Below are 57,466 nucleotides of genomic sequence, written 5' to 3'. Positions count from 1 at the left end.
GGGTACTAGCGCCCCATCCGCAATGATGCTCGCAGAAGATACCTCTGCCTCACGGCATCGGCATGGCCCGAAGGCCCGGCTACATTGTCCCGGCAGCTTCACACCGGACCGTTACCAGTCCCGCATGTGCCGGTAGGCTACTGATGACGGAACATCAGGTTTGTTCCATGAGACAACTCCTGTACAAACAATTATTTAGGCGACTTTCACGTCGCACTGACCTTGAATTTGCCGAAGCCCGGGATGCTTGTCTCCGCACCGCTCACCGCTGCGTCGGCAATCGCCTTGAAGACGCCGTCCACGATAGCCTTCGCCCGTGTCTTTGTCATGCTGTACTCGGCGGCGATGTTTTCGGCAATCTCATTCGCGGTCGTCAGGGAATGGGCTCCCTTGCTGTGATTTTCCTCCGTCTGACATGAAGAGTGCCGGACGGGTAGGGCAGATATCACAGGCGGAGCCACAATCCACGGAAAACTGACGAGCTATCAGGCCTTCTCCTCCACAGCAGCGTATCCGCGGCAGCTCTTGGCGCGTTCCAGTCGTCCGAATGCGTCGCCCGCTTCATCGCTGCCGTCAAAGGTTTACACCATCGTATCCGGCCCCAGTTGCGGATCAGCGAGATCCCGCCGAACAAGGTCGGCTGGATGGAAAGCAAGTAAAACCGCCGCATGTTGCGCGTGGTATCGATGCGGCGAAGGTGAAGCGGTTCTAATTTGAGGTTCGGCATAGGCGGATTCTCGCTTCCTGTGGAAGTGAGGCCCAATGCTTTCTATGAATCGATAGGGGCCAAACGATTCAATCTCTCGATACCTCGCTTTCTTCGCTGTGAGCCGCTCCCGACTTCTGTCCGCAGGTTTCCGGCTTAGCCAAGCTCATCGCCCTCGGCGAGCAAAATTCTGATAGTCGCCAAAACCTGCGCCGCAACGCTCTTTACTTTGACGAGCGGCTTAAGCAGATGACGGTCGCGGAGCGCTTGACACTCGCACAATTCATGGTCACGCGCTGCTTCCTCGTCGTTGTCTCGACCCGGGACCTTGACTCTGCGTATCGCATCTTCTCGATTCTAAATAGCCGTGGTCTACCACTCGCACCTGGCGACATTTTAAAGGCCGAGATTGTCGGTGCGATCGAAGACAGGCAACGGGACGCCTACACCAAGAAATGGGAAGATCTGGAAGAATCTTTGGGACGCGATCAGTTCAGTGAGCTTCTCAGCCTCATTCGCATGATCTATCGCAAAGCGAAACCGGAAAGGCACGGTCCTCAAAGAGTTCCGCGACCATGTTGCGCAAGCTTACAAACCCAAGCAACTGATCGATGATGTCATCGTTCCCACCGGCAAGGTCTTTGCTGAATTGACCGATTCCGCTTACGTCAGCTCGGAAAAGGCGGAAGTTGTCAACGAGCATTTTGAACTGGTTAAACCGCCTCGAATTTGACGATTGGCTACCGCCCGCCTAAGCCTTTGCCGTGCGCCACCGCAGCCAGCCTCAGAAAATGGAGACGTTCTTCCGGGACTTGGAGCGCCTTGCGTACTCCATGTTGATCCGTAAGAGCAGTTTCAATGACCGCATAGAGAAATTCTCACGGCTCACCAAGTAAGTCGAGAGCGGTGATGATTTGGCAAGCGAGAAATCCGCGCTACAGCTTTCGCAGGCCGAACAGGCAGCGACGTTCAAGGTTTTGAGCGGACCTCTATACGATACACTAGCCGCTCGCGCCCGGTCCGCTGTGTTGCTTCGTCTGGACGCATTGATGTCCGGCGGGGGCGCAAGTTACGACTACGATACCATCACCGTCTGAGCACGTGATGCCGCAGAATCCGAGGGCAGACAGCAAGTGGATCGAGTGGTTTCCGGACGCGCAGAAGCGCCTCGACATCGTTCACTCGCTCGGAAATTTGGCTCTTCTGACGAGGAAGAAAAATGCCTCGGCCAGCAATTGGGACTTCGATCGCAAGAAAAGGCGTACTTCGCAAAAGACGGCGTGTCGCCGTTCGTGTTGACGACGCAGGTTTTGGAGCACAACGATTGGACTCCTTCCATTGTTGCCGCTCGCCAAAAGCAGCTTTGCGATAAGCTCGAGGATCCACCAGAGCTCAACCGGCGTCGCGTAGACGTCGATCCGACTTCCTTAACTCCGACGTTACGCCGTGAGGGAAAAGCCTTCCCCTGCGGCTTCGCCGTGAAGGGTTGAAGAACGGAGGAGAGGCCTCCGGCGCCCTCTGAGAGATGACCCATGACCCAAGTTGAAGTCTTGAGCGCCAACCGCGATTATGCCGGCGGCTACAAGGTGGCGTGACCCGCGGGACGCGCGTCGGCCGAGTATGGTCGGGACGCACTTTTAGTAGTGAAGAACGGCCCATGGTACACCCGCGCTACGCACTGCCTCACCGAACGCCGGCTCAATCGTCCCATGTCGCTCACTCAAGCGCTCGATTATCTCGCCGATGCTCGGGCGGTGCTGCGATCAATGAGCGCTCGGGTCACCCGCGGAAAGAACCATGAACCCGGCAGCGGATCATTTTTGTCGATCGGGGTTGACACCGTGCCTGCGATTAAAGAACGGACGACTAGCGGATGAACCTGAAAAACTTGCGCACGCAACCGCGTGTTAGTGGTAAGGCTGGCTGTCAAAGGACAGCCGGCAGCAGCGGTTCGCGCGTGAGTTTTACAGCCACCATGGTCGGGTTGACAGTTGAAAATTCTGCGCCGCACCGTCACATTGGTTCAACATCTTCTTCAAAAAGGAGCAGTCATGGCTACCGTGAAAGTCGATATCAATAACTTCCAGTCGGAAGTTCTGGAATCCGCAGCACCCGTCCTCGTCGATTTCTGGGCCGAATGGTGCGATCCCTGCAAGATGATTGCTTCGAGCCTCGAGGAAATCTCCGTCGAGATGGAAGGCAAGATCAAGGTCGCCAAGCTCAACATCGATGAAAACCCGGAACTCGCCGCCCAATTGGGCGTGCGCTCCATTCCGGCGCTCGCGATCTTCAAGGGCGGCGAGGTGGCCGATTTCTCGGTCGGCGCCAAACCGAAAACAGCTCTTTTGAATTGGATTTCGAACGCTGCCTGATCGATATCTCTCAATTAGTCTTATTGGCGCGGGCCTGGCGTAGCCGCTTGATTTCCACTCGTACGGATCAGTGGCTCTTGGTTGGTTAGGTATTTGCTTGGACGGAGAAAAGCCAGGCTCCCGCTGTCCAGACGACGATACGGGTCGAGTCTCAGGAACTGAAACGGGGAGAAGGCGGCCTCAGCGGCCGGCAAATGACGCGAGGCTGATGGTAGCTTAGCCGGACGCGTTACTTTCTGCTAAGGGGCCACCCAACCGAACTCGAGAAACGATGCTGGGGCCGTGCTGCATTTGGAAATCTCGAGCTTCCAACCATAGTTGCTATTCGGCGAGCTTGGGGTCTTGTGACGAGACGCCCTGACGCGGGGATTCTCGTCGCGATCGTCAGCATCTCGTAAGCTGCAATCCGCTATACCCGTGATCAGAACCGCCGGCGGGGCTTCTAAAACGGGAGACTAGGCATGGATTTTGTCGAGCGAGGCCGGGCTGATCGTGCTTTGTATACCATCATCGAAGAAGATGTGGAAATCCAGCAGCGCGAGTGGACCAATGCTACGCAGGAAGCGAGCACGGAAGCTTCTCCGTCAGCAACTGACAATCTGGAGCAGCCAAGCGTAGTGAGCTCGGTGGAATCATCCGATCGGGAAGACAATTCGCTCGGTAGTATGTCGCCGCGGCTAGGCGCGGTGCTGGCCGAGATTGAACGTCGCCCGCCTCCTCGCTTGCATCGCCCCTATCGTGAGTCCGCATTGCTTGACAGCCCTCGCCTTTTGCAAAATCCGTCACAGGAGCGCACTTCTGACGGCCTTACGGGCGTCATCGAGGTGCTGGCCGAGATTGAACGTTGCCCGAATCCTCGCCTGAATCGCCCCTATCGTGAGTCCGCATTGTTTGACGGCCCTCGCCTTTTGCGAAATCCGTCACAGGGACGCGCTACTGACGGCCTTACGGAGATCATCGACCGCAACGCCATCTTGGATTCCTCGGGCGGTATCGCTTCGGAGATGGACACTCGCAGTCATTGGGCCAGCGGCGGGCAGGAAGCCAATCCATTGACCTTGTCCGCTTCGGCCGAGCGTGATCATGGCCGTGAACCGACCACCCCGGTTCAGCAAGCCGGCTCATCACTTTCCGTCGAGCCCGTGCGTCATCAAGGCGCCCAGGCCCTGAGATGCGTTTTGCTGGATCGCGGAGAGTTGGTCGGACAAGCGGTGCGTCCTGATAGCGAAGGAGGCCCGCACCGCATCTCCGACGCAATGTCGGACCAGCAGAAGACGCTCGAAGGGACGCTTGCCAGCGCCGAGGCGGTGCTTGCCCGCGACGGCAATCTTGACGGATTTTCGGATCCAGAGTTGGCCGATTTGGTGTACGGCTTCAGCAAATGGCCGAACCAGCAGAAGACGCGTGAAGCGACGCTTGCCATCGCCGGCGCGGTGATTGCCCGCGACGGCAACGGATTCTCGGATGAAGAATTGGGCAATCTGGTGAGCGGTTTCGGCAAGTGGCCGGAAGAAGAAAAAGCACGCAGGGCGATCGTTGCCATCGCCGGCGAGCTCGGTTCCGAGGGCCGTCGCTTCAGCACTTTCAGCACGCCTGCGCTAGTCAGGGTCGCCAACGGTCTGTCGCGGAGTATCGAGGAGGGAGAGGCCGCCGGCGAGGTCGCCGAACCCGCCTTGCTGAAGGACCGGCTGCGTCGGCTGGCGCACCAGCTCCAAAATGCCGAGGATCGGCTGCAGCAGGCCGATGTCCGTGCCATCGCGATTATATTCAAGGCGTTGGGCAAGGCGCAGTTGTTGGACGATCTCGGTGCGCTGGCACAGCCGGGGCTGGAGAGGCTCGAGGAGTTGCGTGCCGCTCCCGAGTTTAAGCGCGACAACAACCTCGAGACGATGGGCAATCTTTGCGCCTCCCTGCTGCCACTGGCTCGCAGCCCGAAGCCGGTGTTGCGCTGGCACCGCAGGCAGGCGCTGAACCTGCTCAACGCCATCCAGCCGGTGGTGGAACACAAGATCGATGCTCATCTCAAGGCAGACCAGGCCGAGCGCACCAACGCCGCCAATGCAAGCCGCTTCCCGGCACTTTCGATCTATCAGGTGCTTAAGAGCCGGGCGGTGCTGGAGACGCTCTACCGGCGGCCCTATGTCGACGGCGACGAGCTCGCCTTGCAGGCCAGGCAAGAAGAGCTGCACGGCAAGACCAGGCAGATCCTGGACAGTGCCCGCGCCCTGATCTACGGCGACCTTTCCTACAAGAGCTGGAACGTGATCGCCGAGATCGAGGCGAAGGAGCCGCTCGAAGCGCTCGACACCTTCATGGCGCAGAACGCATCGATGGTCCAGGCCCAGCATGCAGCCGCCAGCTTCGATGTCCATCGGGTCCTTCAAGCCATGGACCACGAGCCGAGACCGCCGCAAGGCGATGCCGGACTGATGCGGCTGCCGGTGGTTGACATGCAAGGTCGGCCGCTGGTCGGCGAAGCCGAGTTGCGCTATTCCATTTTCCACCGCTTGACCTCGGGCGCGGTGAAGGTGGTGGCGGTGCAGCTAAAGGGAGCTCCGACTGGCGCCATGCTGACACGCACGCTCATCGTGGAGGGCGCGCCCTACCGCATGGACCTGTTCGGCGGCAGCAAACTGAAGCCGCCGGAAAAGAGCCTGAACCAGCTTGCCTCTCAGCTGCCCTTCGCGGCCGAAGAGGCCCCAAGCGGCAAGCTTCTGGCGATCCCCTATGCCGAGACGGCTCCGGGTACGGCCTTTGAGCAGCTGTCGCGGGCCTGGGCGCCGTTCAAAGAAGCCTATTACTATACCCAGCGCCGCGGATTTGCCTCGCCGCCGGGCATCTCCGACGTTGGCCCGCATGATTATGCGCTGGAAGGGCGCTTCAGGCTGTCCCTTCTGCCCGACCGCCCCGCAGGCGCAGTGCATCCCTTCCGGTTCGAGGGGCGAGACGGCGAGATCGCCTTGCGGCCGCATGACGGCTGCGGCTTCATCAGGGCCTCACTGGCCGAGCGCATGCCGGCCATTGCCCGGGCTCGCCACGACGCTCCCGAGCGGATGCCGGCCTTTGCGGATAAAAGGCAATCGGCAGTACCGCCCTCGGCGCTGCAACATTATCCGCGCAGCGTCGAGGTGGCACAGGAGACCCGCGAGAAGGCTCTGGCTTGGCTCGAAACCCATCAAAGCCTCACCGCCGAGGAGCTGTTCCGGACGGTCACGGGCGGGCATATTGGGGGTTCGGGCGCTATCGCCGTGCCGTCCAGCGACGAATACCTGCATGTGCCGACGGCCAAGAGCAAGACCTTGACCCGTGACGCTGGCGTGCTTGTCGGACGCTCTCCCTATGACAAGCCCAACCTGCGCCCGTTCGCTGCCGACCGGGTCAGGTCGGCGCGCGATGGCGATCGGACCGCGGCATTCCTGGATCGGTGCGTGGCCTTCCAATACAGCTTCAACGTCGCGCACAGGTCGGGGGCTGGGCTTGCCGCCGACGATCCGACTTTCTTTGCCAAGGGCATCTTGATCGTTGTGCCCGACGAAATGTGGCCGGCGGACTTCGCCGAGCGCGGGGTGGTGATGTCTGCCGAGGACGTAAAGTGCCATTCGCGCTGGCTGGGGGAAAAGGACCGGGTCAAGGCCGACACCGCGCTCGAGTGCGTCGGGATCCTGCAGGCGACGGAGGTGTTCGCGCCCGGCTCTTTGGTTGCGATTCCGAGCGCCGAACAAAAAAAGCTCGACGGCGATTTTGACGGCGACGCCGTCGTCATCGTCGGCGACCGGCCTCGCCTTTACGAGCATGTGCGCCAGTTCGACGCGCAGCTGCAGGCGCGCGACATCGCCTCGCTGAAGCCGCCGAAGTCGCACACGCCGGCCATTGAGAAAGGCGGCTACCAGTTCAGCCGGTCCAAGCAAATCCTGTCGGCCTCCGGGCCCGTGCTGGAGACCTACAGCTGCCTGCAGCGCAACATGCTGGCGCAGCCGCTGGAGGCGCAACGCTGGTTTGCTGAGCGTGCCATGTTCGGCACCTACGAGGGCATTCATCCTGAGCTCAAGGCCGACATCCTCGCACTGTTGCAGGAAGATCGGCCGGATGGCCAGACTCTCCGTGAGCTCATCGCCAGGGCGGGGGAAGACAGCAAGGCCGCCAGGCATCCGGTGGCCTGCGAACTGGCCGCCTTGCTAGTGGCCGAGCTCCAGGATTGGAACCTGCAGCTCAATAGCGAGCCCGCTCATGAGCAGTCGGACGTCAAGCAGCAGTTAGCGCGATCCGTGGCCTCAACCGGCGCGAAGCCTGCCGTCAGCGCCGACGCCGGCGCGCTCTTCCCGAAACTCAGCGAATCCTATCCGGCAGCCGCTGACGCCAGGAAGCGTATCGACTTCCTGCTCAACCACTACCAGCCGCGCATCGATCCGCGGCCCGACGGCTACAACCCGGACGATCTGCGTGAAAGCGCCATCAATCTGTTGAGCGTCGGCATTAAGGTCGGCACGGATGCCTACAAGTCCGATACCGGTACGCGGGTGTTCACGCAAAAAGCCAACGAATTGCGGCGGCTCTTGGAGCGGAGGCCGGGCTTCAGGCCGGCGCCCTATGTCAAGGCGCAGGCGGCAAAGCTCCACCAGGGCCGGTTTGACGTCATTGGCAGCCTGGCGGATCTGAAGGAGAACCCCACGCTGGCAGCCTCGGTCATGGAGGCCTCGGTCCGACTCGCCGTCGAGAAGCGCATCCTGCCCAGCGCCTTAGCAACCTCGGCGGACGACGACCCCGCCAGCAGGATAACGCTGAGCGTCGAAGAGGCCCTGGAGCGCGCCAGGCTCGAAGCCGCCCCCGCCGAAGCGCAAGAAAGCGCGATTACCGAAACTGTGCATGCGGTTGCCGAGCTTTTGCGGCAGAACGGCATCGAAGTGAAGGTGCCGCATCTTGACCAACGGTCGCGCGGGCAGGTCTCGGTAGCCGACGAGTTGACCGGCCAGAGCGTGAGCGCGGCGCCGGAGGCCCAACTGGTCACCAATGCCGTGCGCCATGTCTTCGAGATCCCGGAGGAGGATTTTACGCGCGGCTTCAGGAGGGCGCAAGTGGCCTTCGAGGAGCGGGACTGCGACGAGGTCGAGACCACCAACTGGTTCATCAGGATGGACACGCCGCGGTTACGCGGCGTTCACACGGCGTTCAGAACCGCGCAGAACTATCGCTTCGTGGTCGAGTTCCATACGCCGGCCAGTTACCGGGCCGAGCTCGCGCAGCGCGCGCAGAGCGAATGCGAGCTGGTCCCCATTCCGCGCGGTGCCTTTGACATATTACACTGGGGCTCGTCAGGAGAAAGCAGGTCGAGGGCGGCAGGGACCTCCAGGTCGAGCACCGTCGCAAGACAACAGATTGCAATCGCTCGCTCGCCGCAAGCCGGCGAGATCCTCGCGGCCCTCGGTACGCGGCCGGTCGTGCTCGTCGGCATGCCGGCGAGCGGCAAGTCGCGCATCGGCGCCCAGCTTGCCAAGGAGTTGGGGGTGGAGTTTGTCGACATCGATAAGCGAATCGTCGCCGCGCACGGCAATCTGAAGGAGATGTTCGACGACCCTGGCCGCGGCGAGGCGCACTTCAGGGACCTGGAGACCAAAGAGCTCGCCAAGCAGCTGGAGAGAGGGCCCATCGTCATCGCAACCGGCGGCGGCTGCTTTGCCAAGGAAACCAATCAAGCCCTGATCCTTGATAAGGCGAGGTCGATCTGGCTCGACACCGAGCCGAAAGAGCTCCGCAGGCGCCTCAAGGGGGACACCACCCGGCCGCTGCTGCAAGGCGTCGACATCGAGCAGAAGGTTAACCAGCTGTACGAAGAGCGCAGTCCGTTCTACCAAAAGGCCGATATCAGGTTGCCCATCGTCCCGCCCTTTCAAAAAGAAAAGAAGGACGCCCGCATTTGCGTGAAGGAACTCTACGCTTTCCTGTGCAGCGACAGAGAAGCCGCTCTGCCCGCTGCCGAGATATCAAATGTCTCCGGTACTTCCGGCGCCGCCATCAGCATGTCCCCATCATCGCATGCACGATGATCATCAGAAGGCTACGATTGGGGCGGCGTCATGGAACCCATCCGGCGGCACCATCGGAGTGAAGGGGAACGCCGCCGCTCCTCGATGTTCGTCGCCGGCCCGCAGAACAGCGGGCGCAGTCAACAGTGTGCCGTCGATGATGCAGATCAGAAGACGGCTCTGCCCCCAGAAAGGAATTGCGCCGGGGGGGGGGGGGGGGCGTGTGCCCGAGCAGTCCTTGACTGCAACGATCACGTACGCTGCCGTGCGCCCACGGCAGCCAGCTTGAGCTCGGACCCAGTCAGGGAGATCGTCGTGCCATCAATTTCGAACTCGGTCCAGACCCGGAAGGTACGATCTCGTTCTGAACAGGAAGGCGCAGCTCCCTTGCGCGCTCGATGCGCTCGGCTTGCTGGAATGCAATCTCTTTGCGGACAAACTTCTCGAGTTCGTCTTCTGCAGTTCGCCTGAAATGCTCGCGCGGCGTCCTCGCAATCCCGTTCCGCTCGACCATGATCCCGCTCCCGGAGAGCTATGACAATACGGCAACAAGGAACCCGGCGCTAGGTTCTGGGGCGCTGAATGCGTGCAAGTTGGGCGCGGTAGACGCCCGCCCACGGCGAAAAAGCGAGAAAACATCAGGGGCTACCTGGGAGCCAGCCGATCTTGTACGGCCCGCCAGGGACTTTGCCTCGTCGCCGTATTCTACGATCATCAGCTACGCCCGCCAGCTTCTCTCCGGTAGAACCTGTTCTCGCCGACGCACACTCTCATGTCAGCTCGCCTGAACCAGATGGCGCGTCCGCACCGCAGCGGCGGATTGCCGGCCGTGAAGATGATCTGCTCGTCCGTCCGCATGCGCAGGACCTCATGCGGCAGCATCAGCGGCCGGCGCGTAAGCTGCTTGGACCGCGTTCTGGAGGAACCCGACATCTGCGAGGATCGGCTCAGTTGATCGACCTCGACGGTCGTGTCACCGCAGCGCTTCGAGATGTAGTCCGCCGTTTCAGGGTCGTTGATCGCCGAGAAGGAGATCCAGGACGCGCTCTCGAACCACTTGCTGGTGGCATCACGTCCGCCATAGGCCTCGCGCATCTGGCCGATCGACTGGTAGAGCATCAAGAGGGTGATGCCGTATTTGCGACCCGCGTCGCGCGCGGTTTCAAGAATGCGCAAGTAGCCGAGACGGGCGACCTCATCGAGCAGGAACAGGGTGTGGCCGGTCACTTCGCCATTGCGATTGTAGATGGCGTTGAGCAGCGATCCGATGATAACGCGGGCGAGGCCGGCATGATTCTCCAGCGTCTTCAGGTCGAGATTGATGAAGGCGTCCGTCCGGCCTTCCGCGATCTCGGCCGTCGTGAAGCTCGAGCCGGACACCAGCGCGGCATAGTTGGCATAGGAGAGCCAGTGGGTTTCCTTCACGGCGTTGGCGTAGACGCCGCTAAAGGTTTCCGGGGTCATGGCGATGAAGGGCGCGACATTCTCCTTCACGAATCCAGAGCCGGAGTTTTCGTAAATCGTCTGCAGGCGTTGGCGCAACTTCGGCTCCGGCTCGGAGAGATTGGCGCGGACCTGGCGGAGGTGCTGATCCTTCTTTTCCGTGTGACCAGACAGGCAGACATCGGCGGTCAACGCCGTCAGCAGCTGCAACGCCGAGGCACGAAAGAAGTCGTCCCGCGCCGAGCCCTGGCGTGGATTGTCGGTCATGATCCATGAGGCGACGGCGGCAATGTCCTCTTCCTTGGTTGCGCCGTGCTGGCCGATCCAGTCGAGCACATTGAAGCCGACGCCTAAGGAGCGCGGGTCGAGCACGAAGACCTGACGACCCGCACCATGCCGGTGTCCCGTGACCATCGGTGCGACCTCGTCTGAGGGGTCGAGAACGACCAGTCCGCCGCCCCATTTGAGCGCCGTCGGCACCGTCATGGATGTCGTCTTGAAGCCGCCGGAACCGGCGAACACGATGCCGTGCGACGATCCAAATGACCCGTCAAAGCAGAGGAGGGGAGACCTGCCGCCGCTGCCCCATGTCTCAGGGTCGTCGGCGCGGAAGGACTGGTCGGCGACCGCTTCCCGATCGACGCGATAGCGCTCCCCGACCACGATGCCACCCGCCTCCTGGAACAGCCGCGCAGCCTCGGTCATCGTCATCCAGTCCGACTCGCCATGGATGGCGCGTTGGCCGCGAATGCGGCGCGGCGCTGTGGCCGCAAAGGCGGCGTTGCCCTTCATGGCCACCCGCAGCCCGAACACGGTCGCGAGCGCAGCGATCGTCGCTCCAGTGATGGTCGAGGGATCGGCATAAGCGACAAGCCGGTCTCCAGCGGGCAGGGCATTGGCAAAGGAATGGAGGCGGGCGATCTCGCGCGAGGCGGCGATCGCGACCACCAGCAGGCCGCCGAACACGACGCTCCAACCGGCCCAGCGGATCGCTGTCGCACCAGCCGCCGCGAACAGGAAGACCACGCCGATCGCCGCAGCGATCACGTAGGGCAGGGCGATGCCGATCCGGCCGAGCACCAGGTGCGCGTTTGGGGTTCTTCCGAACTTCGAAAGCCACGCTTCGATGCCGGTGAGGGCAAGGCACAAGCCCGCCATCAGCACGGCCGGCGCGAGCGCCAGCGCGATCTTATTTGTTCTCATGGCCAAACGCCTTCGCGCCGATCGCCATCAGGCGCTCGCGTTCCGCCTCGTTGCCGCGCAAACGATCGGCGGCATCAAGCAACAGGCCGAGCAACAGCGCGCGCTTCTCGTAGCGCAGCCCGGCCTTCACGATCAGGCCGCCGAGCTCGATCTTCTCCCGTGTGTCCTTCTTGCGGGCGTCATTGGCATCGGAGCGGCGCATGCGTTCAGCCCTGTTCAGCCACGCCCGAAAACGCGCCAGGCGGGACGGCCGTGGCCGCCTCGGCGGGTCGGCTCCCGCCTTTGCGAAACCGGCCAGCGATCTCCTCGAATGCAGACAGCAACGCGCCTTCCTCGATCTCGATCTCTCCCATCCCAGCCTTGAGCGCGATGCGGCCGATGCGCTCGGCCTCCCGCGTCTCAGCCTGCTTCAGCTGGTCCTGGAGCCGTGCGATTTCGTCCCTGATTTGCCGCGAGGGCTTTTTCATTCCGGAAGACCCTTCCTATCGAACTGCGCGAAGCGCGTGACAAGAAAGCCAGGGAGAGCGCGAAGCGCGACCCGGGTAATTAACGGGGTCGGCGAAGCCGACGCTTTGGAAGATCATCCCGCCGTTCCGAAGGAGCGGCTTCCCAAGGGCGCAGTAATACGTCGCTGACGCGACGTCCTGCTTCCCGCCTCGAACAGGCGGCCGGTTCCGACGAACAGCATGTTCACTCGTTTCGGGATCGCTCCAGCCGTGGCCATCACCCATTTCACGCCCCAGCTTATCGGACGCGGCGATGGCCGCAGCGCCGTGCTGGCTGCCGCCTACCGGCATTGCGCGAAGATGGAATTCGAGGCCGAGGGCCGCACCGTCGACTATTCCAACAAGGGCGGGATGATCCACGAGGAATTCCAGGTTCCGCCGAACGCGCCCGCCTGGCTTCGGACGATGATCGCCGATCGCTCCATCGCGGGTGCGTCGGAGGCCTTCTGGAACAAGGTCGAGGCCTTCGAAAAGCGCGCGGATGCGCAGTTCGCCAAGGAGTTCATCATCGCGCTGCCTGTCGAACTGACACCTAAGCAGAACATCGCGCTGATGCGCCAGTTCGTGGCGGAGCAGGTGCTGTCGCGCGGACAGGTTGCGGACTGGGTCTATCATGACGAGCCGGGCAATCCGCATGTCCACCTCATGACAACGCTGCGGCCTCTCACCGAGGGTGGATTCGGGCCAAAGCGGGTCGCGGTTATCGGTGAGGACGGGCAGCCGCTGCGCATGAAGTCCGGCAAGATCGTCTACCGGCTTTGGGCCGGCGAGAAACAGGAGTTCCTCGAGCAGCGCAACGGCTGGCTCGAGTTGCAGAACCAGCATCTCGCCCTGAACGGTCACGAGATTCGGGTCGATGGGCGGTCCTACGCCGAGCGTGGGATCGATGTCGTGCCAACCACCCATATCGGCGTTGCGGCCAAAGCCATCCAGCGCCGGGCGGAGCGCGAGGGGCGCGATCCCGACCTCGAACGGCTGCGCGTCTTCGAGGAGAACCGCGCCGAAACTCTCAGGCGAATCCAGCGCCGTCCGGAGATCGTGCTCGACATGATTTCGCGGGAAAAGAGCGTGTTCGATGAGCGGGATGTCGGCAAGCTCCTGCATCGCTATGTCGACGATGCCGGAACCTTCCAGCACTTGATGGCGCGGGTGCTGCAAAGCCCCGATGCGCTGCGGCTGGAAGGCGAGACGATCGACTTCGCCACGGGCGCGCGGGTACCGGCGAAATATACGACACGCGAGCTGATCCGGCTCGAAGCGGAGATGGCGCGGCGCGCGGTCCACCTCTCGGGCAGGGAGGAATTCGCGGTGAAGGCACCAATCATCGCCGCCGTGTCCGCGCGGCACACCAACCTCTCGGTCGAGCAGCGCACCGCCATCGAGCATCTGGCGTCCGGAGAGAGGATCGCGGCGGTTGTCGGCCGGGCTGGGGCGGGCAAGACCACGATGATGCGGGCCGCGCGCGAGGTGTGGGAGGCCGCCGGCTACCGCGTCGTTGGCGGCGCCTTGGCGGGCAAGGCGGCCGAGGGATTGGAGAAGGAGGCGGGCATCGAGTCGCGCACGCTGGCCTCCTGGGAGTTGCGTTGGAAGAACGGGCGCGACGGCCTCGATGATAGAACGGTTTTTGTTCTGGACGAAGCCGGCATGGTCGCCTCGCGGCAGATGGCGCTGTTCGTCGAAACAGCATCAAAGGCAGGAGCGAAGCTCGTCCTGGTCGGCGATCCCGAGCAGCTTCAGCCGATCGAAGCGGGGGCGGCATTCCGCGCGATCGTCGAGCGCGTCGGCTATGCTGAACTCGAAACGATCTATCGCCAGCGCCAGCAATGGATGCGCGACGCCTCGCTCGATCTTGCCCGTGGCCGGACGGCGCAGGCCCTGTCCGCCTATGGTCACCATGGACGTCTGTTCGGCTCGGAGTTGAAGGCGCAGGCGATCGACAATCTGATCGCCGATTGGAATCGCGACTACGATCCGTCCAAGTCGACATTGATCCTGGCGCATCTGCGCCGCGACGTCCGCGCGCTGAACGAAATGGCGCGGGCTAAACTCGTCGAGCGCGGTCTGGTCGGAGCAGGACATGCCTTCCGGACCGAGGATGGCGGGCGCAGGTTTGCCCCGGGCGACCAGATCGTCTTCTTGAAAAACGAGGGCTCGCTCGGCGTCAAAAACGGCATGATCGGCAGGGTCGTGGAAGCCGAGCCGGCGCGCCTGGTCGCCGAGATCGGCGAGGGCGAGGGCCGCCGCCGCGTCGAGGTCGATCAGCGCTTCTATCGCAATGTCGACCACGGCTATGCGACGACCGTGCATAAGGCGCAAGGAGCGACGGTCGACCGGGTCAAGGTGCTGGCAACGCTGTCCCTCGACAAGCACCTGAGCTACGTCGCGCTGACCCGCCACCGCGAGGATGTGGCGCTCTACTACGGCCGGCGTTCGTTCCAGAAGGCAGGCGGCCTGATCCCGATCCTGTCGCAGCGCCGCGCGAAAGAAACCACGCTCGATTACGAACGCGGCAGTCTCTATCGCGATGCGCTGCGTTTCGCCGCGAACCGCGGACTGCACATCGTCAAGGTGGCGCGCACGCTCTTGAACGACCGCCTGCGCTGGACGGTTCGTCAGAAGCTGCGCCTTGCCGACGTCGGCCGTCGGCTGCGCGCGCTCGGCGAAAAACTAGGCCTCATCGACAGCCGCAAACCCATCATCAGCACCGCACACAAGGAGGAGAAGCCCATGGTCGCCGGCGTGATGACGTTTCCGAAATCCCTCATCGACACCGTCGAGGACAGGATCCTCGCCGATCCCGCCATCAAGCAGCAGTGGGAGCAAGTCTCCACTCGCTTCCGCCTCGTCTTTGCCAATCCCGAGCGCGCGTTCCGCGCGACGAACTTCGACGCCGTGCTGAAAGATTCCGCCGCGGCGACTTCGACGCTCGCCCTGCTCGCCTCGAACCCTGACTCGTTCGGGGCGCTGCGCGGCAAGACCGGCCTGCTGGCGGGCAAGGCCGACAAACAGGAGCGCCAGCGCGCCGAGGCCAATGTGCCGGCGCTCAAGCGCGACATCGAGCGTTACTTACGTCTTCGGGCCGAGGCCGAGCACAAGCATGAAGCCGAGGAACGCGCGACCCGGCAGCGGGTCGCGATCGACATCCCCGCGTTGTCACGCGACGCGCGTCGCGTACTCGAGCGCGTGCGCGATGCCATCGACCGCAACGACCTGCCCAGCGCGCTCGAATTCGCGCTCGCGGACAGGATGGTGAAAGCGGAAATCGACGGTTTCAACAAGGCTGTCGCAGAGCGTTTTGGCGATCGCACATTCCTGCCGAACGCGGCCGGGGAGGCGAAGGGGCAGGCCTTCGAGAAGGCGGCGGCTGGCATGGATCCAGCGCGTCGTGACCAGCTCAAGGAAGCCTGGCCTGCGATGCGTGCGGCACAGCAACTCGCCGCCCAGGAGCGTGCCGCGCAGGCCCTCAAGCAGGCCGAGGCACAGCGTCTAACCGAAAGCCCGGGGCAGACCCTGAAATGAGCATTCGGCACCTCCCCTTGCTGATCCTGGCGGCGGGCGCCGGACTCGTCGCTGCCTTCGCGGGCGCTGGCTGGTGCGCCGGACTGCGCATCAACATGACGCCGAGCTATCCGCGGGGTCTCTGGCGGATCGAGCCGCTGGATCGTGAGGCCGCCGTCGGCGATCTCGTCTTCATCTGTCCGCCGGACACGGCCGAGTTCGAGCGCGCCTTTGCGCGCGGCTACCTCCGGCGCGGACTTTGCGCCGGGGGCTTAAGCCCCCTCATCAAGACCGTCGCCGCGATCGGCGGCCAACGCCTCGATGTGGCTGATCAGGTCTCGATCGACGGCCGTCAGCTCCCCGATTCCGATGTCCGGCATACCGATGCCGCCGGCCGTCCTCTCGCGCCGTTTGCCGGCGGCGTCATTCCCGCCGGCGAGCTCTATCTCCACTCCGACTTCGCAGGCTCCTATGATTCCCGCTACTTTGGCCCGATCCCATCATCGGGCATTCTCGGCCTCGCCCGGCCGGTCCTCGCCATCGGCCCATAGCTCCTGGCGCGGCGGGGCGATGGCCGGCGCCGCGGCCGCAGTCGGGGCTGCTGCCTGGTGCGGTCACCCACTCGCTCTGCCGCTCGCCTGCGCCTTCCCGACGCTTTGGGCGTTCGCGCCGTCGCGGTTGATCTCAGCGGCAGTGAGCGCGGCCTATTTCCTTGCGGCTTCGCGTGGGCTGCCGCAAGGCGTCGTCAATTTCTACGATACAGATTTTGGTGTTGGCATCGCCTTGTGGATCGGCGCGGCGGCGATCTTCGCCCTGGTCCACGCCGTGCTGTGGCAAAGGCGGCCGGGATGGGGGATGGCGCTTTGGTTTGGGCTCGGGGCGGTCTTGATGAGCGTGCCGCCTTTCGGGGTCGTCGGATGGGCGCAGCCGATCACGGCGGCCGGTGTCCTGTTTCCCGGATGGGGATGGTGGGGACTGGCGGCGACTGTGGCTATCCTGCTCACCATGACGACAGGCACATGGCCTGCCGCAGCGATCCTCGCGGCCGGCTTCTGGGCTTGGTCGGCGGCGCACTGGATTGCGCCGGCCCAACCAGACGGATGGACTGGTCTCGATACCAAGCTTGGACGCGGGCTCGGCCGGGCCCCGGACCTCGAGCAATCCCAAGCGCTTCTCCAGCGCGTGCGCGAAGTGGGCGCGGTCGAAGCCCGCGTTGTCGTGCTTCCCGAGAGTGCCGCCGGGCTGTGGACGCCGACCACGAGCGCCTTCTGGATGGACGGCCTTCGCGGCACCGACATCACGGTGATCGCCGGTGCCGCGATCGTCGATCGCCAAGGCTATGACAACACCATGATGGAGATGAGCGCCGGTCGCGCGCGCCGGCTCTATGGCGAGCGCATGCCGGTGCCGATCTCGATGTGGCAACCCTGGCTCGCATGGACGGGGCAGGGCGGAGGCGCCAGCGCCACGTTCTTCGGCAACCCCATCGTGGAGTCGGCCGGCCGGCGCGTCGCGCCGCTGATCTGTTACGAGCAGTTGCTCGTCTGGCCCGTCCTGCAGTCGATGCTCCACTCGCCCGACGTGCTTGTCGCGATCGGCAACGATTGGTGGACAGCCGGCACAGGCATCCTCCCGATTCAAAGAGCGACCACCCAAGCCTGGGCGCGCCTGTTCGCCCTGCCGCTCGTGCTCTCGTTCAACACCTGAAGGGGTTCATCATGATCGATGCCGCCACCATTCATCAATGTGCCGATCCAGATTTGAAGCCGGCGATCGTCGAGAAGTTCATCCGCGCCGTCGGATCGCTCGATCCGCTTGCCGTCACCATCCGCACTGGAAACCGCGTCATCCTCGTGACGCCGCCCAAGACGCCAGACGACGCCATGGAGTTGGTCCGCCGTTACGTCGGCCAAGCGATGGTCCGCGTCGGCGTGACCCAATATCCGGCCGGGCTCGGCATCAGCGACGTCGCCGAACTCAAACCAGATCTGATCGATGCCTGTGCCAATCTCAGGATGGGAACCGCACTCTTCGGCAAGGTCTATCGCATCGTTACGAAGTGGTATGGCGCACCGGTCGACGAGGCGTTCGGCGATGCGATTGACGCGTGGAAGACCGGTTATTTCGACGGGAAATACGTGTTCGACGAACCCGATCCCGGTAGTCTGCCGGTCCGCAAGCCTCAGCCGGACTCTGGCGACGAGCCCGTGGACGGGAATGACGCGGCGAGGTCCGCGAGCGGTCCGGTCAATGGGACCCCGCAGGAGCCGGACAACCCAAACAAGGCGGGCATCCGGATCGATCTGACCGGCATTGGTGTCAGCAAACCGAAATAGGCCGGCCTGCGGGTCGCGACAATGGGGGCTGGACAGCCAAGCCTGGTATAGGGGAGCTGCAAAGCAGCGTTATCGCCCATCAGCTCCGTAATGCTGAGATGCAGCCGCTCGGCGATCCAGCCAATTCTGTTCCGGCGCGGGGGACTCTTTTCCGATGCTCATCAGCAGGTGTCGTACGCCGTCAATCATCCGGCTCGCCTTTCATCTCGGTCGGCTGTTGGCCGGCTCAGACTGAGCCGGTTTGATTGAATCCGCCATATTCTCCACGGCTGGCGCCAGACCCCCGATCGATCTATAAGGAATCACAGGGCAGTACGCACTGCCTGGAGGTGTGGAAACCTCTGTCTAGCGGTTGGTGCCGGCCGTGACGGCATCAGGATCCTCTGACCTATTGGCCGGGGGCCTGTGACGTATGTCCAGGTGCCTCGGTGCTAAAGGTCGCAGGGCTGTCTAGACACAGTTTCCAACCCCCGGCTAGGGATCAAAGGATTATCGTCGGCGGGGGCGCACCGCGGACCAGGCCCGTGTGAGAGTTATGGTATCGATCAAGGATGATGAATCGCCCGGCACCGGGCTCAATTGCGATCTCGATCGCATCTTTGGCGGAATGACGCAACCGGAGATTGAACACCTGACCGTCGATGCTATTCGCGAATACCGGGTTAGCGTCGCGCTCGCAGAGACCGCCCGACTGGACTGGGCAGCCGCAGAGACTGACACAAACTGTGGCCCAGAACGCCGGGCGGAACTCCAACGAATTCATGAACACGCGGAAGCCGAACATCGGGCGCGCCAGCTTGTCTTGAACAACCTGATCGATCGGCTCGGCTACGTTCCAAAGGTACCGGCCGGATAATCGGCAAACTCGCAGACTTCGTGAATCAGCGCGCACCGGTGTGGGCGTCGTGGCTTCCGTCTTTGTCTCGCTCGGGGCATTACCCAACATGAGAGTGAGTGCTGCCCCGGGGCGCTCACGCCGGATCTAGATCAACTCTTTCTCCATGGCGATGCGGACGGCGTGCTGGAGATTGCTGGCGCCGAGTTTGTCGCGCGCGTTATCCAGATAGAATTGGACCGTTCGTGGCTTGATCCCAAGCAAGTCGGCGATCACGTTCATCGACTTGCCATATGAAGACCAGCTGAGTGAAATCGCTTCCTGCGTCGACAACGTCACATCCCCCGTTTTGAACGACGACGCAGACGCCAGGCTAAGATGAACATGAATGTAGGCGAGCGCCAATGCCGCCTGCATCGGGTCCCATGGCGGAACCTCGACCCGCCGACGATCTGATGCGAGCGTGATCATCGCGGTGCGGCCATAGCTTGTCCTGATCGGAATGGAAACGCCGGAGCGAATGCCGAAGTCAGTTGCCTCGGAATAGAATTGCCTGACCTCGCGCGAACTCTTGCGCACGTCGCGTTCCTGACCAGGCGAACATCCGCATGCTGCGTTTGGCGGTCGTTACGACAGGGTCAATGATCGTGTAATGCTTTGCAAGATAGAGGTTCTGCCATTCCGCGGGATAATCGCTCAAAGCGACCACATCATCGGCGTTGATATGAATGTAGGCATAGCGATCGAAGCCAGATGAGACAGTGAACTTTTTGATCGCGTTGCGAATGGAACGCTCGTCGCGTGCGAGATCGATGGCGTCCATTAACGCCTGCAATTGCCCATCCAATTTAAGTTCCTCCCAGTCTTCATCTTCCGAGCGTCCGCGCGATGGCGACCTTGCTCGTCGGATGAGCGTCACGGTTCTGTCATTGTTCTGATTTGATGACCGTTTTGAGCGACTCGACGGAATTCAACCTCCCTGCTTTGCTTACTATTCACCCCGCATCTAATCGTGCGTCCCGGCCCTCTGCGTTCTGATCCGGCCGCAGCCCCAAACCTGGCTCTTCAACTCAAGGCTCAATGGTTGCCGCGGATCGGACGCTCGGGTCTGCGTTGGTCCTCGGCGTGAAGGCTATAGCGCTTTGCGTCGTGCAGACGAGCCGGGTGCCAACACCACGCGACCATTTCGTGCTGAAGCAGTAACGCGCGCTGCCCGGACAGACAAATAGGCACTTTTGGGTCGGTCATAGGAGAAGCCTATGGGGAATGTCTCGGTGGTGGCGCTGATGGCGGATGACCGCCGAAGATGGCCGCATCCTGCAGCCGCCTTATGGGTCCTGATCGGCTAACACATTCAACATGGATATGACGGCGGAATGCGAGTCTGCATGGAGCATCACCGGCGACAGACGAACTGCGCGAGCTGGAGCGCAGCACGAGGATGCGCGCTTCAGGGAGCTGGCTGTGCGGCGATCCAATCAGAAATGTTGCCGTGGTCATCTTGGTCTGATGTTGATGCCGGTCGGAGTTGGGTTTACCGGGAAGGGCTGTCGGCTTCGCTAACAGGTCCTGACTTCGCGGCGTCAGATAACCATGCCATGGCTGTTTTGCGACGGTGGCCTCTCGGACTCGCCACGAATGCCGACGTCCGTCGGCTGGATGACGAGCGTTGCAGTCGGCGAGGACGTAGTCTCGAGGCGTCGCTCGCGATTGGTCCGACAGTGAGATGTCCGGCTCTCGTGGTCGCGGGGGGTGATCAATCCTGGGCTGGAGCTTCGATTGGAATGGCAAAGCCGGACTTTACGCGGTCCAGGATAACCATCGTCTTGAAGCCCTTAATGTCTGGGTTCTTGTAAAAGAATTGCTGGGTGAACTCCTCATAATCTTCCATGGTGCGGGCGGTCATGTACAGGACCAAGTCGGCATCGCCGGTGACGTAAAACCCGTTGACGATTTCATCGTTCGTTTTGATCGCCTTCTTCAACCTGTCGATGATGTCTGAACGCTCGCGCTCCAAGGTCACCAGCACAAGCATTTGAATTGGCCTTCCCGCTGCCTTCGGCGAAACGATTGAGACGTCTGCCTCGATGATACCTTCGGAACGAAGTCTCTTCAGTCGTCGTTGACACGCGGTGGCAGAAAGCCCCGCCATCTCGCCGATCGCATCGGAGGTTAGACGGTTGTTCCTTTGCACGATCTGGAGGATACGGGCATCTATTCGGTCGTAGGGCATAATCCGCTCCAGCCTAAGGTGGATTTAGTTCTGAAAACTTGCCAAGAAGCAGAAAATCATCCCAAGATAGAATAATACGACGAAAATCTGCGCTCGAACAGCAAGCTAACGAGCAGGGATGGTGCGGGCGAGACTGGAACAGCCGTGGGAGCACGGTTGCCGTTGGCGTAAGGCGGGCAGGGCATCACCAACGTGCGCAGCTTCTACGTCGATCAGGTCATGTCAACTTGGTGAGACAAGAAGCTCACAGATGATCTTGCGACGGAGCCGGAACACCTCGCGGTTAACAGCAAAAGTGGACGCTGGATGCTCGCCTCGATGCGCCGCCGTTCAAGAATTTTACTTCGGTCTTCGGCGAACGGTTCCGATGTCGACAATTGCTTCGACTTCGCTGGTCGGGGCCGTTAGCGCCTCTGGCACTTCGCGCTCTCAGCGGATCGGAACATCACCACCGGCTGACGCGCACTGTTGACTGACGCCACGGCGATTTCGCAGATTGAAAGGCAGACGAAGCGATTTGGAACGCGGGTTTTCATGATAGCCGACGGCAAATTTTCCTTTCGGCCCGCACGTCGGGAAGATGCGGAAACGGTTTTCAACATCACCAAGGCGTCGATCGCTGGGCTTGCGGGCGCATCCTACTCGCGGGCTCAAATCGAGAATTGGATGGGGGAGCGTACGCCGATATTTTACGAAGGCCTTATTGCCAAGGGACGGATGACCGTGTGTCAGCGCGGAGACGTCGTGGTTGCATTTGTCGACGTCGAGCCTGGCGAGGTAACCAGATTGTTCATACTGCCCGAGGCAGCAGGCGTCGGACTTGGCCGGCGGTTGCTCGAGATCGGTATAGCGCAAGCGCGCTTGGGCCATAGCGGGCCAATCAGGCTTGAGGCGACGATCAACGCCGAAGGCTTCTACCGAAAATGCGGCTTTCGCAGCGTGGGCCGAGGCTCGTTCTCTCACGGTCTCGGCGGCATGCCTATTGAGGTCATATACATGGAGCTGTGAATTTCGACGCACCACGCGGCCGGATTGCCACGACACGGGGCACCTGATCAGATACGAGGCCCGGTCAGCCGACGCCGGTTATGCTGACGGGCGGCCAGGACGTTCGATACCTATGGATGCGCGCTCCCGGGACGAGGTCAGGGCGATGCAGCGCGCGCTCATGCTGCTGGGCCCGCAACTGCAGATTGCCTCAATTTGAAATTTGCACCCGAAAGCCCGACGGAATGGGTAGACCATCGCGTGGTCATGGTCCTGCGTCATGGGGCTCCATCGGTATTGCTGCCCGCCGGTTACCCTCCGTAACCGCTTGTTCCGGAGTTGCGCAAAATCGGCCATGGCATACCCTCTTACCCTTGTAGTTGGCCAGCGTTTGAACCAATTGCGATGCCGCACGCTCCTTCCAGTCCTCTTCGATCACATCCAGAGTGCCAAGCGACCCCAGCGACAGCTCCACCAATTCGATAGCGCGCTCCTTGTTGTCGATTTCATAATAATACTGAGCGACCGCCTCATACGAGCCTATTTTCACGCCGCTACCGCCGCGGGGGTTGAGCTTGAGGATATTGTGCCGCGCACGTCGGGCCATTGCGACGGAGTGTGCTCATGATGCGTGATGATGGACCATGTCCATCTCCTGGCAGCGACCGACATCGCCCAGGTAGTGGACTCCGTCGCTTATGATGAGACGAGCGCGGGCTCGACCGCTTGCGCGTGCGCAAGTTGCTCCGGCGGTTTGAACGTTGCCAAGACCTTGTCCGCTGGCTCACCCGCCAGATCCGAAATGAACTTGACTATTTGCTGTCGGCTCTGGATACCGAGCAACGGCTGTGGCTCCGAGAGAAAATCGAAGAACGCGCTTCCGATCTTTGCGTTGACAGCAGCGGCTGGAAATAGCAGTTCCGCATGCGCTGCGTATTTCTTATCGCCGAGAAACAGCCGAGTAACTTCCGTCGCGGCCTTGGCGCGGTGGTCCCAATGCTTGTCGAATTGATCCTGCAGCCATTCGTAGGTGATCCTGTCCTTGTGCTCCTTCAGCGCGCGGATCAGTAGCACGGATTGGACAACTGCATTTTGCGCGCCCTGACCGCCGAGCGGATCAAAGGAGACTGCCGCATCTCCGATTGCTGCAACAGCGTGTCCGTTTTTGGTGCGGGCGACGGCGCGTCGAGCAGTCGGTGAGACCGCGCCGAGAAGCCAGGAGTGTGGATCCTCGTGCAAGGGTTTCAGCTGATCGATCAGCTCCGCATCTTCCGGGAAATAGGTTGCGAACAGCTTCACCACGGCGTCGCGCGCGCTCTGAGGATCTTTTACGGTGTTGAAGATGTCGATCCAGGGGCTGCCGGGCTTGGCGAAGCCAATGAACGCCCGGGTGGCGCCGAGATCCTTGTGCAGATAAGGACCGAAGAACGTCTCCCCGAAATCGGCATGGATGTTGAACCAGTTGTGCCTGGCGCCGTCCGAGCTGCGATAGGCGAACTGATGATCGGCACGATCCAGATCCTTGAATGTTGCGAGCAACAGGTGCCGCTGCGGTTCGGCGTAGACAGTGCGATCGGGGTCAACCGGGAACAGGGTCGACAATCCGCCCTTGCCCGTCGCAACGAGGGTAAGATCGGCGTCTGCTGCAATTGCGTCCAGATCTTCCGTCGTGACCGTACGCACGACGAACTTTCCGCCTCGCGCCAGGAAGCGACCGAGGCGGTCGTCGGCACGCAGCCGCGTATCCACCGCCTGCGCCCGATAGTTGAAGGGACGGTCGAACTCGATAACGGGTGTTCGGGTTTCGCCGGTGCCGGAGAATATCCGGACGCTCATCCCTGTGCTGGTTCCGGCGTCATAGAGGTCCTCGATGACCTCGGCATCGTATTCGAGGGATTTGCCGAAATAGACAGCCGTTCCCGTAGGAGGCACATCGTTGCGTAGCGACGCGCGGTCCCGGTCGCTGTAAATGGTGACGTCAAATCCTGCGTTGACGAGGCCAAGTCCGGCCGTCGTTCCGGCTAGACCCGCTCCGATAATTGCGACTGTCCGCTTGTTGGACACTTGGCTCTCCTGATGGAATAATGGATTGGTGGCGATGGGGGGCGTGCCTCTCGGCACGGCGTAAAGCGGTCAAACGAGCGCCTGCTAACTGGCGTGTTGTCGTGTGGAACGAACGCCGGCACTCCAGGCATATGGAAGCGCCGCGCCATTCAGCTCGTACGCACCGATTGCGCGGAGTTTGAAGATCGCGGGGTTGTGGGAAGCGATGGTACGTGCGTTTCGCCAGTGCCGATCGATGGCGAGCTTCTCCGAGCTGAGGGAGGCACCGCCCACCTCGAAAAGCGTGGTCACGGCGTCGAGCACGAGCTTGATGACCGTCACCTGCGCCTGCGCCGCCGCAAGTTCGGAGGCATCGAGCTGCTGCGGGTCCTGGTGGCGACCATCAAGCGTCTGCGCGAGCTCGTCGACCGCGGCGAGAACCGTTGCTCGCGCGCCAAACGCGGCGCTGAGGAGCTGGCCGATGACCTGCTGCACCAGGGGATCGTTGCGTGGCAGGTCGGCGACGGCATGGGTGAACGTGCGCGTTCGTGCTTTGATCCAGTCGCTCGTATCCGCCGCGGCGCGTTTCGCGATCCCTGCGAGCGTGGCGAGCAGGATCAGCTGAACATGGGCCGTTCCAAATACCCGGCCTTCCGTGCCGTAGCCGGGACCGATGATCCGATCCGGGGTGACCGTGACATTCTTGAACTCCGCCGTGCCGCTTGCAGTGAGCCGCTGGCCGAAGCCGTCCCAGTCGTCCTCAACGTTGACGCCTGGCTGGCTGGTGTCAACCAGAACAGTAACCCGCTTGCCGTCTTGGTCGGCCGCGACGAGAAGGTGGTCGGCGTAGAGTGTGCCGGTCGTGTAATACTTCAGCCCGTTGAGCCGCAGCGCGGCTTCTTCCGATGTGACGGCGGTCCGGTAGCGATCGACCGCACCAACGCCTGGCTCGGTGACGGCGACCCCGACAAGCGCGCCGTTCGCGATAGCTCCGAGCCATCGTGCCTTAACTGCCTCATCCTTGTTCAGCCGCAAGTCTTCGACCAGGTTGAAGTGTGCGCGTAACGCCTGCGGCAGGTTGGAATCCGCGGCCGCGAGCTCGATCAGCAGCTCGAACGTCTGGCGGAGCGTCGCGCCGAGCCCTCCGAACTCGATCGGCACACGCAAAGCTCCGAAGCCGGCTTCCTTCAACAGCCTGATTTCCTCGATCGGTAGCGTGCGGTTTCGCTCGCGCGCGACCGCACCTGCCGCGATCGTCTCGAAAATTGGAGCGAAACGCTTGTGAAGGGCGTCGTCGCTGATGCTCGGTCTGCCAGGATGAATGGTCATCGTGCTGCGTTTGCTGGTTACATGAGTTCTTGGATGGATGGAATTGTTGTCTCGAAGAATACCCCGCTCGCGTGCGAGGGCCAGACTGAATTTCTGTTCGGATGCAACACAATCGTTTGGGGCTTCGCGTCGCGCGAAGGAAAATCTGCTGTGTGAGCTTGCCGATCGATGTCGCCTGAAGTGACGCAACGGTCGGCGACAAAGACTGCGATGCTCGCGGTTATATCGATCGCGAATGAAGTCTTCTCCGTGACCCCCCGATCGACGCGTCGGATCGTGTCGAAACGCGATCGATCGAAGCACGTTGTTGTCGCAGCTTACATCGAGTGTGCCGCATGATCTGAACCTGCGACGCAAAGCTGAAAGGAGCCAAGAGCGAATTCTTCATCCTGCAACGGGATACCACGAAAGATGCGTGTCGAAAAAGATCGATAAACGCGATGGACGATGGATCGCGTGTTGTGGCGAGATGTCGCGCGAAAGAGCCAACGGTGTCGCGCTGAGCGACGCCACGGAGATGTGTGAATGGCGCGACAGATTCGGTTCAATGCATTCGACATGAATTGTGTCGGTCATCAGTCTCCCGGTGTCTGGGCGCATCCGCGAGACCGCTCCTACAAGTACAAGGATCTTGATTATTGGCAGGATCTCGGGCGAACGCTGGAGCGGGGGATATTTGACGGCATCTTCATCGCCGACGTGATCGGCTACTATGACGTCTACAAGAACTCTCTGTTCCATGCGCTCGAGCAGGCGGCGCAGATCCCCGTCAACGATCCCTTGCAACTGGTCGCGCCGATTGCCCTTGCAACCGAGCATCTCGGCATCGGCATCACGGCATCGACGTCATTTGAGCATCCCTACACGTTCGCGCGCAGGCTCTCGACCGCGGATCATCACAGCAAGGGCCGCGTCGGATGGAACATCGTGACCTCGTATCTGGAGAGTGGAGCCAAGAACATCGGCCAGGGCGGGCTACGCCGTCACGACAACCGGTACGAGGTGGCGGCCGAATATGCCGAGGTGCTCTACAAGTTGCTGGAGGGGAGCTGGGAGGAGGGGGCCGTTCTGCGCGATGCCGGGAAGCGGATATTCACCGACCCTTCGAAAGTTCATGAGATCGCCCACAAGGGCCGATACTTTGACGTGCCGGGCTATCATCTCTGTGAGCCGTCGCCGCAGCGGACGCCGGTGCTGTATCAGGCCGGAGCCTCCGGTGCCGGCAAGGCGTTTGCTGCCGGGCACGCCGAATGCGTGTTTGTCGCTGCTCCGATCAAGCCGGTCCTGAAGTCCTATGTGGCCGAGGTGCGGCGGCTCGCGGCTGAGGCCGGTCGCGATCCGCGCAAGGTGCTGACCTACAATCTGGTCACGGTGATTGTCGATGAAACCGACGCGAAGGCGGAGGCAAAGTTCAGGGAGTATCAGCAATACGCCTCCTATGACGGCGCGCTCGTGTTCATGTCCGGATGGAGCGGCATCGATTTCGGACAGTATGCACCGACCGATCTGGTCAGGAAGGTCGAGACGAATGCGATCGTTTCCGTGGTCGATCATCTCGCCAGCGGCAGCAAGTCCTGGACCATCGAGGAGCTTGCGCGCTGGGGCGGCATCGGCGGGCTCGGCCCGGTGTTCGTCGGTTCGGCGTCGACGGTAGCCGATATCCTGCAACAATGGGTGGAGGAGACCGACGTCGACGGATTCAATCTCGCCTATGCAGTGACGCCGGAGACCTTCGAGGACGTTGTCGATCTGCTGGTTCCGGAGCTGCAGAAGCGTGGCGTCTATCCGACCGGCTATCGTCCCGGCACCCTGCGGGAGAAGCTGTTCGGAGACGGCCCGTATCTGCCGTCGAGCCATCCGGCAGCAAGCTATCGCGACATCCAGGCGGTCAAGCGCCGCGAGCGCGAGACGGCCAGTCTGGCCCCGCGTCAGCCCGTCGAGGCGTGATGTGCGATGGCCGAACCGGTTCTGCAACTGCGTGACGTCTCGCTTTCGTTCAAGGGGATCAAGGCGCTGAATGCGCTCAGCTTCAACGTGGAGCGAGGCGAGATCTGCGCGCTGATCGGGCCAAACGGGGCCGGCAAGAGCTCGCTGCTCAACATCATCAACGGGGTCTATCGGGCCGACAGTGGCAGCATCACTTTCAATGGCGAGCAATTTGTCCGGATTCGCCCGGCGCGAGCCGCGCATTTGGGCGTTGGCCGGACCTTCCAGCACAATGCGCTGTTCCGGCATCTCAGCGTCCTCGACAACGTGCTGGCCGGACTGATCCGGCATTGCCGCGCGACCATTGTCGAGCACGCCTTCGGCATCGGCCGCGACCGGCGCGAAGCGCGCGAGTTCAACCGGCGGGTCGATGAGATCGTCGCCTTTCTGGACTTGACCAAGCACCGTGACAAGGTGGTCGCGACACTTCCTTACGGCGTTCAGAAGCGGGTCGATCTCGCGCGGGCCCTGGTCGGCGGACCGAGCCTGCTGCTGCTCGACGAGCCGATGGCCGGGATGAACCAGGACGAAAAGCAGGAGATGAGCGGCTTCATCCTGGAGACCAACACGCGCCTTCGCACCAGCATCGTGCTGATCGAGCATGACATGAGCGTCGTGATGGGGCTCTCGCATCACGTGGTCGTGCTCGATTACGGCCGCAAGGTCGGGGATGGCTCTCCGGAGCAGGTGCGCAGGAACCCGGACGTGATCGCCGCCTATCTGGGCACAGCACATTGAGGTCCAGATGAGCTTCTTCGTCGAAACGCTGGTCGGCGGCCTGCTTGCGGGCGTCATGTACTCGCTGGTTGCGATTGGATTTGTGCTGGTCTTCAAGGCATCCGGCGTTTTTAATTTCGCGCAAGGGTCGATGGTGCTGTGTGCGGCGCTCACCTTCGTAACCCTGCGTGACAAGGGCCTCGATTTCTGGCTGGCCGCGCTGATCACGCTGTCGGTCATGGTGGTGCTCGGGATCGCGGTGGAACGCGTCGTGTTGCGGCCGCTGGTCAACCGGCCACAGATCACGCTGTTCATGGCGACGCTGGGCGTGTCCTTCATGATCGAGGGCGTCGCGCAGATCGCGATGGGCGCGAGCGTGCATGAACTCGACCTCGGCATCGTCGATACCCCGATCGAGATCGGCGGAGTCCAGGTCAGCCAGTTCGACCTCGCGGCGGCGGGCACAGCCGGCATTCTCGTGATCGCGCTCTCGATCTTCTTCAACAAGACGCGCATCGGGATCGCGCTGCGCGCGATCGCCGACGATCCGCAGGCCGCACTCTCGATCGGGATCCGGCTCCAGACCTTGTGGCAGATCGTGTGGGGCGTCGCGGGCTTCGTCTCGCTGGTTGCTGGTCTGCTGTGGGGTGCGCGCCAGGGCGTGCAGTTCGCGCTCACCCTCGTCGTGCTCAAGGCACTGCCGGTGCTCATCATCGGCGGATTTACGTCGATGGCAGGCGCGATCGTCGGCGGGCTGATCGTCGGCGCCGGCGACAGCCTCGCTGAAATCTATCTCGGAAGCCTGCTGGGAGGCAGCGTGTCGACCTGGTTCGCCTATGTGCTGGCGGTCGCTTTTCTTCTGGTCCGCCCGGCTGGCCTGTTCGGCGAAGCGCCGATCGAAAGGATTTGACGCATGTCTGCGATCGGCACCGATGCCATCGAAGGGTTCAGCGCTACGCGTGACACCGCCCGGGTTACGCGGGATCGGCTGCGCGTCGGCTCGGCGGTTCTGCTGCTCGCCGCACTGGTCGGCATTCCCCTGGTGGCCAACGACTACTGGCTCAATGCCGTCCTGATCCCGTTCCTGATCATGTCGCTCACCGCGCTGGGGCTGAACCTGCTGATGGGCTACGCCGGGCAGGCCTCGCTCGGCACCGGCGGGTTCATGTCGGTCGGTGCGTATGCGACATACAATCTGCTGCTGCGCCTGCCGGAGCTGCCGTTGCCGGTCAGCCTGCTGCTCGGCGGCGTCATCTCCGGGCTGGTGGGCATCGTCGCTGGGCTGCCGAGCCTGCGGATCAAGGGCTTCTACCTCGTCGCATCGACGCTGGCGACGCAGTTTCTGCTCGAATGGCTGTTCAATCAATATGGCTGGTTCTCGAACTATTCGACCTCAAGCTCGATCTCGGCGCCACGGCTTGCGATCTTCGGCCATGATCTCTCGAGCCCGACCGGTCGCTATTTCCTGACGCTGGCCACCGTCGTCGTCGTGACTGTTGTCGCAACGCGGCTGGTTCGCAGTCAGACCGGCCGGACCTGGATGGCGATCCGTGACATGGATACCGCGGCTGCGGTGATCGGCGTTCCGGTATCCGCCGGAAAGCTGAAGGCGTTCTTCGTGAGCTCGCTGGTGATCGGGATCGCAGGTGCGCTCTGGGCCTTTGCCTATCTCGGCACGGTCGATGCGCGCAGCTTCAACCTGGATCGTTCGTTCCAGGTGATGTTTGCGATCATCATCGGCGGCATGGGCAGCATCAGCGGCAACTATCTGGGCGCCGCCTTCATGATCTTGCTGCCGATCCTGCTCGATCACGTCGGCGGCGGGTTGTTCGGAGGCGCGATCGATCCCGGACAGCTCGAAAATCTTCAGAAGGCGTTGTTCGGCGCGCTGATCGTCTGGTTCCTGATCAAGGAGCCGAGAGGGCTCGCAGCACTGCTGTCGCGCGCATGGACGCAACTGGCCGCGCGCCTCGGCCGCTAGCAAGCAACGAAACCATCAAATGCGGGCGTGAGCCCCGACGTGAATTCTGCATCAAATGGAGGGTAAGCAGATGTCTTTACGGAAACAGAAGCGGATCATGAGCAGGGCGATCGGCCTGGCTGCCCTCGTTCTGTCGGCGGCGGCCATCGGCACCACCGCCTCGGCGGAAGACGCAAAAACGCAATACTTCCCGCTCGCGACGTTTCGCGTCGGTGCCTATGCATCGAGCGGCATTCCGGTCTGGGCCGGCGAGATCGATTATTTCCGCTACATCAACGAGGTCGAAGGCGGCATCAACGGCATCAAGCTGGTCTGGGACGAATGCGAGACCAACTGGGAGGTCGAGAAGGGCGTCGAATGCTATGAACGAGTGAAGGCAGGCAAGAACGGTTCGCCGGTGCCGATCTTCCTGCCGCATGGCGATCCGATTTCGAAGGCACTGACCGAGAAATCGGTGGCCGACAAGATTCCGCTGGTCACGATCGCCTATGGCCGCACCGAGGCGATCGACGGGCGGGTGTTCCCGTACAGCTTCCCGGTCGTCTTCAGCTTCTGGAGCGAAGCCTCCTCGGCGGTCAATTTCATCGCGGAGAAGGTCGGCGGCAAGGACAAGCTGAAGGGCCTCAAGATCGCGACCGTCTATCACGATTCGCCTTACGGCAAGGAAACGCAGGTCCCGCTTGCCCACCTTGCCAAGACGTACGGCTTCGAGGACATCCAGATTCCGGTGCCGCATCCGGGCAATGAACAATCGGCGCAATGGGCCAAGATCCGCCAGCTCAAGCCCGACTGGGTATTCTTGCGCGGCTGGGGCGTCATGACGCCGGTTGCGATCAAGACCGCCGCCAAGGTGGGCTTTCCGGTCGATCATATCGTCGGCGGGATCTGGTCGGGCTCCGAGGAGGACGTTCGCCCTGCCGGCGCCGTGGCCAAGGGCTATCTCGCAATCACGCCATTCCCCGCCGGCGCGAATTTCGAGATCCATCAGAAGCTCAAGAAATACATTCTCGACAAGGGTCTCAGCGATCTCAAGGACCCGAAGAGTTTTGGCTCGGTCTACTACAATTCCGGCGTCGACGAGGCGATCGTCGCGGTGGAGGCGATCCGGACGGCACAGGCGCATTTCGGCGTGCGGCCGATCAATGGCGAGGAAGCGCAGTGGGGCCTCGAGCATCTCGACCTCTCCGAGAAGCGCCTTGCGGAAATCGGCGCCACCGGTCTCCAGCAGCCGCTGAAGCTCTCGGCGAAGGACCACGAGGGCGGTGGCGCGGGCAAGGTGCTGCAGTGGGACGGTGAGAAGTGGAACGTGGTGTCCAACGGTTGGGTGAAATCCGACCGGGACTTGCTGCTGCCCCTGATCTATGAGCGCGCTGCCGCCTACGCCAAGGAAAAGGGCATCACACCGCGCGATGCAACCAACTGATGTTGCCCTGAAGGATCGTCATGACCGCGTCGCAGTTTCTCGAAGTCGATAACATCGAGGTCCTCTACAGTCAGGCGATTCTGGCCTTGCGCGGCGTTTCGTTCAGGGTCGAAGAGGGATCAATCGTTGCTCTTCTCGGCGCCAATGGCGCCGGGAAGACCACTACGCTGAAGGCAATCTCGAACCTGCTCGCGTCCGAGCGCGGACACTTGAGCCGTGGCGCAATCAACTGGCGCGGCGAGATCACCAGAGCGCTCGATCCGGCCGACCTTGTTGCCAGGGGAGTGGTCCAGGTTCTGGAAGGTCGTCACGTCTTTCCTCAGCTCACGGTCGAGGAGAACCTTCGCAGCGGCGGGTTTGTGCGCCGGCCGAGCCGTCGTGCGCTCGCCGACGATCTCGAACGCATCTACACTTGGTTTCCGCGGCTCAGACAGCGCCGCGGCGTGCGTTGCGGCCTGACCTCGGGAGGCGAGCAGCAGATGGTTGCGATCGGGCGCGCACTGATGACGCGTCCGACCCTCGTGCTGCTCGACGAGCCTTCGATGGGCCTGGCGCCGATCATCGTGGAGGAGATCTTCCACATCATCCGCGATCTCAACAGAAACGAGGGCGTCAGCTTTCTGCTGGCCGAGCAGAACGCCCATCTTGTCCTTCAATTTGCCGATCACGGTTACGTCCTCGAGAACGGCAAGGTCGCTGCGTCAGGCACGGCAGCTGATCTCGCCGAGCGGGACGATGTTGCCCAATTCTATCTCGGTGCCGCAGCGGCCGGAACGGCGGCCGTGGAGCCGGTCCAGACCACGACTGTATGAGCAGGAGCTGCGCGTCATGGCGATTCGTTTTGGATATTGGATGCCGCTCGGCAGCGGCGGCTTCGTCATCAGCAACGTTCCGCAGCGCACCGACTGGACGCTCGACTACAACGCTTCTCTGGCGCGTGAGGCCGAAGCGCTCGGCTTCGAATATGGCCTGGCGCCGGCGCGCTTCATCGCGAGCCATGGCTGGGAGCTGCAGCAGGAAGCCATCACCTGCACGGCAGTGCTCTCGGCTCAGACCAAGCGGCTGAAGCTGATCAGCGCGATTCACACCGGCTTCTGGCATCCGGCCATGATCGCGAAGGTGGGGGCCACGATCGACGTCTATTCCAAGGGGCGGTTTGCCATCAACATCCTCACTGGCTGGTTCAAGGACGAGTTTCGCGCCTTTGGCGAGCCCTGGCTGGAACATGACGAACGGTATCGCCGCTCGGAGGAGTTCATCCAGGTGCTCAAAGGTCTCTGGACGCAAGACCGTTTCACCTTCAAGGGCGACTTCTACAGGATTAATAACGCTTGGCTAAAACCGAGGCCGATCTCGCAGCCACATCCGGAGATTTTCCAGGGCGGCAATTCCAAGGCCGCGCGCCGGATGGCCGCGAAATATTCGGATTGGTATTTTCTCAATGGCACCACGGTGGAGGGCGCCAAGCAGCAGATCGACGAGGTCCGCGCGCTCGCCAAGGCGGAAGGCCGCACCGTCAAGTTCGGGCTCAACGGCTTCATCATCCAGCGGCCGACCGAGCGGGAAGCGCTCGAGCAACTCGAGGCGATCATCGCCGGCGCCGACCCCGAGATCGTGCAGGCCTTCGCCGACCAGGTGAAGCAGGCTGGCGCATCGACAGCCGAGAGGATCGGGATGTGGGCGGACTCGAGCCACGCCAACCTGGTTCAGCCCAATGACGGCTTCAAGACCCGTCTGTTCGGTCCCCCCGAGCTGATCGCGGAGCGTATCCGTGCCTATGAGGCGATCGGCGTCGACATGATCCTTTGCGCCTTCCTGAATTTCACTGACGAACTGCCGGCGTTCGGGCGCGAGGTGATTCCGCTTTTGAAGTCGGTCAAAGCCGACTGGGTCCACGAGTCCGAGCCTGCTTGAGACGACTGCATCAAGATTTGGAAAAGGAATGAGCTGCGATCGCGGGCCAATCCGAAACGAAGCGCTCGCAGAGACGGCGATCGGCAGAGCATGCGTCGCTATTTTCGTAGCTTGCTCGACACGCTGGAAATCACGACGCATCATGATCCCGCATCCTCGATTCGGTGCGCGACCTGCACGATGAAGCCGCCGCCTGAGCGCCAGATCGCGCGCGAGGGCGCTGATCCCGACACCATCCGAACGAGTTTCGCACGTCGATGGAGGCTGCGGTGTCGCCCATGACCCAGTCTCTCCGGTTGCGCCAGAGCCAGCCATCTGGCTCCGCCGAGGCGTCACCGGGAACATTGAGCCTGGAGCCCGCGCCGCCGGGCTTCGATACTCCCCATTCGGTTGATCGCAGCGTTTTCGGGCAGTCGCTCCTCGAGCCGCCCGATGCTGACCGTCGCGAGCTGGTGATCGCGGACTGCTCGGGTGAGCTACATGTCCGGTTGCGCGACGAGCAGGCCGCCCCGCCGGCCTGCCGTGCTTGTACCGCTCGACAGCATGGGCGCGCTGCGGGCGCACGTGGCGCTACATTTCGCGCGTTGCCTTGCCGGCCAGCGCACCGGTTCTCTACCGGCGGCCTTGCGGCTGACAGCGTTTCAGAAGCGGCGATTGATTCAGCTGCTTCACGCCTTCGACGTCCACGACCTCGGCGGCGGTCCGCGAGACGTGGCAGCGAAGGTGCTCGCCTCAGACCACGCCCATCGTCGTTTGGTCGACTGGAAGGATTCGCACGCCCGCCGTAGGGCGAACCGGCTCATTCACGATTCGATCGCGCTCGTCGAGCGCGGCTATCTAAAACTCCTGCGCGGCCTCTGACCAGCACTTCGATCTCTGCAATTCGTGCGCCCAATGAGTCAACCCGCGCCTCGCTGGCAACGCTCGGCTTCGCCCGGTTGCGCTGTGGGGGGACACAATCGAAGGCCGAATTTTCGTCCATCCCCAACGCCAAAACTCTACGCAACTCTGGCCCCGACATGCCGCGACTTGGCTGCGGCGCTTCAAGGCAAGACGGAGATCTCCTATGCTCGACCAGACCGCGCAGCTCACGACGCGCTATGTGCGCACCCCCGGAGCCGCGCGCCACCTTGGCCTCTCGCGCGTGCGCTCGAGAAGCTCCGCTGCCACCGCAACGGACCGACCTTCCGCAAGCTCGGTGGCGGGGTTGTCTACGCGATCGCCGACCGCGAAACCTCGGCTGATCAGGCTGCTTGCAGCTCAACGTCGGACCCGCGCCACGTCGAGGCGCGCGCCGCCGGCAACGCAAATCGTTGAGGCTGCGCTTGCTCATGTCGTCGCGCCGCCTCATCACGCCGAGCGAGCGAAGCAAGCTCGATCCGTTCGTCATCGCCACGGGCGACGCCAGCCCGCGCGATCAGCGCGGTCTGATCGAGTGGCCATTCTTCTCGCTCGCCAAAACCAAATGCAAACGGCGTTGGTGGCAATGAGCAACTCACGGGTATTGCGAAAAGCCCGTGAGTCTGTGCTGAACAATTGACCGTAATTTACTTTCGATCCCCAACGAGGAACGCGGTGCCGATACCGGCTGCGCTTCCGATAGCCAGAAGAGGCCCCAAATAGATGAATATCGGGCTTGTCCCCGCCAATGTGATGATTGTGCTGGATGCTATTACGGCCGCGATAGCCGTCCAGGCGTAACCACCATCTTCAACGGTTTCGTTCTCGGAAGTTTTGTCGGCGTCTCGAATAGCTGCGACGGCTCCTTGCTTAAGGCCAATGAAGAAGAGGAGGGTCGCGACCGCGCCCAATGCTAATACGATGTGATATATCGACATTGCCGCTCCTTTACGTTCTTGCTGTTTCGAATTGGCTATCGGAAGCAAGAGCCGTGCTATCGCCACCGATTTCACTTCGGACATTTCGTAGCGACGCCATATCGAATTTCCGGCCATCCAGCAGGCCTGCGATAAGAACCGTCCCGCCGCTCACTCCCAAAGTCGTGAGGGTGCCCCAGAGCTCGCCATGGAAATAGCGTGCCGTTTGACCGACTACGATCGCTAGCACGACACCCGCTACGAAGCCGATTGTATTGGTAGGGGGCCAGACGATTGCTAGAACGAATGGCACCAGGATTGCCGTTCGTAGGGAGGACTCCGTCAACACCAACGAGGTGAAGTCAATGCCGGTGAGCAAGATTGCCAAGCCGACCGCTCCACCGGAAAGGATCGAAACCTTTGTAATCAGGAACAAGCGGCGCTCGTTCGTGTCCGGCCATAGCCTGTGAACGATGTCGACTGCGACGACGGAAGAGAGTGCAGAACTCGCAGCATCAACGCTGGAGTATGATGCGGCCAAGATGGTCAGGCAATAAAGAAGGACAAGGATCACGGGTAACCCAAGGTGAGACACGATATGCGGGCCGATTGCAACGATGTCGCCGCCGATATCCGCAGGTGTCAAACCGTACGCTATGCCAACGAGGCCGAGCATGCCCGCAGCGATAGGGATGGGATAGAAGAGTGCTCCTGCCCAGAAAAATACCCGTGTGACTTCACGGCTTCGGATCGACCAGACTTTCTGCCAGAGAGCCTGGTCCCCGACGGCAGTGAGCAGACCGAATGCCAAGGTGATTCCAAATCCAGCGGCGGCATCGGCTCGCAGTACGCTCAGGTTCTGGGGATTGGCTTCACCCACAGCAGAAAACACTGCGTCCGCTCCCCCGGGTATAAAGTGATACACGGCAACGACCACAATGGCGGACGGTACTGTCAGCATCAGCGTGTTCAATGTTCCGGTGATGACGCTGGTCCACAAACCGCCAAAGTAAGAATACGCTAATATGCAAAGGATGCTGGCGGTCGCGGCGAATTCGGGCTTAATCCCAAAGACGACAGACATCACAATCGACAGGCCTTTGAGGTTAATCAGTATCGCCAGCAGAATGCTGAGAATGACCGACAAGGTCACCACGCCAGACGCAAGCTTGGAGTCGTCAAAACGATGCTTGATGAATTCTGCAATGGTGTACCCATTCGGCATGCTCCGGCGAAGGATGCGCGCAAACGGGATCATGGCCATGACCGCGAAGCCGTTCGGAACGACGAACCAGAGTAGCCCTGACAAGCCCCACTGGAACGTCATCCCCGCGCTCATCAAGACCGCCATCGCGTAGGTCCAAGCCGAGATAACGGCACCCACTCCGAAGCCGAACCCCACTTGTCTATTGGCGATGATGAAACCATGAGTGTTTCGCACGAAGATGCGCTTGATCATGTAGGACAGCGCCAAAAGGACCAATGCCAGCGCGATCATTTCCAAGTAGCCATAAAATTGGGGGAGGCCCCCCGAGACCAACAATCCCTTATTCATGCGTCCCTCTTCTCACATGGTTTGGCCCAATCAGAATGTGCGGATGTGCGCAGCCAGCCGCGGCCGGCTCGGCCCCTAGGGACCGGCAGATTGCCAACAGATGATTGTTAACAATTAAAGCTCTACAATATGGATGGGTTTGTCAAGGGCAGGCTCATACCGTCCTATTTGACATTGCGCCGTCGCGCGTCGGGCATTTGTGGAGCTCTTGGCCGCCGCACTCTTGGCCCCCTCTTTGGAATACCAAGTAGTTCGGGACTAGTACCGCCGGGGGGGGGCTTTGGGCCACTTGCAACGCAGATCTACTTGGGGATAGCGACCCCAGACATGTCCGCGAATTGAATCGCAGGTCGGGCTTGAGTCTTATCATCCGACGTGAAGAGTAAATGCTGTCCGAGCGCACACGCAGTGCGGTCGTTCGAACAACCCCCGCCCGTCTGGCCATCGAATTAAGCCGCGCGCTGGTCACGGCTCCTCAAGATCGGGAGCTCTCTAATCTTTCGGCTTAATTTTTTGACGTAGGAGCGGCTTCCACTGGCTCCCGCTCACCCACTGCAAGGAATTCGGCGAGCTCGCTATTAGAACGGTGGAAGAAGTCCCGAAACGCTTGCTCCGCAGCATCCCCGTCGCCCTTCAGGATTGGCTCAATAAGTTCATAATGGCGTGCGACGATACCACCCTCGATTCCGACAAGACGGTTAGATGAGGCGATATAAAGTCTCAATTGATTGGTGATGAGGTCATAGTGGTGAGCAAGCCGCTCGTTACCCGATAAGCTGACGATCATCCTATGCAAAGCAAGATCAGCCGCCAAAAGGGATTGATTTTCATCGCGAGCAGCATCTTCCATAGCACGGAAGACATTCATGAGAGCGGTTCTTCCAGCATCATCAATTCGCTCGGCTGCGAGACGTCCCGCCAGGCCCTCAAGGCTCGCGCGCAAGGTACCCAGCTCCCAGACATCGTGTGGGGACAAAGTTGTTACTTCCCAGCCCGTATAGGGTCGCTGCACGATCAGTCCTTCAGAAACCAGCCGTTGCAAGGCGGCCCGAATGGTTCCGCGTGACAGACCGAACTGCTCAGCCAAACTGATCTCGGTAAGACGTGCGCCCGCAGCTATTCGGCCAGACACGAGCGCATCGCGCAATCTGTTCGCAGCAACGCGGTCCAGGCTTTGTTTCGTCGCTGGCTCCAGGTCTGCAATTCCACTCATGACATTCCCCCGCGTCCACTTTTTCAGTTGCCTTTTTCCATGGAAATCAACTTTTCAGTCGACTTTTTCTATGAAAATCGCCAAAACTGTCAATTGTCAACAATTAACTTTGTCTGATAAAGAAATCAGAGAGGTCCCTGGCTGTGAACCTTTAGCTCTGACGTTCCTGCCTAGAGCGGATCAGGGCTTTTCGCCATCGCGCCATAGACAACCATTTCGCGTTTGGCCTCCCTAGTTTTTGGTGGGACCTGCATGGAGAGCCGTTTGAACGTCGATCACATCCTCAGTCCCCAGAGCCACGTATCTCTCAAAGCTGGTCGTATCGTAAAAGCCGAAGCCGTTCTCGTTGCCATTCCTTTTCAGAGCGATGCAAAGCCGGTTTGGAATTTTACCGGCGCGCCAAAAAATACGTTCGACACCATGCTGGTCAGAATCGAGACCGAAAACGGTTTCGTCGGCTGGGGAGAGGCGTTCTCACGGACGGAGGATGTCGCTCTCAAAAACCTCATCGAAACCAAGATCTTCCCTCTGATCGTCGGCGAGGATGCGGCCGCAATTTCTAAAATCAAATTCAAGCTGGAGTTCGGGCTGCAGAATTTCGGCCGCGTCGGCCCGACAATGTATGCCATCTCCGCGGTTGACATTGCTTTGTGGGACATCGCGGGTAAGGCAGCCGGACTGCCGCTGGTGGACCTGCTTGGCGGGGCATTTGCGCAAAATGTGAATGTCTATGCCAGTCTGTTGCGCTACGACAGCCAGGAAGGCGTGGCAACTGCGACCCGTCAAGCGATCTCCCGTGGATATCGATATATCAAATTACACGAAGTGAATTACCCGGAGATCGCAGCAGCCTGCCAGGCGGCCGAGGGAAAGGCCTCCATCATGCTGGACGTGAATTGTCCTTGGTCCGTGGCCGAGGCTCTTGCGATGGATGCTCGTCTTGCGGACCTCGGTCTTCTCTGGCTGGAAGAACCCGTCTGGCCACCGGAGAACTATCGTGGCCTTTCGCGCATTCGCGCCGAAAAGAACCACCGCATTGCCGCTGGAGAAAATGCCGGCTCACTTCACGACTTCGCTGCGATGATCGATGCACAGGCGATCGACATCGCGCAGCCCGACGTCGCCAAGACGGGCGGTGTTACGGAATTGTTGAAAATCTCAGCACTATGCGAAGCAAGCGCGGTCGAGTTCGTGCCGCACTGCGCCCTCTTTGGCCCGGGAATGATCGCTACCCTTCACATTAACGCCGCACAACGCAATGTGCCTTTGCTGGAACGACTTTACTGCGACTTCGAAGCCGAACTTTTTGGAGGCGCTACCATCCCGAAAGAAGGCAAGCTATTCGTTCCCCAGGGCTCGGGACTTGGAATTGATCCCGACCCCGAGGTCATCGAACGTTACCGCGTCAAATGATCGACACACATTTGATTGGACACGGCGTTGAAGTTCGATCCCGCCCGGCGAGCAGATCTTGTCGCATAGGTTGCCTATGACAATACCAATACGTCTTGCCATGAGTTGGGAAGAGTGGATCAAACAAGATGCCATTGCTCTTGCGGAGCTGATTCGAACCAAACAGGTCAATCCACGGGAGATCGTGGCGCAGGGAGCGGCGGCGGTCGAGCGTCTAAATCCTCAGCTCGGCGCCGTGCTCGAAGTCTATGAAAATACACTTGAAGATATCCACGTCGACGGTCCAGACAAGAACGGCAGGCTTTACGGCGTGCCGATGCTTCTCAAAGACCTCGGTTCTAGCCTCAAGGGACGCAAGCAGGAGGCAGGGTCGAAGCTCTATCGCAACCGCGTGGCGACATCGACCGATCCGGTCGTCGAGAACCACCTGTGCGCTGGGCTGATTCCAATCGCGCGATCGACCACGCCTGAATTCGGAAATTCATTTGATACCACCACCGATTATCTCGGGAAGGTCGTGGTCACCCGTAATCCGTGGAACTTGGATCGAACGCCAGGAGGCTCCTCGGGAGGGTCGGCAGCAGCAGTCGCAGCAGGGATCGTTCCGATCGGCACATCGTCGGACGGAGGAGGGTCAACCCGCATTCCCGCATCATTCTCCGGGTTGGTGGGGCTCAAAGCAAGCCGCGGGCGAGTGCCCCAGCCGCTCGCACAAAATGAGTATATGAGCCGACACACCATAGACGGCGTTCTGACGCGTAGCGTCCGCGACACCGCGGCCATGTATGATTACCTCACGCGCATCCCCGATGGCGGCGCGTTCATACCCATGGGAGCCCCCGTCGCATCTTACTTGTCGTTGACCTCCCGCGATCCGGGCACGCTCCGCATCGGCCTATCGAATGGGCGCTGGGGACGCAGCACGGAGACGATAACCGAGGTGTCGGAGCGCGTACAAACTGTGGGCGCTCTACTGGATAAGGTTGGCCACAGCGTGGAAGAAATTGACGACACCTCGATCTGCGATTGGGACGGCATGTGGGACGGCTATGTCACGACCTGGATTTCAAGCAAGGCCCAGCTTCCGCATGAGGCGGAAAAACAACCAATCAACCCTCGCAGTTTGTGCCGTTCAACCGCCGTCCAAGCGCGTTCACTTCCATTGCGAATACGTCTCGAAACAATCTTCTTTTCGTTCGAGCAGTCCGGAGACTCAATTTGAGGCGACATGATCGCTCCGTCGCTGCAGACGATGCAGCTTGCTACATGAACATCAGGAAAATCAATCGAAGTAAAGAGGACCCGCTCGCGGAGGACCGGCTCGCGCGCGAGCCGGTCCGAGTGCGGCCACTGCCGTATTCCAGCGTCGAGCAATTTCGGCTGTACTTCCGAAACAAGTGCGTTCGTGCTTCCCTACCACCACCGTTCAGCATGGATGTCATGCTCGGCAAACAAAAATTGAAAACACCTGTCGCGCGTCTCCATGGATAATGAAGATCCTGGTTCGAGATCAAATAAGCCGATCGGATGTTCGCCCTCCAATCTATCTGTAAGCATTTTGAGAAGCGAGGCGGAAAGCCGTTTCCTGCGCTTCAAGAGGTCAATCTTGAAATAGGAGCGGGTGAATTCCTGTCGATCATTGGTCCGTCCGGTTGTGGGAAGACAACCCTGCTGAACCTTATCGCCGGCTTCATCGAACCGACCTCTGGCCGCGTGCTGAAGAAGGGCGCCGAAATCGTCGGTCCCGGTCCCGACCGCACAATGATGTTTCAGGACTACGCGCTGTTTCCCTGGCTCACGGTTGCCGACAACATCGCTTTTGGCTTGGGAGCGCAGCGGTTATCGGCATCCGAGCGAGACGCGCGTGTGCGTCACTTCATTTCGTTGGTCGGCCTGGATGGATTTGAGAAAGCGTATCCGTCTCAATTGTCAGGCGGCATGCGACAGCGGGTGAGCATTGCACGCGCCCTTGCCCCCGATCCTGACGTCGTGCTGATGGATGAGCCATTTGCCGCCCTGGATTCGCTGACACGCGACCGGCTTCAGGAGGAGTTGCTCGCCATCTGGTCCCGCGCCCAGAAGACATTCGTGCTGATCACGCACAATGTAGAGGAAGCCGTGTTCCTAAGCGATCGGGTCGTCGTGATGGGGTCTCGGCCCGGGCGCATACACTCGGTCATTGACGTCGCGATCCCGCGGCCGCGCGCACCTGAGATCCGCGTCCGGGATCCCTTATTTCTGGATATCAAGCACGAGGTGCTGGATTTGCTTGGCCGCGTCACTCCGGCCGTGGAGCGTCATTGATGTCCTTGTTGCAAGCTAACGCTCACTCACCAGAGCGCGGAGCCGCTGCACCGACCGATGTTGGCCAAACCAGACCGACCACGTTCCCGTTTGCCGAGGCGAAATATTTCCTCCCGCTGCTGGTGGTGCCACTTCTATGGGAGATCGGCGTCCGGTCCGCGATCATCAACGCAAATCTGTTTCCGCCGCCATCCGCGATCGGGGCCGCGCTGATAGATCTCGCGCGCGCCGGTATGCTGTGGCGCGACGCCTCTGCCAGTATTCTCAGGGTTCTGGTCGGCTTTTCGATCGCAACGCTCGCGGGAGTCGGTCTCGGCCTTCTTTTAGGGCGCCTATCGTTGCTGGCCCGGTACGTGCTTCCGCTGATCGAGGTGATTCGTCCGATCTCCGTCATCGCATGGATCCCGATCGCGATCCTGTGGTTCGGCCTCGGCGACCGACCCGCCTGGTTCCTGATCGCCCTAGGCGCGTTCTTTCCAATATTCACCAATACGTACGATGGCGCCCGCTCGCTTGCCGATGTCTACGTGCGCGTCGCGCGTTGCTTTGGAGCCCCACGGGCCTTGTTTATTCGCCAGGTCCTGCTCCCGGCGACGGTACCGCATATCCTCACCGGAATGCGCATAGGGCTCGGCACCGGCTGGACTTGCGTCATCGCCGCCGAACTGGTCTCGGCGACCTCAGGCCTTGGCTACATGATCCAGCTTGCGCGGACCACGATCGAGACCGAGAAAGTTCTCGCCGGCATGCTGGTGATCGGCTTGATCGGCTTTGCCATGAATAGCCTGATGCTGCTTATCGAGCGCCGACTTACGGTGCGTCAGGGGCTGCCAGATTGAATTCCTTTAGACCATTGGATGGGGTGATGTCATGAGACGCAGAACGTTCCTGATCGGCGCGGGCACCGCCATTGGCGGCCTTTCCACAGGCTTCCCGATGCCGGCGATCGTCGCGGCCCAGAGCAAGGCGTTGACCAGGATCACGCTCGGCTATCAGAGCCTCTGGGCCGGTGGTGGCGAAATCTTCGAGGCATTACGCCATACGAACATTCTCGAACTCAACGGGATCGAGGCCGAGTTCAAGACCTTCACCTTTGGCGGACCGCTGGGTGAGGCGGCCGTCGCTGGCAGCATCGACAACATCTATGCCGCGGACGCGCCCACCTTGCGCGCGATCTCTCGCATTCCATCCTCCAAGGTGCTGCACCGAACGCACGATCAGCGCTTTGGTATCGTCGTCCGCAACGATTTCAAGGGCACGACGCTGGCCGACCTGAAGGGAGCGAAACTGTCAGGGGCGTTCGGGACCACGGTGTTTCCCCGAAGCATTCAGGCGGTCGTCGCGGCCGGGATCAAGGAGCCGTTCAAGGACATCACGATTATCAACCAGGATATTGCCGAGCAGGCCGAGTCCCTGAAGAGTGGGCTCGTCGATGCCGTCACCACGTGGGATCCGACTTATGAAAGATTATTGCAGCAGAAGATCGGCAGGGAGTTGTGGCGCGATCCAAAAGGCGCCTCCGGGATTCAAGCATTGAGTGGGCCCTGGCTCGCCCGCAATGGAGAAGAGGCGGCGATCCGATTTCTCAAGGCATGGATCTTAGCGGTATGGTGGACTTCGAACAATCTTCCCCAGGCTGACGAATGGTTTGCGCAAACCTCGCGCCTCGACGCCAGCCTGCTGCGGGCGGCAACCGATGCCGATCGTTATCTGCGCGCGCCAGTAAAGGACGTCGAATCGCTCGACTTTGTCGTCTCTGATGCTGAGATTTCGGAAAGTCAAAAGGTCCTTGACTTCCTGCACGAGCAGAAGCTGCTCACAGCGCGCCTTGAGGCTGCATCCTACTATGACCGCGGGCCCCTGACCGTCGCGCAAAAGCAGATCGCAGCCGGCGATTTCCCGGATCCCGCCAAGATCAAGGTCGTGGGCTGACGGTGAGAAATGGGATGGCCGCAGCGTCGTCGCCGCCTGAATCGGAACTGAAATGAATCGAGATCCTCGCTTCCACGGGACGCCATCCCCGGCGGACTTCGACGAGAGCCCGCTCGCGCGCGTGCTGCGCCGGGCCGATGATCCTCGGCCTGTTCCTGCCCACCCAAAGTGGAGGCTGGTCCGCCTCGGCTGCGCCCCGCTCGACATCGTGGGAGTTCGACTACAACGCGGCACTCGCGCTTCGTGCCGAGGAGCTGGGCTTCGATCTGGTGTTCGGCCTGTCGGAATGGGTTCGTGCCGGAGGCTATGGCGGCAAGATCCGTTTCCGGGAGGATTCGATCGACCCGTTCATGGCCGTCACGGCGCTCGCAGCCCTCACCAAACGATTGCTGTTGCTCTCGACTATCCACATTCTTTACGGCCCGTGGCACCCGATGCATCTGGCTCGTTTCGCGGCCACCGCCGATCACATTTCCAAGGGACGCTTCGGTATCAACGTTGTGACCGGGTTTTCTCCGACAGAGCCGCTCATGTTCGGCATGCGTCGCCAGGAACATGACCTTCGCTACGAGATGGCGGATGAGTTCATGTCGATCGCGAAGCAGCTTTGGCAATCGGAGCACAATTTCACATACGAAGGCCAGTTCTGGCGACTTGAAGATGCGTTCGTGCGCCCCAAGCCGCGCTATGGGCGGCCCATTCTTGCGAGCGCAACCGGGTCACCAGCGGGCTTCTCTTACGCAGCGCGCCACTCGGATCTCGTCTTCATCACAAGTCCGGCCGGCGCTAACGTCCAGCGTGCAATTGAGGCGCTGCCGGCGCATACCGCCAAGCTCAAGGCTGAGTCGCAAAGCTTCGGACGCAACATCCGCACCATCATAAATCCAATGATCGTTTGCCGTCCGACGGAAGTAGAGGCGAGGGCCTATTACGACGAGATCGTCCGCCTGGCGGACATGGAAGCGGCTGTCGGCTATGCCAACCATTTCAAGAGCGGCGACACCAAGGCTTGGACCAACCATGTGCCGCGTGAGCGCATTCTCGGCGGAAACGTGCATCTGATTGGAAGCCCGGAGCAGGTTGCCGATTGGCTGATTGCCCTAAACAAGGCGGGCTGCGACGGAATGCAGATCTCGTTCTATGATTTTCGCGACGACCTGGAATTCTTCGGCAAATCTGTGTTGCCGCTGCTGCACCAAGCCGGGGTCCGATGATCAGTCTCCTCAAATCAGTAATGCCCCCTCGCTCAATGCCGCCGACTGTACAACGAGCCGCGGCCTCTATGAATGGGCAGTAGCCTGGCATCAAGTTCGCTCAACGACGATCGAGACTCCTACTCACGTCGCCGTGCGCCGCCTTGATCACCGTTTCTGATCCCTTAAGGGCGGTGTTGGCGATGCTCCATCCTTGCAAGCCCGATGTCTCTCGCACGTCGTCATCGGCCGCGGCAAGGATTTCCTCGGCCCAGTGCTTCAAGCAAGCGGTCGAGGTCGAGGTTTGGAATCCATCGTGTCATCAAGTGCTCCAGTTAGGTTGATGCGTAGCAATGTGCGCCGCATCCGCCGCGATTCGTACCGTCTCTATTTGTCCTTGTATGGGGGATGTGATGACGACGCAGGAAAACGTCTGCATTCTGTCCTCGAAGGCCTGCCGCCTGGCAAAGTGCCGATTCGCACGCTGCACGTCGGACATCCTAGGTCCGTTGATGCAGAAGAAGTCCGGTTTCAATCCGCCGGAGTTTGGCTCGAGCGCGAACCTGTCGGAGAGAACGCCGTTGCTCAAAGGTGATTCGATCGCAGAGCGATTGTCGCAAGTTGAGCACTATCGTCCGGACAACGTCGGTGCATGAAGGCGAATGCAAAAGCGCTCGCGAGAGCGGCAACATAGCAGAACCGTGTCAGACCGGTAGACATCTTTGGAAGGACATTCGCACGTGGGCGGATATCATGTTCCCAACGAGAGTGGTGCACCCCCCGGAAGGGCGCGGGACTTCTTCTGCGCTGGTTTGCTGCATGACATCACGCGACACGCGACCCAGTCGCTGACGGCTCGCAATTCGTCTCGATTGACGTCTGAGTGAGAGAAGCACATGACCGAAACACAATATCCCGCGCTTCCTGAACGAAAGACCGGTTGGCCTCGCCGCCGTCTGCTGCAGATCCTGGCGGCCGCATCCGTGGCACTCCCGGCCGGAGTGGCTTTTGCGCAGAGTGAATCGAGCGGAAGCCGCGGGGCTCGGCCCAAGGAAATCCGCTTCGCCTACCAGCGCGGCGGCATCCTGGTCGTTGCGCAGCAGCAGAAGGTGCTCGAGAAATTCTTTCAGCCGCACGCGACCGAGATTGTCTGGAAGCTGTTTTCCTACGGCAACCCGGCGCTTGAAGCCGTCAACGTCGGCAGCATGGACTTCTCCTCATCGGGGAACACTCCCATTATTTTTGCGCAGGCCGCCGGCTTCGATGTGCAGTACGTCGCGGCGCAAAGATCGGGAGATGGCGGTGAGGGGATTGTGGTCCTTCCACAGAGCGGAATCCGGCATGTCGGTGAGCTGAAAGGCAAAAAAGTCGCGGTGGCAAAGGGGACCAGCTCTCACTATTTTCTCGTCGCAGCGCTCCAGAAGGCTGGTCTCGGGTATGAAGACGTGACAGTTGTGTTCCTCGCGCCATCTGAGGCGCCCGGAGCGCTTTCGCGCGGCGATGTCAGCGCCTGGGTGGTCTGGGATCCCTATCTGGCGCTGGCCGAGCAACGATTCAACGGACAGGTCATTGACGCACTAGGCCCCGACATCAAATCGTATAATTTCCTCGTCGTGCGGCGCGGCTTCGCAAATGAGCATCCCGAAGCGTTGAGGGAGGTCCTCACCCAACTTCGTCCGATCGGGAGTTGGGCCCAGGATCATCGTAACGAAATCGCGCAACAGCTCGCCGAAATAACGGGAATCGAGCTGGAAACCCAGCACCTCGCTGCGCAGCGCGCCAACTATGCCATCACGCCACTAACCGACGACATCATCGACAGCCAGCAGGAAGTGGCCGATCTGTTCTTCAAGCTTGGGCTCATTCCCAAAGCCATCAAGATCCGCGATGCCGTCTGGAATTGGCAGGCCTGAGGCACTCGCCACGTAGAATTTTGCCGGATTATGCGCTGGAACCGTGCCAGCTGGTTAGTAGGACGACGATGATCATCGACAGTCATGTTCACGTAGGAACATTTCCTTCCGTCGAAAGCGCCGGACATCTGTTGTCGTCAGCGCCCGATGTCGTCGCGTTTCGAACGCGTCATCGCGAGCTTTACGAGCGGTTCGCACACGAGGAGCCTCTCGACAATGGCGAGACGCTGATCGGCGACATGGACAGGTTCGGGATTGGAAAGGCGATCGTGCAAAGCCGACCGGGTGTCGGCAACGATCTGGTGGCGGCGATCGCAGCGCGTCATCCTGGGCGGCTCATCCCCATTGCCGTCCCGACGCCGTGGCCGACACCGATCGATGATCCGCGCGAACCGCGCAACATGATGTCCCCCAAGGGGGTCGCCGCCGAACTGGAGCGTTGTATTGTCGATCTCGGAATGGTCGGCGTGGGGGAGATCTTCGTGAGGCGCCTGACACGCAGACTCCATCCCGAAGACATTGCAGATGACCTTGCTCCGATGATGGAGGTGATTGCCCGTCACCAGGCCAGTGTCCAGATTCCCACGGCGTGGACCCAGCTCCCCGGCGGGCTCTACTACGGCGATCCCATATGGGTCGACGAGGTAGCGAGCCGCTATCCTTCGGCGCGCGTTATCCTGACCAAGATGGGCAGGGGAATAGACCACTACTTCGAGAATTGCCTGTCGGTGGCGATGCGGAACGAAAATGTCTATCTGGAGATATCCGGGTCGTCGTCGAGCCATTTGAGGCGAGCCTTGCAGGCGATTGGCCCGAAGCGGCTGCTGTTTGGCACGGATTGGTCACCGGTCTGGAGGTTCGTCCGCGATCCTGCACCGGTGGTGCTGAAATCAATCCGCAACGTCGAAGAAGCGACCGAGGATCCGGACATCAGGCGCCAATTGTTCGGCCTGACCGCGCTGAGCTTGTACGATGTCGCGATCTCGAGATGGGAACGACATAGACAAGGTGCTAACCCTTGAAGTGGATGACGCGCCCTTACAGGATCGAAACATGCCAAGCACGCGGATAACGAGGCTCGGCACCGCGTTGCTCTTCATTTCGCATGATCTCGGCGTGATCGAGAATCTCGTCGACCGGGTACTCGTATTCCACAACGGCCGCATGGTCGAACTGTTCATGCTTCAGTGTCAGCCGGTCGACGAGAACATGGAGCGCTTTGGCGAGCACGTGATTCCGCGCGTGCGGAGCTTGCAGGCGAAAGCCGCCTAGGCGCCGCGTCGACGGTTTGAATTGCTCTCACCGACGCGATGGGCCAGCCGGCTTTATCGGATTGCACCGATCGAAACATTTCATTGCGCCGCTTTCGGCCGGTAGCAATCGTCTATGATCGCGACGCAATTTGCCATGGACACGAATTGGTCGCGACCATTACGTTTTGGCCACATCATTGCTGCGAGCGGCGACGCGACTGCGACATTGATATGAGAGCTTCCACACCAAGATTTCGAAGGTTGTCCTGATGAGCTTCCGTCCCCTGCACGATCGCGTGGTGATTCGTCGAATTGAAGAGAGCAACAAGACCAAGGGAGGGATCATCATTCCCGATACGGCGAAGGAGAAGCCGCAGGAGGGAGAAATCGTCGCCGTGGGTAGCGGTGCCCGGGACGAGACTGGCAAGCTGCTTCCGCTCGACGTGAAGAAGGGCGACCGGGTTCTTTTCGGCAAGTGGTCCGGGACCGAGGTCAAGATCAATGGAGAGGATCTGCTGATCGCCAAGGAATCCGACATTCTCGGCGTGATCGCCTAGGACTCACTACCAACCCTATTCCCCACGATGTCATGCTTCGCGGTCCGGCGCGAGGTAGGGACAGTTTTGCATGAAGGACAATGCACATGGCTGCAAAGGATGTGAAATTCTCTGTCGACGCCCGCGACCGCCTGCTGCGCGGCGTGGATACGCTGGCCAATGCCGTCAAGGTGACGCTCGGCCCGAAAGGCCGCAACGTGGTCATCGAAAAGTCGTTCGGTGCGCCCCGCATCACCAAGGACGGCGTGACGGTCGCCAAGGAAATCGAGCTCGAGGACAGATATGAGAATATCGGCGCGCAGCTGTTGCGCGAGGTCGCCTCGAAGACCAACGACCTCGCCGGCGATGGGACCACGACCGCGACGGTTCTGGCGCAGGCCATCGTCCGGGAAGGTGCAAAGGCCGTCGCGGCGAGCCTCAATCCGCTCGACCTCAAGCGGGGCATTGACCTCGCGGTCGCGGAGGCGATCAAGGATATCGAGAAGCGGGCGCGAAAGGTGCAGTCTTCGGAAGAGGTCGCTCAGGTCGGCACGATTTCGGCCAATGGCGATGCTGCGGTCGGAAAGATCATCGCGAACGCGGTGAAGAAGGTCGGCAACGACGGCGTCATTACGGTCGAAGAGGCGAAGAGCCTGGATACCGAGCTCGACGTCGTGGAGGGCCTGCAGTTCGATCGTGGTTATCTTTCTCCGTACTTCGTCACCAATTCCGAAAAGCTGCTGATTGAGTTTGAGGATCCTTATCTTCTGATCCACGAATCCAAGTTGAACTCGCTGCAGCCACTGCTTCCGGTGCTCGAGGCAGTCGCTCAGTCCGGCAAGCCGCTGCTGATCATCGCCGAGGATGTCGAAGGCGAGGCGCTCGCCACCCTGGTCGTCAACCGGCTTCGTGGCGGCCTGAAGGTGGCGGCCGTCAAGGCTCCCGGATTTGGCGATCGGCGGAAGTCGCAGCTCGAGGACATCGCGATCGTGACGGGCGGTCAGACGATTTCGGACGAACTTGGCATCAAGCTCGAGAACGTGACCTTGTCGCAGCTCGGCCGCGCCAAGCGGGTGCGGATCGACAAAGAGAACACGACCGTTGTCGGCGGGTCGGGCAAGCGGAAAGATATCGACAGCCGGATCGCGCAGATTAAGGCGCAGATCGAGGAAACCACGTCGGACTATGATCGCGAGAAGCTGCAGGAGCGCCTCGCCAAGCTCTCGGGCGGCGTCGCCGTGATCCGCGTCGGCGGAGCGACCGAAATCGAGGTCAAGGAAAAGAAGGACCGTGTCGACGATGCGCTCAATGCGACGCGGGCAGCGATCGCCGAGGGCATCGTGCCGGGCGGCGGCGTCGCGCTGTTGCGGGCGAAGACCGCCATCGGCCGGCTGAACCATGGCAATACCGATGTGCAGGCGGGGATCAACATCGTCCTCAAGGCGCTGGAAAGTCCGATCCGGCAGATTGCCGAGAATGCCGGTGTCGAAGGTTCGATCGTGGTCGGGAGGATCCTCGAGAATAGGTCGCCAACGTTCGGCTTCAACGCGCAGACCGAGGAGTATGTCGACCTGATCGAAGCCGGCATTGTCGATCCGGCCAAGGTCGTGCGCACTGCGTTGCAGGACGCAGCGTCGGTCGCGTCGCTGATCGTGACAACGGAAGCGTTAGTGGCCGAACTTCCAAAGGACAAGTCGGGAATTGCGGCTCCGGGGGCGGGGGGAGAGTTCTGAGCGGCCCAGCCGGCAGCATCGCCGGTTGATCGAGCAGAACGGACTGTCGCGAGGGACGCGATCGAATGGCGGCTTTGATCGGATATCCCTCGCGACGGTCGCTTCGTCGCGACGACCAGCCGTTGAGACGGCCTGAACTGAATATTGAGAAAGTGAGATGGTGTTACACGGAGGCCGGAATTAACCACTCAACCTGTCGCGATGAGCTTTCCGTGGTACACTTAAAGAAATCAAGCGCTTGGTCCAGCTGATGTCCCTGCAGCATCCGTATGTTTTGTTTTTCCGGCTGTCACCGAGCTGCGCCATGAAGCCGAGATCGGCCATTAAAGTCGTAGCGGCAGGCTCGGGTCGATGGGAGAGGTCGCCGGCTGCTGCGTGAAGCGCAGACTCGAGAAGTCTTTGCTACACTGCAGGACTTTACGGTGCGCGTGTTGTTTTGTTTGGCGACAGCTTGCCGGCCCCCGCGGGGGAATTAGGATGCCGACATTGCAACCGAATGCGGATCGGAAAAGGTGACAGAAGCAGCAAGCTCAGCGCGGATTATTGATCTGGCCGCGTTCCGGTCGATACGACGCCAGCAGCGGACTGAACCCGGCACGCCATTCTGGCGGAACGATGCTGCGTCGATGGGCAGCTTCGCGACGCCGCTTTTCTGGTTCTGGCCGACCTGGGTGTGGATTCCTGCGCCGGTGCCGGCAGCGACGGCCGTGCGCTGGGATGCTTCATGAGCGGCGGCAGCGTCGCCTCGTCGCCGGATCAGGACCGTCCATCCGGCATCAACCCGGAACTGCCGGCCATTCTCGGGCGCAACTTGCGGAGGTTGCGAACAAGCCGGGGGCATTCACTTGAGCGGCTCGCCAAGCAGTCCGGAGTAAGCCGAGCGATGCTCGGCCAGATCGAAATCGGAAAGAGCGTTCCCACAATTGCGTTGCTGTGGAAGGTTGCCAACGCCCTCCGCGTGCCTTTCGCCAATCTGCTTCAGACCGAGGTTGCGCGGGGACCCATGGTCCTGAGAAGCAGCGATGCCAAGCTGCTGTCATCGAGCCAAGGGCAATTCACGTCGCGCGCTCTGTTTCCGTTCGATGGCAGTCGGCAGGTCGAGCTCTACGAGCTGAGGATCGGTCCGCTCCACCGTGAGGCGGCGGAGCCGCACGCAGCGGGAACGCGCGAGAACCTCTTCATCGCCAAGGGCGTGGTTGAGATCACGGCCGGCCTCGACAAGCCGCAGACATTGGCCGAAGGGGATGCCATCCTGTTCGAGGCAGACGTGCCGCACGTGTACAGGAACCTGGTCGCCAGCGAGGCGGTCCTCTACCTCGTCATGACCTACGCCGAGACCGTAGCCTGAAAGCAAGCGGGCCGGGCGCAAGGCCGGCCCGCTGTGTCCCTTGTCAGTGCGTGACCTGTCAGGCGGCCTTCATCGGCATGCACATCATCATGCCGCCGCAGCACATCATCATCGGCATGCCCATTTGCATCATGTTCATCATGCTCTCGCAGCACTTCATGAACATGTCCTTCATGGCCGGAACTAGCGCTGCTCCAAGGCAGGTGCCTCTTTGTCCTCTTCAAGACGATAACGGAAGTTGCAGTGGTCGGCGCCGGCCATGATCGTCTGGGTACGCGTCAACTTGAGCCGCGGATCGTAACCCCCGCAGAACGCGCCGTCCCGATTGCACGATAGGAGATGGCCGATGGAACTGAGGCCCATCTCACGGTAGGTCTCGGCGTAGCGACAGCGATGGACGTTGAAGTCGAATTGATCGTCCGTCGCTGCGATGACCTCGATCGTCAGAGCATCGTCCTTCGTCCAGAGGGGCTGGAGCTCCCGAAACGACTGCATGTTGGTGCCGCCGGGGGAGCGCGCGGCAAAATGCTTGCCGCTGGCGATGGCGGCGCGCCGGATCGCCAGCTTGAGGACAGCTTTGGCCTGGTCCTCGCCGAAGTGCTCGCACATGACGGCGTAGATGGGCGCAATAATGCCCGCCTCAATCTTTCGCCGTTCAAGAATTCCAATTTCGTTGTCCGACGGAGAACCGGCCGGCTTTGCGTCAGCCGCTTCGGTTTGATCGGTCATGCAACTCTCCATTTAGCTCTCGATCCGGTGGATCTATTGGGGGCCGGGCGGGACAGAAGTCGTCTGACGCGCGGCTGCGGCCTGGCAGCCTTATGCAAGCCAAAGGCTGCTTGAATCCGCATAATCAGATCGGCTGATAGAGCCATTCTCCTTGGACGCGGGTCAAGAACGTTTACAAAATAAGTACGTGTGGTTCGGTTCGGCGCATTCCGAGCCGTGGACAATGGAGCTCTACGTAGATCGGCGGCTAGGGGGCAGCTGTTTGTTGCCGATGGACAGTTGAGACGCCAGCTTACGTAGCGCCGATCCGTCCGAGAGGGTCGATGACCGCTGGTCGACCTGAGAAATCCATTGTCCGGTTCGATGGCCCGAAACATGGATCGTCAGGGAAATGCCAGCGGACAACCGAAACCAGGGCTGAATGCGAACAGTCACGAAGCAACCGGAAAAAATGGACTGCAATCAAGAATAGCTCGGAAACAAACGGTATGCCGAGCCATCGCTCGGCAGAGCGTGCATCGTTATTTCTGACAGTGGCTCGACACTCAAGAGATAAGAACGCATCATTCCACATCGATCGCATTTGTTGCGCCCGCAGCGCAAGCAGCGACTGGGGCCCGAACAAGCTCATTGGTCGTAAGGCACCGTTTTGCATTGGAGTGTTGGTATGAGCAGATTGAGGACTCACAATGTTTCGCGCCGAACAGTTCTGAAGGCGACCGGCATGGCAGGGCTGGCGGCATCGGCTGGCTTCGTTGGAAACAATATCTATTCACCTGCAGTGGCCGGGCCGGCACCCAAGATTCGGCTCGCCTGGACCGAGGTGGCCGCGTGTCATTCTCCGCTAGGTTTCGGGGTAGCAAAGGGCCTGTATGCCAAGCACAATCTTGATGTCGAATTGTTTTATCAGGGCGCCAGTGGCCAGACCCTGATCCAAGCACTAGCAACAGGCAAGGCCGATGCGGGCGCCGGCCTTGTTGGAGACTGGCTCAAGCCGCTGGAGCAGGGTTTCGATGTTAAGCTGTTCGTGGGGTCGCACGGCGGATGCCAGCGCTTGCTGGCTTCGCAGGCGTCCGGCATCAGGGACATTGCCGGGATCAAGGGAAAAACGATCGCAAGTTACGATGTTGTATCACCCCCGAAGGTCGCGTTCCAGGTCACGCTAGCAAAGGCCGGCATCGATCCAGAGACGGAGGTCACGTGGAAGGTCGTGCCCTTCGATCTGGTTGGCGAGGCGGTCAACAGGGGAGAGGCGGACGTTGCCGCGCATCTCGACCCATGGGCGTACTCGATCGAGAAGAAATTCAATTTCATCAAGCTCGCGGACACACAAACCGACGTATACGAGGGGCACACATGCTGTGTCCTCGGTGCAAACGGGCCATTTCTGGCCGCGAATAAGGACGCTCTTCGTCGGCTCGCGGAGGCCAACATTGAGGTGCACGAATACACCGCCAATCATCCCGATGAAGTGGCGAAGTGGTATTTCGAGACGCTGAAACCGGCTGGCCTGTCTCTGGCCGACCTGACCGAGATCCTCGGCTCGCTGGTTTATCACGATTATCCGATCGGTCAGCCGCTAGTCGATCAGATCCGCATTACCGCAGAGGATTTGAAGCTCGTGAAAGTGCTCGATTCAACCACTGACCCAAAAACGTTTGCAGAGCGGGTCACGGTCAACCTGTTGGCGTGAGGCTTGAGGTGACCGATACGATTCAGATAGGCCGCCGGCTACTGTCGGCGCCGGCGGCGTTTTTTGGAGGTCTGTGGCGCGAGGGTCTTCTAGCGGCGCTCGCATGGGCGGCGGCCGCTGTGATCACCATAGGGATTCCCGATGTTGTGCCATGGGGGGCAGTACGGGCCTGTTCGCCGCGATTACCGGTGGCGTTGCGGTGTTGTTCGTGATTCTGTCACCGATTGTGCCCCGTCTCGGAGGCACCCGTGACTTGCTCCTGCATTACGGGCCTTGGTTTGTCGCCGTTGGCGTGTGGCTCGCCCTTTGGGAGTTGACCACCGCGAAGTTCGGTTGGCTCCCCAAGCCATTCTTCTCCCCGCCGCATGGATTGCTCAATGTTTACGTGACCGATGGCCAACGCCTTCTGATCTGCATTGGCTATACGCTGCGCCTGTGGACGCTTGGCTTCCTCTCCGGCATCCTCGCTGGCTATGCAATCGGTGTAGCGCTCGGCTGGTCGAAACGCTTCAGTTACTGGGGCATGCCGTTTCTGAAGCTGATCGGCCCGGTTCCGGCGACTGCTTGGATACCCTGTACTTTCTATTTCTTCCCGACCACATTTGGCGCCAGCGTCTTCATCGTTGCGCTGGCCTCCGGCATTCCGGTGGCAATCCTGACTGCGTCTGGGGTCAGTTCCGTGAATCGCACATTCTACGATGTCGGCCGCATCCTCGGTGCGGACAACTGGTACCTGATCCGCAGAGTGGCAATCCCAGCATCGACTCCGCATGTTTTTGTCGGCTTGTTCATGGCCCTTTATTATTCGTTTGCCGTCCTGGTGGTGGCCGAAATGCTCGGTGCGAAATACGGGCTCGGCTGGTACATCCAGTTCCAAACTGCCTATTCCGGCTATGCGAATGTTTATGCCGCCTTGATCATCATGGCGATATTGTGCGCGGGTCTCATCCCGTTGCTGTTTGTGGTGCGTGACCGCCTGCTGAGTTGGCAGGAGGGGTTTATCTGATGTCCATCGCAGCGCTCGCGCCAGCTGAGCCTGGCATTTCGGGGCCTATCAGTATGGCTATCGACGTCCATGCGGTTAGCCATCGGTTCAGCCTTACGGGTTCGCAACTTCCAGTGATCGAGACGCTCGATCTCAGCATTGCACCAGGAGACTTTGTAGCGTTGCTTGGACCATCTGGCTGCGGGAAGTCGACGTTGCTGCGCCTGATCGCAGGCTTGGAGAGGCCGACCAGCGGCAGCATCCTGGCAGATGGCCGACCCATCACCCGTCCTGATCCATCTCGCGGTCTGGTCTTTCAGGATCCGACGCTGTTTCCGTGGGCTTCTGTGTGGAAGTACGTGGCGACCGGGTTGGAGGCGCGGGGCCGGCTAAGGGAGGAGCACGAGCGTGTCGACAGTGCGCTGGCACTCGTGGGGCTCGAGGCGTTCGCCGACGCGTATCCCCACCAGCTATCTGGCGGCATGGCACAGCGCGCATCACTGGCGCGCGCACTGGTCAACGACCCGGCGCTGCTCTTGCTTGATGAGCCGTTGGGCAAGCTCGATTCACTGACCCGGTTGACATTGCAAGCAGAACTGGTGGGTTTGTGGCAGCGCAATGGCTTCACCGCGCTCCTGGTCACGCATGATGTCGAGGAAGCGCTGTTGCTCTCGTCCCGCGTCATCGTACTTAGTGACCGTCCTGCACACATCAAAGCTGAATTCCGTTTCGACAAACCGTATCCGAGACATCGCGATGATCCGGATTTGGTGACGCTCCGCCGCAGCATTCTCGCAACCCTCGGCCTTCCGACCTGATGCGAATGGTGGCGCGGACAGCGGCGGGCCTTCGTCCGATCGGGATTCTTGTCTTGGCATTCGCTATCGTCTGGTGGTGGATTACGTACCAGGAGGTCATCCTGTACGCCTACCTCTCGATCCCGGAGGCGGGGCGTTGCCTCGTTGGTCGTTCCGACATCTGCGATCTTGCCCGCTCGCTTTGCCGAGGCGCGCACCCGGTCTCAATCATCAACTATTGGTGGGGCACCTTCTGGATCGGTGCCATCCTCGCGTCGGCGAGCCTACTGCTGCATGGTCCGCGCCGGTCTTAGTGTTCCCGGTACCTAATCAGCTCCTCCAATAGGATAAGTCTTCTGGCGATTGATTAGACGTCCAGCCCGTACGTTCGTTCGCACTGAATCGCAAGCGGCGACGCGCACGCTAACTGGGCACGTCACGTCGGCGACGACCAGAGGAAACGGACACGGCGCGCCGAAAATGCCGGCGCCGATGCCGTCAAGGAGCGAAACGCACAGCGCCGCGGTGGCAGGTCCGATGATGGCGGCATCCTTGCGGATGCGCTCGATGGTCCAGCCGGCGTAGCGCTGATGACTGGAGGCCATGTGCTCCGGCACGGTCGTGTGCTTGTGGTTGCCGCTCATGCGCGGCGATCCGCTCACCCTTGTGGATAATCTCGACGGTGCGGGCGGTGACGTGTACCTGAACTTCGGCGCGGACGAAGCGATGCGGTACGCTGTAGTAATGCGCCTCGACCTCGACGTGATAGTCGATGCTGACCCGGCAGATCCGCCACTCGGCAAACACGTAAGGGCTCTCCGGCAAGGCCTTGAGTGCCGGCCGGTCTGTCAATCGGCCCTTTAATTGCGGATTGATGTCAATTTCTTTCAGAAGCCATTCGGCAAAACGGTAGCGCTCGGCCCGACGGAGCGGGTCGGGGTTGCGGAGACGGGGCGAGCGCGGCTGTGAGATCGATAGCCAGCTCGTATTCGTGGGCCGATTAGCCGTTACCTAAATCTCAATGCGATCAGGTGCCCGTCGCGGGGGTCATGGTCCTTTCCGAGGTCGCAAGCGCCTCATGATGATGTCCGGATCGGGTGCCTCATCGTTTGCAACGGCGTGCGGGCGAGCCCCCGCCACCAGCCGATTGACCGAGGTCACCACGACCACCGTCCCAGCGGGACATCGCCGGACCCGGCGAACCGGGCCAGGAACATGCAAAATGAGTCCAGGCCGGCGCGTGGCCCCAGTCGAACGACGTGCCATCGAAGGAGCCGATCGCAATCAGCGCCTACCTGAAGTCGTCGAGCTGAACGTCTTAGCCAACAGCAACGGAGACATCTGGCTTGGTTCGCGGGCAGAGCGCTTGTCGCTGCGGTTTTGGTGACGAAATCAAGAAAGGCGTCTTCTGCGTCTAGTGCTCGGAATGCCTATGGAGCGTTTACGCTTGGCCGTGTTGCTCAGTTTGACACAGGCCATCCGTGCTTTAGCAGCAGTTTATATCCGTGACGGCTCGCCCA

50 protein-coding genes and 5 pseudogenes are annotated in these 57,466 nt (G+C 60.9%); 37 read left to right on the top strand and 18 right to left on the bottom strand.

Translation table 11 applies throughout. The features are described 5' to 3' along the window. Positions 1–209 precede the first annotated feature (209 nt). A pseudogene (locus H8A95_RS11680) lies at positions 210–377 on the bottom strand (HU family DNA-binding protein); the annotation flags it as partial. Between the two features lie 108 nt (positions 378–485). Further along, positions 486–727 (bottom strand): annotated as a pseudogene (locus H8A95_RS11675) (WGR domain-containing protein). A gap of 147 nt (positions 728–874) precedes the next feature. Between H8A95_RS11675 and H8A95_RS11670 the strand changes: the two are divergent. The 4 genes from H8A95_RS11670 (at position 875) to H8A95_RS11655 (ending at position 9,119) form a co-directional block, all read left to right on the top strand. Continuing rightward, positions 875–1,321 (top strand): DUF262 domain-containing protein, encoded by a 447-nt coding sequence (locus tag H8A95_RS11670; protein WP_312000740.1) that lies wholly within the window; start codon positions 875–877, stop codon positions 1,319–1,321. Positions 1,322–1,810: 489 nt separating this feature from the next. Next, on the top strand, positions 1,811–2,005 hold the full coding sequence (locus H8A95_RS44435) for an HNH endonuclease family protein (protein ID WP_376711626.1): 195 nt from the start codon (positions 1,811–1,813) through the stop codon (positions 2,003–2,005). 752 nt (positions 2,006–2,757) lie between these two features. Next, entirely contained in the window at positions 2,758–3,078 is a 321-nt protein-coding gene (trxA, locus tag H8A95_RS11660; protein ID WP_229165900.1) for a thioredoxin, read from the top strand. Positions 3,079–4,256: 1,178 nt separating this feature from the next. Continuing rightward, complete coding sequence (locus H8A95_RS11655) at positions 4,257–9,119, top strand: shikimate kinase (RefSeq protein WP_376711627.1); 4,863 nt, start codon at positions 4,257–4,259, stop codon at positions 9,117–9,119. A 280-nt stretch (positions 9,120–9,399) separates the two neighbouring features. On the opposite strand, the gene H8A95_RS11650 is transcribed toward H8A95_RS11655, so the two are convergent. The 4 genes from H8A95_RS11650 to traC form a co-directional block, all read right to left on the bottom strand. Beyond that, the gene (locus H8A95_RS11650) at positions 9,400–9,612 is read right to left on the bottom strand and encodes a hypothetical protein (RefSeq protein ID WP_229165858.1); all 213 of its coding nucleotides are present in this window, start codon (positions 9,610–9,612) and stop codon (positions 9,400–9,402) included. Between the two features lie 200 nt (positions 9,613–9,812). Further along, positions 9,813–11,744 (bottom strand): Ti-type conjugative transfer system protein TraG, encoded by a 1,932-nt coding sequence (traG, locus tag H8A95_RS11645; RefSeq protein ID WP_229165859.1) that lies wholly within the window; start codon positions 11,742–11,744, stop codon positions 9,813–9,815. Further along, entirely contained in the window at positions 11,731–11,946 is a 216-nt protein-coding gene (gene traD / locus H8A95_RS11640) for a type IV conjugative transfer system coupling protein TraD (protein ID WP_229165860.1), read from the bottom strand. Before traD ends, traG begins: the two co-directional genes overlap by 14 nt. Before the next feature lie 4 nt (positions 11,947–11,950). Beyond that, on the bottom strand, positions 11,951–12,211 hold the full coding sequence (gene traC, locus H8A95_RS11635; RefSeq protein ID WP_229165861.1) for a conjugal transfer protein TraC: 261 nt from the start codon (positions 12,209–12,211) through the stop codon (positions 11,951–11,953). Between the two features lie 249 nt (positions 12,212–12,460). Between traC and traA the strand changes: the two genes are divergently transcribed. From traA to H8A95_RS11610, 5 genes are all read left to right on the top strand, one after another. Then, positions 12,461–15,769 carry a Ti-type conjugative transfer relaxase TraA gene (gene traA / locus H8A95_RS11630; protein WP_229183266.1) on the top strand — a complete coding sequence of 1,103 codons (3,309 nt, stop codon included), beginning with the start codon at positions 12,461–12,463 and terminating at the stop codon, positions 15,767–15,769. After that, positions 15,766–16,299 (top strand): conjugative transfer signal peptidase TraF, encoded by a 534-nt coding sequence (gene traF / locus H8A95_RS11625; protein WP_229165863.1) that lies wholly within the window; start codon positions 15,766–15,768, stop codon positions 16,297–16,299. The genes traA and traF overlap by 4 nt, the downstream gene beginning before the upstream one ends. 19 nt (positions 16,300–16,318) lie before the next feature. After that, positions 16,319–17,455, top strand: a complete 1,137-nt coding sequence (locus H8A95_RS11620) for a conjugal transfer protein TraB (protein ID WP_229165864.1) — start codon at positions 16,319–16,321, stop codon at positions 17,453–17,455. 11 nt (positions 17,456–17,466) lie between these two features. Continuing rightward, positions 17,467–18,084 (top strand): TraH family protein, encoded by a 618-nt coding sequence (locus H8A95_RS11615; protein WP_229165865.1) that lies wholly within the window; start codon positions 17,467–17,469, stop codon positions 18,082–18,084. A gap of 535 nt (positions 18,085–18,619) precedes the next feature. Then, the gene (locus tag H8A95_RS11610) at positions 18,620–18,940 is read left to right on the top strand and encodes a transcriptional repressor TraM (RefSeq protein WP_229165866.1); all 321 of its coding nucleotides are present in this window, start codon (positions 18,620–18,622) and stop codon (positions 18,938–18,940) included. A gap of 126 nt (positions 18,941–19,066) precedes the next feature. Here the strand turns inward: H8A95_RS11610 and H8A95_RS44430 are convergent, their stop codons facing one another. The 3 genes and pseudogenes from H8A95_RS44430 to H8A95_RS11595 all read right to left on the bottom strand — a co-directional run bounded on the left by H8A95_RS44430 (position 19,067) and on the right by H8A95_RS11595 (position 21,152). Beyond that, positions 19,067–19,201: a LuxR C-terminal-related transcriptional regulator gene (locus H8A95_RS44430; RefSeq protein WP_229165901.1), complete on the bottom strand. Its 135-nt coding sequence runs from the start codon at positions 19,199–19,201 to the stop codon at positions 19,067–19,069. 150 nt (positions 19,202–19,351) lie between these two features. After that, positions 19,352–19,742, bottom strand: a pseudogene (locus H8A95_RS11600) (autoinducer binding domain-containing protein); the annotation flags it as partial. 933 nt (positions 19,743–20,675) lie between these two features. Further along, positions 20,676–21,152 (bottom strand): Lrp/AsnC family transcriptional regulator, encoded by a 477-nt coding sequence (locus H8A95_RS11595; RefSeq protein ID WP_229165867.1) that lies wholly within the window; start codon positions 21,150–21,152, stop codon positions 20,676–20,678. A 468-nt stretch (positions 21,153–21,620) separates the two neighbouring features. Here H8A95_RS11595 and H8A95_RS11590 point away from each other — a divergent pair, with 468 nt between their 5' ends. Next, positions 21,621–22,160, top strand: a complete 540-nt coding sequence (locus H8A95_RS11590) for a GNAT family N-acetyltransferase (RefSeq protein ID WP_229165868.1) — start codon at positions 21,621–21,623, stop codon at positions 22,158–22,160. Positions 22,161–22,404: 244 nt separating this feature from the next. Here the strand turns inward: H8A95_RS11590 and H8A95_RS11585 are convergent, their stop codons facing one another. The 3 genes from H8A95_RS11585 to H8A95_RS11575 form a co-directional block, all read right to left on the bottom strand. Next, complete coding sequence (locus tag H8A95_RS11585) at positions 22,405–22,746, bottom strand: hypothetical protein (protein WP_229165869.1); 342 nt, start codon at positions 22,744–22,746, stop codon at positions 22,405–22,407. A gap of 89 nt (positions 22,747–22,835) precedes the next feature. Further along, a complete protein-coding gene (locus H8A95_RS11580; RefSeq protein WP_229165870.1) occupies positions 22,836–24,203 on the bottom strand; it encodes a styrene monooxygenase/indole monooxygenase family protein in 1,368 nt (455 codons plus the stop codon). Positions 24,204–24,287: 84 nt separating this feature from the next. After that, positions 24,288–25,511, bottom strand: a complete 1,224-nt coding sequence (locus tag H8A95_RS11575; protein ID WP_229165902.1) for an acyl-CoA dehydrogenase family protein — start codon at positions 25,509–25,511, stop codon at positions 24,288–24,290. Positions 25,512–26,036: 525 nt separating this feature from the next. Here H8A95_RS11575 and H8A95_RS11570 point away from each other — a divergent pair. From H8A95_RS11570 to H8A95_RS11530, 9 genes and pseudogenes are all read left to right on the top strand, one after another. Then, positions 26,037–27,458, top strand: coding sequence for an LLM class flavin-dependent oxidoreductase (locus tag H8A95_RS11570; RefSeq protein WP_229165871.1), 1,422 nt, complete (start codon positions 26,037–26,039; stop codon positions 27,456–27,458). Positions 27,459–27,464: 6 nt separating this feature from the next. Then, complete coding sequence (locus H8A95_RS11565) at positions 27,465–28,235, top strand: ABC transporter ATP-binding protein (protein WP_229165872.1); 771 nt, start codon at positions 27,465–27,467, stop codon at positions 28,233–28,235. Between the two features lie 7 nt (positions 28,236–28,242). Then, positions 28,243–29,124, top strand: a complete 882-nt coding sequence (locus H8A95_RS11560) for a branched-chain amino acid ABC transporter permease (protein WP_229165873.1) — start codon at positions 28,243–28,245, stop codon at positions 29,122–29,124. 3 nt (positions 29,125–29,127) lie between these two features. Further along, complete coding sequence (locus H8A95_RS11555; RefSeq protein ID WP_229165874.1) at positions 29,128–30,195, top strand: branched-chain amino acid ABC transporter permease; 1,068 nt, start codon at positions 29,128–29,130, stop codon at positions 30,193–30,195. 97 nt (positions 30,196–30,292) lie between these two features. Continuing rightward, positions 30,293–31,618 (top strand): ABC transporter substrate-binding protein, encoded by a 1,326-nt coding sequence (locus H8A95_RS11550; RefSeq protein ID WP_229183263.1) that lies wholly within the window; start codon positions 30,293–30,295, stop codon positions 31,616–31,618. A 20-nt stretch (positions 31,619–31,638) separates the two neighbouring features. Next, positions 31,639–32,430 (top strand): ABC transporter ATP-binding protein, encoded by a 792-nt coding sequence (locus tag H8A95_RS11545; protein ID WP_229165876.1) that lies wholly within the window; start codon positions 31,639–31,641, stop codon positions 32,428–32,430. Between the two features lie 16 nt (positions 32,431–32,446). Further along, positions 32,447–33,532: a dimethylsulfone monooxygenase SfnG gene (gene sfnG, locus H8A95_RS11540; RefSeq protein ID WP_229165877.1), complete on the top strand. Its 1,086-nt coding sequence runs from the start codon at positions 32,447–32,449 to the stop codon at positions 33,530–33,532. 480 nt (positions 33,533–34,012) lie between these two features. Further along, complete coding sequence (locus H8A95_RS11535; protein WP_229165903.1) at positions 34,013–34,393, top strand: DUF2285 domain-containing protein; 381 nt, start codon at positions 34,013–34,015, stop codon at positions 34,391–34,393. Positions 34,394–34,863: 470 nt separating this feature from the next. Beyond that, positions 34,864–34,998: pseudogene (locus H8A95_RS11530) on the top strand (replication initiator protein A); the annotation flags it as partial. Positions 34,999–35,079: 81 nt separating this feature from the next. On the opposite strand, the gene H8A95_RS11525 reads toward H8A95_RS11530, so the two are convergent. The 3 genes from H8A95_RS11525 to H8A95_RS11515 all read right to left on the bottom strand — a co-directional run bounded on the left by H8A95_RS11525 (position 35,080) and on the right by H8A95_RS11515 (position 38,117). Beyond that, positions 35,080–35,370 (bottom strand): hypothetical protein, encoded by a 291-nt coding sequence (locus H8A95_RS11525; protein WP_229165878.1) that lies wholly within the window; start codon positions 35,368–35,370, stop codon positions 35,080–35,082. A 10-nt stretch (positions 35,371–35,380) separates the two neighbouring features. Further along, positions 35,381–36,904 (bottom strand): sodium:solute symporter family transporter, encoded by a 1,524-nt coding sequence (locus H8A95_RS11520; protein WP_229165879.1) that lies wholly within the window; start codon positions 36,902–36,904, stop codon positions 35,381–35,383. Between the two features lie 505 nt (positions 36,905–37,409). Further along, a complete protein-coding gene (locus tag H8A95_RS11515; RefSeq protein WP_229165880.1) occupies positions 37,410–38,117 on the bottom strand; it encodes a GntR family transcriptional regulator in 708 nt (235 codons plus the stop codon). A gap of 264 nt (positions 38,118–38,381) precedes the next feature. Between H8A95_RS11515 and H8A95_RS11510 the strand changes: the two genes are divergently transcribed. The 14 genes from H8A95_RS11510 (at position 38,382) to H8A95_RS11445 (ending at position 51,742) form a co-directional block, all read left to right on the top strand. Next, positions 38,382–39,530 (top strand): mandelate racemase/muconate lactonizing enzyme family protein, encoded by a 1,149-nt coding sequence (locus H8A95_RS11510; protein WP_229165881.1) that lies wholly within the window; start codon positions 38,382–38,384, stop codon positions 39,528–39,530. 100 nt (positions 39,531–39,630) lie between these two features. Further along, entirely contained in the window at positions 39,631–40,752 is a 1,122-nt protein-coding gene (locus tag H8A95_RS11505) for an amidase (RefSeq protein ID WP_229165882.1), read from the top strand. Positions 40,753–41,057: 305 nt separating this feature from the next. Then, entirely contained in the window at positions 41,058–41,834 is a 777-nt protein-coding gene (locus tag H8A95_RS11500) for an ABC transporter ATP-binding protein (RefSeq protein ID WP_229165883.1), read from the top strand. Continuing rightward, entirely contained in the window at positions 41,834–42,673 is an 840-nt protein-coding gene (locus H8A95_RS11495; protein WP_229165884.1) for an ABC transporter permease, read from the top strand. The genes H8A95_RS11500 and H8A95_RS11495 overlap by 1 nt, the downstream gene beginning before the upstream one ends. A 97-nt stretch (positions 42,674–42,770) precedes the next feature. Next, entirely contained in the window at positions 42,771–43,766 is a 996-nt protein-coding gene (locus tag H8A95_RS11490) for an ABC transporter substrate-binding protein (RefSeq protein WP_229183262.1), read from the top strand. A 137-nt stretch (positions 43,767–43,903) separates the two neighbouring features. Beyond that, complete coding sequence (locus H8A95_RS11485) at positions 43,904–44,980, top strand: LLM class flavin-dependent oxidoreductase (RefSeq protein ID WP_338027828.1); 1,077 nt, start codon at positions 43,904–43,906, stop codon at positions 44,978–44,980. A gap of 392 nt (positions 44,981–45,372) precedes the next feature. Then, positions 45,373–45,615 carry a hypothetical protein gene (locus H8A95_RS11480; protein ID WP_229165888.1) on the top strand — a complete coding sequence of 81 codons (243 nt, stop codon included), beginning with the start codon at positions 45,373–45,375 and terminating at the stop codon, positions 45,613–45,615. 240 nt (positions 45,616–45,855) lie between these two features. Beyond that, a complete protein-coding gene (locus H8A95_RS11475; RefSeq protein ID WP_229165889.1) occupies positions 45,856–46,872 on the top strand; it encodes an aliphatic sulfonate ABC transporter substrate-binding protein in 1,017 nt (338 codons plus the stop codon). 68 nt (positions 46,873–46,940) lie between these two features. Further along, a complete protein-coding gene (locus H8A95_RS11470; protein WP_229165890.1) occupies positions 46,941–47,894 on the top strand; it encodes an amidohydrolase family protein in 954 nt (317 codons plus the stop codon). Between the two features lie 31 nt (positions 47,895–47,925). Further along, the gene (locus H8A95_RS11465; protein ID WP_229165904.1) at positions 47,926–48,144 is read left to right on the top strand and encodes a hypothetical protein; all 219 of its coding nucleotides are present in this window, start codon (positions 47,926–47,928) and stop codon (positions 48,142–48,144) included. Between the two features lie 250 nt (positions 48,145–48,394). Next, a complete protein-coding gene (gene groES / locus H8A95_RS11460) occupies positions 48,395–48,682 on the top strand; it encodes a co-chaperone GroES (protein WP_028340011.1) in 288 nt (95 codons plus the stop codon). Between the two features lie 86 nt (positions 48,683–48,768). After that, complete coding sequence (groL, locus tag H8A95_RS11455) at positions 48,769–50,394, top strand: chaperonin GroEL (protein WP_229165891.1); 1,626 nt, start codon at positions 48,769–48,771, stop codon at positions 50,392–50,394. 512 nt (positions 50,395–50,906) lie between these two features. Then, complete coding sequence (locus H8A95_RS11450; RefSeq protein WP_229165892.1) at positions 50,907–51,122, top strand: hypothetical protein; 216 nt, start codon at positions 50,907–50,909, stop codon at positions 51,120–51,122. After that, positions 51,119–51,742 (top strand): helix-turn-helix domain-containing protein, encoded by a 624-nt coding sequence (locus tag H8A95_RS11445; RefSeq protein WP_229165893.1) that lies wholly within the window; start codon positions 51,119–51,121, stop codon positions 51,740–51,742. Before H8A95_RS11450 ends, H8A95_RS11445 begins: the two co-directional genes overlap by 4 nt. A 183-nt stretch (positions 51,743–51,925) precedes the next feature. On the opposite strand, the gene H8A95_RS11440 is transcribed toward H8A95_RS11445, so the two are convergent. After that, the gene (locus H8A95_RS11440; RefSeq protein WP_229165894.1) at positions 51,926–52,471 is read right to left on the bottom strand and encodes an L-2-amino-thiazoline-4-carboxylic acid hydrolase; all 546 of its coding nucleotides are present in this window, start codon (positions 52,469–52,471) and stop codon (positions 51,926–51,928) included. A 667-nt stretch (positions 52,472–53,138) separates the two neighbouring features. Here H8A95_RS11440 and H8A95_RS11435 point away from each other — a divergent pair. From H8A95_RS11435 to H8A95_RS11420, 4 genes are all read left to right on the top strand, one after another. Further along, positions 53,139–54,164: an ABC transporter substrate-binding protein gene (locus tag H8A95_RS11435; RefSeq protein ID WP_229165895.1), complete on the top strand. Its 1,026-nt coding sequence runs from the start codon at positions 53,139–53,141 to the stop codon at positions 54,162–54,164. Between the two features lie 151 nt (positions 54,165–54,315). Continuing rightward, positions 54,316–55,170: an ABC transporter permease gene (locus tag H8A95_RS11430; protein ID WP_229165896.1), complete on the top strand. Its 855-nt coding sequence runs from the start codon at positions 54,316–54,318 to the stop codon at positions 55,168–55,170. After that, on the top strand, positions 55,170–55,967 hold the full coding sequence (locus H8A95_RS11425; protein WP_229165897.1) for an ABC transporter ATP-binding protein: 798 nt from the start codon (positions 55,170–55,172) through the stop codon (positions 55,965–55,967). Before H8A95_RS11430 ends, H8A95_RS11425 begins: the two co-directional genes overlap by 1 nt. Before the next feature lie 53 nt (positions 55,968–56,020). After that, positions 56,021–56,260, top strand: coding sequence for a hypothetical protein (locus H8A95_RS11420; RefSeq protein ID WP_229165898.1), 240 nt, complete (start codon positions 56,021–56,023; stop codon positions 56,258–56,260). Between the two features lie 12 nt (positions 56,261–56,272). On the opposite strand, the gene H8A95_RS44425 is transcribed toward H8A95_RS11420, so the two are convergent. Beyond that, complete coding sequence (locus H8A95_RS44425) at positions 56,273–56,590, bottom strand: hypothetical protein (RefSeq protein ID WP_376711628.1); 318 nt, start codon at positions 56,588–56,590, stop codon at positions 56,273–56,275. A gap of 34 nt (positions 56,591–56,624) precedes the next feature. Next, positions 56,625–56,753: pseudogene (locus H8A95_RS44420) on the bottom strand (Mu transposase domain-containing protein); the annotation flags it as partial. Positions 56,754–57,466 lie beyond the last annotated feature (713 nt).

Source organism: Bradyrhizobium oropedii (assembly GCF_020889685.1).
GTDB classification, from domain to species: Bacteria; Pseudomonadota; Alphaproteobacteria; order Rhizobiales; family Xanthobacteraceae; genus Bradyrhizobium; species Bradyrhizobium oropedii.
This window is presented reverse-complemented; position numbering and strand designations above follow the sequence as displayed.

Bases quoted from the DNA above. Each gene is read 5' to 3' on its own strand.
- H8A95_RS44435 (WP_376711626.1), top strand. From the start codon at position 1,811: ATGCCGCAGAATCCGAGGGCAGACAGCAAGTGGATCGAGTGGTTTCCG.
- trxA (WP_229165900.1), top strand. From the start codon at position 2,758: ATGGCTACCGTGAAAGTCGATATCAATAACTTCCAGTCGGAAGTTCTG.
- H8A95_RS11650 (WP_229165858.1), bottom strand. From the start codon at position 9,612: ATGGTCGAGCGGAACGGGATTGCGAGGACGCCGCGCGAGCATTTCAGG.
- traG (WP_229165859.1), bottom strand. From the start codon at position 11,744: ATGAGAACAAATAAGATCGCGCTGGCGCTCGCGCCGGCCGTGCTGATG.
- traD (WP_229165860.1), bottom strand. From the start codon at position 11,946: ATGCGCCGCTCCGATGCCAATGACGCCCGCAAGAAGGACACACGGGAG.
- traC (WP_229165861.1), bottom strand. From the start codon at position 12,211: ATGAAAAAGCCCTCGCGGCAAATCAGGGACGAAATCGCACGGCTCCAG.
- traF (WP_229165863.1), top strand. From the start codon at position 15,766: ATGAGCATTCGGCACCTCCCCTTGCTGATCCTGGCGGCGGGCGCCGGA.
- H8A95_RS11620 (WP_229165864.1), top strand. From the start codon at position 16,319: ATGGCCGGCGCCGCGGCCGCAGTCGGGGCTGCTGCCTGGTGCGGTCAC.
- H8A95_RS11615 (WP_229165865.1), top strand. From the start codon at position 17,467: ATGATCGATGCCGCCACCATTCATCAATGTGCCGATCCAGATTTGAAG.
- H8A95_RS11610 (WP_229165866.1), top strand. From the start codon at position 18,620: ATGGTATCGATCAAGGATGATGAATCGCCCGGCACCGGGCTCAATTGC.
- H8A95_RS44430 (WP_229165901.1), bottom strand. From the start codon at position 19,201: ATGAACGTGATCGCCGACTTGCTTGGGATCAAGCCACGAACGGTCCAA.
- H8A95_RS11595 (WP_229165867.1), bottom strand. From the start codon at position 21,152: ATGCCCTACGACCGAATAGATGCCCGTATCCTCCAGATCGTGCAAAGG.
- H8A95_RS11585 (WP_229165869.1), bottom strand. From the start codon at position 22,746: ATGGCCCGACGTGCGCGGCACAATATCCTCAAGCTCAACCCCCGCGGC.
- H8A95_RS11575 (WP_229165902.1), bottom strand. From the start codon at position 25,511: ATGACCATTCATCCTGGCAGACCGAGCATCAGCGACGACGCCCTTCAC.
- H8A95_RS11570 (WP_229165871.1), top strand. From the start codon at position 26,037: ATGGCGCGACAGATTCGGTTCAATGCATTCGACATGAATTGTGTCGGT.
- H8A95_RS11565 (WP_229165872.1), top strand. From the start codon at position 27,465: ATGGCCGAACCGGTTCTGCAACTGCGTGACGTCTCGCTTTCGTTCAAG.
- H8A95_RS11560 (WP_229165873.1), top strand. From the start codon at position 28,243: ATGAGCTTCTTCGTCGAAACGCTGGTCGGCGGCCTGCTTGCGGGCGTC.
- H8A95_RS11555 (WP_229165874.1), top strand. From the start codon at position 29,128: ATGTCTGCGATCGGCACCGATGCCATCGAAGGGTTCAGCGCTACGCGT.
- H8A95_RS11550 (WP_229183263.1), top strand. From the start codon at position 30,293: ATGAGCAGGGCGATCGGCCTGGCTGCCCTCGTTCTGTCGGCGGCGGCC.
- H8A95_RS11545 (WP_229165876.1), top strand. From the start codon at position 31,639: ATGACCGCGTCGCAGTTTCTCGAAGTCGATAACATCGAGGTCCTCTAC.
- sfnG (WP_229165877.1), top strand. From the start codon at position 32,447: ATGGCGATTCGTTTTGGATATTGGATGCCGCTCGGCAGCGGCGGCTTC.
- H8A95_RS11535 (WP_229165903.1), top strand. From the start codon at position 34,013: ATGTCCGGTTGCGCGACGAGCAGGCCGCCCCGCCGGCCTGCCGTGCTT.
- H8A95_RS11525 (WP_229165878.1), bottom strand. From the start codon at position 35,370: ATGTCGATATATCACATCGTATTAGCATTGGGCGCGGTCGCGACCCTC.
- H8A95_RS11520 (WP_229165879.1), bottom strand. From the start codon at position 36,904: ATGAATAAGGGATTGTTGGTCTCGGGGGGCCTCCCCCAATTTTATGGC.
- H8A95_RS11515 (WP_229165880.1), bottom strand. From the start codon at position 38,117: ATGAGTGGAATTGCAGACCTGGAGCCAGCGACGAAACAAAGCCTGGAC.
- H8A95_RS11505 (WP_229165882.1), top strand. From the start codon at position 39,631: ATGAGTTGGGAAGAGTGGATCAAACAAGATGCCATTGCTCTTGCGGAG.
- H8A95_RS11500 (WP_229165883.1), top strand. From the start codon at position 41,058: ATGTTCGCCCTCCAATCTATCTGTAAGCATTTTGAGAAGCGAGGCGGA.
- H8A95_RS11495 (WP_229165884.1), top strand. From the start codon at position 41,834: ATGTCCTTGTTGCAAGCTAACGCTCACTCACCAGAGCGCGGAGCCGCT.
- H8A95_RS11490 (WP_229183262.1), top strand. From the start codon at position 42,771: ATGCCGGCGATCGTCGCGGCCCAGAGCAAGGCGTTGACCAGGATCACG.
- H8A95_RS11485 (WP_338027828.1), top strand. From the start codon at position 43,904: ATGATCCTCGGCCTGTTCCTGCCCACCCAAAGTGGAGGCTGGTCCGCC.
- H8A95_RS11480 (WP_229165888.1), top strand. From the start codon at position 45,373: ATGACGACGCAGGAAAACGTCTGCATTCTGTCCTCGAAGGCCTGCCGC.
- H8A95_RS11475 (WP_229165889.1), top strand. From the start codon at position 45,856: ATGACCGAAACACAATATCCCGCGCTTCCTGAACGAAAGACCGGTTGG.
- H8A95_RS11470 (WP_229165890.1), top strand. From the start codon at position 46,941: ATGATCATCGACAGTCATGTTCACGTAGGAACATTTCCTTCCGTCGAA.
- H8A95_RS11465 (WP_229165904.1), top strand. From the start codon at position 47,926: ATGCCAAGCACGCGGATAACGAGGCTCGGCACCGCGTTGCTCTTCATT.
- groES (WP_028340011.1), top strand. From the start codon at position 48,395: ATGAGCTTCCGTCCCCTGCACGATCGCGTGGTGATTCGTCGAATTGAA.
- groL (WP_229165891.1), top strand. From the start codon at position 48,769: ATGGCTGCAAAGGATGTGAAATTCTCTGTCGACGCCCGCGACCGCCTG.
- H8A95_RS11445 (WP_229165893.1), top strand. From the start codon at position 51,119: ATGAGCGGCGGCAGCGTCGCCTCGTCGCCGGATCAGGACCGTCCATCC.
- H8A95_RS11440 (WP_229165894.1), bottom strand. From the start codon at position 52,471: ATGACCGATCAAACCGAAGCGGCTGACGCAAAGCCGGCCGGTTCTCCG.
- H8A95_RS11435 (WP_229165895.1), top strand. From the start codon at position 53,139: ATGAGCAGATTGAGGACTCACAATGTTTCGCGCCGAACAGTTCTGAAG.
- H8A95_RS11430 (WP_229165896.1), top strand. From the start codon at position 54,316: ATGGGGGGCAGTACGGGCCTGTTCGCCGCGATTACCGGTGGCGTTGCG.
- H8A95_RS11425 (WP_229165897.1), top strand. From the start codon at position 55,170: ATGTCCATCGCAGCGCTCGCGCCAGCTGAGCCTGGCATTTCGGGGCCT.
- H8A95_RS44425 (WP_376711628.1), bottom strand. From the start codon at position 56,590: ATGAGCGGCAACCACAAGCACACGACCGTGCCGGAGCACATGGCCTCC.